Annotated in this window: 62 protein-coding genes, 1 tRNA gene and 1 riboswitch (2 of these 64 cut by a window edge); of the genes, 27 read left to right on the forward strand and 36 right to left on the reverse strand. The window is 65.3% G+C overall.

The features are described 5' to 3' along the window. Both metG and ACW9TV_RS10090 read right to left on the reverse strand, forming a co-directional pair. Positions 1 to 675, reverse strand: partial view of a methionine--tRNA ligase gene (gene metG, locus ACW9TV_RS10085; protein WP_494303349.1) — the 5' end (the start) only. The gene continues 861 nt to the left of window position 1, outside the view; the window shows 675 of its 1536 coding nt (coding positions 1-675); it begins with the start codon at positions 673 to 675; its stop codon lies beyond the left edge, outside the window. Beyond that, entirely contained in the window at positions 672 to 1604 is a 933-nt protein-coding gene (locus tag ACW9TV_RS10090; protein WP_494303350.1) for a DNA polymerase III delta subunit-related protein, read from the reverse strand. Before ACW9TV_RS10090 ends, metG begins: the two co-directional genes overlap by 4 nt. A gap of 60 nt (positions 1605 to 1664) precedes the next feature. Next, positions 1665 to 1774, forward strand: a riboswitch (TPP riboswitch). Positions 1775 to 1812: 38 nt separating this feature from the next. On the opposite strand from ACW9TV_RS10090, the gene thiC reads away from it, so the two are divergent. Beyond that, positions 1813 to 3702 (forward strand): phosphomethylpyrimidine synthase ThiC, encoded by a 1890-nt coding sequence (gene thiC, locus ACW9TV_RS10095; RefSeq protein WP_494303351.1) that lies wholly within the window; start codon positions 1813 to 1815, stop codon positions 3700 to 3702. Here thiC and rnk read toward each other — a convergent pair. Further along, positions 3677 to 4078 (reverse strand): nucleoside diphosphate kinase regulator, encoded by a 402-nt coding sequence (rnk, locus tag ACW9TV_RS10100; protein WP_494303352.1) that lies wholly within the window; start codon positions 4076 to 4078, stop codon positions 3677 to 3679. The two genes, thiC and rnk, sit on opposite strands and share 26 nt — an antisense overlap. Positions 4079 to 4543: 465 nt before the next feature. Between rnk and ACW9TV_RS10105 the strand changes: the two genes are divergently transcribed. Next, positions 4544 to 6124, forward strand: coding sequence for a DUF389 domain-containing protein (locus tag ACW9TV_RS10105; RefSeq protein WP_494303353.1), 1581 nt, complete (start codon positions 4544 to 4546; stop codon positions 6122 to 6124). Positions 6125 to 6164: 40 nt separating this feature from the next. On the opposite strand, the gene clpX is transcribed toward ACW9TV_RS10105, so the two are convergent. The 3 genes from clpX to clpP all read right to left on the reverse strand — a co-directional run bounded on the left by clpX (position 6165) and on the right by clpP (position 8878). Continuing rightward, complete coding sequence (clpX, locus tag ACW9TV_RS10110; protein ID WP_494303354.1) at positions 6165 to 7415, reverse strand: ATP-dependent Clp protease ATP-binding subunit ClpX; 1251 nt, start codon at positions 7413 to 7415, stop codon at positions 6165 to 6167. 164 nt (positions 7416 to 7579) lie between these two features. After that, positions 7580 to 8155, reverse strand: a complete 576-nt coding sequence (locus tag ACW9TV_RS10115) for a GNAT family N-acetyltransferase (RefSeq protein WP_494303355.1) — start codon at positions 8153 to 8155, stop codon at positions 7580 to 7582. Positions 8156 to 8158: 3 nt separating this feature from the next. Further along, the gene (clpP, locus tag ACW9TV_RS10120) at positions 8159 to 8878 is read right to left on the reverse strand and encodes an ATP-dependent Clp endopeptidase proteolytic subunit ClpP (protein ID WP_494303356.1); all 720 of its coding nucleotides are present in this window, start codon (positions 8876 to 8878) and stop codon (positions 8159 to 8161) included. A 140-nt stretch (positions 8879 to 9018) separates the two neighbouring features. Between clpP and ACW9TV_RS10125 the strand changes: the two genes are divergently transcribed. From ACW9TV_RS10125 to ACW9TV_RS10135, 3 genes are all read left to right on the forward strand, one after another. Then, positions 9019 to 9789, forward strand: a complete 771-nt coding sequence (locus ACW9TV_RS10125; RefSeq protein WP_494303357.1) for a transglycosylase SLT domain-containing protein — start codon at positions 9019 to 9021, stop codon at positions 9787 to 9789. 105 nt (positions 9790 to 9894) lie between these two features. Continuing rightward, entirely contained in the window at positions 9895 to 11922 is a 2028-nt protein-coding gene (locus ACW9TV_RS10130) for a flagellar biosynthesis protein FlhA (protein WP_494305079.1), read from the forward strand. After that, on the forward strand, positions 11922 to 12662 hold the full coding sequence (locus ACW9TV_RS10135) for a sigma-70 family RNA polymerase sigma factor (protein WP_494303358.1): 741 nt from the start codon (positions 11922 to 11924) through the stop codon (positions 12660 to 12662). Before ACW9TV_RS10130 ends, ACW9TV_RS10135 begins: the two co-directional genes overlap by 1 nt. A gap of 425 nt (positions 12663 to 13087) precedes the next feature. Here ACW9TV_RS10135 and ACW9TV_RS10140 read toward each other — a convergent pair whose 3' ends face one another. Further along, complete coding sequence (locus ACW9TV_RS10140; protein ID WP_494303359.1) at positions 13088 to 14233, reverse strand: helix-turn-helix transcriptional regulator; 1146 nt, start codon at positions 14231 to 14233, stop codon at positions 13088 to 13090. Between the two features lie 193 nt (positions 14234 to 14426). Between ACW9TV_RS10140 and ACW9TV_RS10145 the strand changes: the two genes are divergently transcribed. Genes ACW9TV_RS10145 through ACW9TV_RS10155 form a run of 3 tightly spaced genes read left to right on the forward strand, consistent with a single transcriptional unit; the run spans position 14427 to position 16299 of the window. After that, positions 14427 to 15014 carry a lipoprotein gene (locus ACW9TV_RS10145; protein WP_494303360.1) on the forward strand — a complete coding sequence of 196 codons (588 nt, stop codon included), beginning with the start codon at positions 14427 to 14429 and terminating at the stop codon, positions 15012 to 15014. Positions 15015 to 15051: 37 nt separating this feature from the next. Next, a complete protein-coding gene (locus tag ACW9TV_RS10150; RefSeq protein ID WP_494303361.1) occupies positions 15052 to 15852 on the forward strand; it encodes a hypothetical protein in 801 nt (266 codons plus the stop codon). A 27-nt stretch (positions 15853 to 15879) separates the two neighbouring features. Further along, the gene (locus ACW9TV_RS10155; RefSeq protein WP_494303362.1) at positions 15880 to 16299 is read left to right on the forward strand and encodes a hypothetical protein; all 420 of its coding nucleotides are present in this window, start codon (positions 15880 to 15882) and stop codon (positions 16297 to 16299) included. A 149-nt stretch (positions 16300 to 16448) separates the two neighbouring features. Here ACW9TV_RS10155 and ACW9TV_RS10160 read toward each other — a convergent pair whose 3' ends face one another. Beyond that, positions 16449 to 18641: a flagellin N-terminal helical domain-containing protein gene (locus ACW9TV_RS10160; RefSeq protein ID WP_494303363.1), complete on the reverse strand. Its 2193-nt coding sequence runs from the start codon at positions 18639 to 18641 to the stop codon at positions 16449 to 16451. A 127-nt stretch (positions 18642 to 18768) separates the two neighbouring features. Here ACW9TV_RS10160 and ACW9TV_RS10165 point away from each other — a divergent pair, with 127 nt between their 5' ends. Further along, positions 18769 to 19431 carry an RluA family pseudouridine synthase gene (locus tag ACW9TV_RS10165; protein WP_494303364.1) on the forward strand — a complete coding sequence of 221 codons (663 nt, stop codon included), beginning with the start codon at positions 18769 to 18771 and terminating at the stop codon, positions 19429 to 19431. A gap of 28 nt (positions 19432 to 19459) precedes the next feature. Here ACW9TV_RS10165 and flgM read toward each other — a convergent pair whose 3' ends face one another. Next, complete coding sequence (gene flgM, locus ACW9TV_RS10170; RefSeq protein WP_494303365.1) at positions 19460 to 19750, reverse strand: flagellar biosynthesis anti-sigma factor FlgM; 291 nt, start codon at positions 19748 to 19750, stop codon at positions 19460 to 19462. Between the two features lie 141 nt (positions 19751 to 19891). Continuing rightward, positions 19892 to 20341, reverse strand: coding sequence for a hypothetical protein (locus tag ACW9TV_RS10175; RefSeq protein ID WP_494303366.1), 450 nt, complete (start codon positions 20339 to 20341; stop codon positions 19892 to 19894). 245 nt (positions 20342 to 20586) lie between these two features. Here ACW9TV_RS10175 and flgB point away from each other — a divergent pair, with 245 nt between their 5' ends. The 14 genes from flgB (at position 20587) to uvrC (ending at position 33109) form a co-directional block, all read left to right on the forward strand. Further along, the gene (gene flgB, locus ACW9TV_RS10180; RefSeq protein WP_494303367.1) at positions 20587 to 20979 is read left to right on the forward strand and encodes a flagellar basal body rod protein FlgB; all 393 of its coding nucleotides are present in this window, start codon (positions 20587 to 20589) and stop codon (positions 20977 to 20979) included. Continuing rightward, positions 20976 to 21377, forward strand: coding sequence for a flagellar basal body rod protein FlgC (flgC, locus tag ACW9TV_RS10185; RefSeq protein WP_494303368.1), 402 nt, complete (start codon positions 20976 to 20978; stop codon positions 21375 to 21377). Before flgB ends, flgC begins: the two co-directional genes overlap by 4 nt. Further along, a complete protein-coding gene (locus tag ACW9TV_RS10190; protein ID WP_494303369.1) occupies positions 21374 to 21784 on the forward strand; it encodes a flagellar hook assembly protein FlgD in 411 nt (136 codons plus the stop codon). The genes flgC and ACW9TV_RS10190 overlap by 4 nt, the downstream gene beginning before the upstream one ends. Before the next feature lie 14 nt (positions 21785 to 21798). Further along, on the forward strand, positions 21799 to 23034 hold the full coding sequence (locus ACW9TV_RS10195) for a flagellar hook protein FlgE (protein WP_494303370.1): 1236 nt from the start codon (positions 21799 to 21801) through the stop codon (positions 23032 to 23034). Then, positions 23034 to 23768, forward strand: coding sequence for a flagellar basal body rod protein FlgF (locus ACW9TV_RS10200; protein WP_494303371.1), 735 nt, complete (start codon positions 23034 to 23036; stop codon positions 23766 to 23768). Before ACW9TV_RS10195 ends, ACW9TV_RS10200 begins: the two co-directional genes overlap by 1 nt. Before the next feature lie 10 nt (positions 23769 to 23778). Then, complete coding sequence (gene flgG, locus ACW9TV_RS10205) at positions 23779 to 24564, forward strand: flagellar basal-body rod protein FlgG (protein WP_494303372.1); 786 nt, start codon at positions 23779 to 23781, stop codon at positions 24562 to 24564. Between the two features lie 4 nt (positions 24565 to 24568). Continuing rightward, positions 24569 to 25213 carry a flagellar basal body L-ring protein FlgH gene (locus tag ACW9TV_RS10210; RefSeq protein WP_494303373.1) on the forward strand — a complete coding sequence of 215 codons (645 nt, stop codon included), beginning with the start codon at positions 24569 to 24571 and terminating at the stop codon, positions 25211 to 25213. A 53-nt stretch (positions 25214 to 25266) separates the two neighbouring features. Next, positions 25267 to 26334, forward strand: coding sequence for a flagellar basal body P-ring protein FlgI (locus ACW9TV_RS10215; RefSeq protein WP_494303374.1), 1068 nt, complete (start codon positions 25267 to 25269; stop codon positions 26332 to 26334). Continuing rightward, entirely contained in the window at positions 26331 to 26573 is a 243-nt protein-coding gene (locus ACW9TV_RS10220; RefSeq protein WP_494303375.1) for a hypothetical protein, read from the forward strand. Before ACW9TV_RS10215 ends, ACW9TV_RS10220 begins: the two co-directional genes overlap by 4 nt. Further along, positions 26570 to 28417: a FlgK family flagellar hook-associated protein gene (locus ACW9TV_RS10225; protein WP_494303376.1), complete on the forward strand. Its 1848-nt coding sequence runs from the start codon at positions 26570 to 26572 to the stop codon at positions 28415 to 28417. Before ACW9TV_RS10220 ends, ACW9TV_RS10225 begins: the two co-directional genes overlap by 4 nt. A gap of 12 nt (positions 28418 to 28429) precedes the next feature. Next, on the forward strand, positions 28430 to 29344 hold the full coding sequence (locus ACW9TV_RS10230; RefSeq protein WP_494303377.1) for a flagellin N-terminal helical domain-containing protein: 915 nt from the start codon (positions 28430 to 28432) through the stop codon (positions 29342 to 29344). 83 nt (positions 29345 to 29427) lie between these two features. After that, positions 29428 to 30291: a flagellar motor stator protein MotA gene (gene motA, locus ACW9TV_RS10235; RefSeq protein ID WP_494303378.1), complete on the forward strand. Its 864-nt coding sequence runs from the start codon at positions 29428 to 29430 to the stop codon at positions 30289 to 30291. 13 nt (positions 30292 to 30304) lie between these two features. Further along, the gene (locus tag ACW9TV_RS10240; RefSeq protein ID WP_494303379.1) at positions 30305 to 31147 is read left to right on the forward strand and encodes a flagellar motor protein MotB; all 843 of its coding nucleotides are present in this window, start codon (positions 30305 to 30307) and stop codon (positions 31145 to 31147) included. 24 nt (positions 31148 to 31171) lie between these two features. Next, positions 31172 to 33109, forward strand: a complete 1938-nt coding sequence (gene uvrC / locus ACW9TV_RS10245; RefSeq protein ID WP_494303380.1) for an excinuclease ABC subunit UvrC — start codon at positions 31172 to 31174, stop codon at positions 33107 to 33109. 32 nt (positions 33110 to 33141) lie between these two features. Here uvrC and bla read toward each other — a convergent pair whose 3' ends face one another. Then, a complete protein-coding gene (gene bla / locus ACW9TV_RS10250; protein ID WP_494303381.1) occupies positions 33142 to 34017 on the reverse strand; it encodes a class A beta-lactamase in 876 nt (291 codons plus the stop codon). Positions 34018 to 34095: 78 nt separating this feature from the next. Between bla and ACW9TV_RS10255 the strand changes: the two genes are divergently transcribed. Together ACW9TV_RS10255 and ACW9TV_RS10260 are read left to right on the forward strand one after the other, a co-directional pair. Continuing rightward, positions 34096 to 34779 carry a glutathione S-transferase family protein gene (locus tag ACW9TV_RS10255; RefSeq protein WP_494303382.1) on the forward strand — a complete coding sequence of 228 codons (684 nt, stop codon included), beginning with the start codon at positions 34096 to 34098 and terminating at the stop codon, positions 34777 to 34779. Positions 34780 to 34884: 105 nt separating this feature from the next. Continuing rightward, entirely contained in the window at positions 34885 to 35919 is a 1035-nt protein-coding gene (locus ACW9TV_RS10260) for a glycerophosphodiester phosphodiesterase (RefSeq protein WP_494305080.1), read from the forward strand. Here ACW9TV_RS10260 and ACW9TV_RS10265 read toward each other — a convergent pair. The 11 genes from ACW9TV_RS10265 to ACW9TV_RS10315 form a co-directional block, all read right to left on the reverse strand. Continuing rightward, positions 35852 to 37375, reverse strand: a complete 1524-nt coding sequence (locus ACW9TV_RS10265) for a CYTH and CHAD domain-containing protein (protein ID WP_494303383.1) — start codon at positions 37373 to 37375, stop codon at positions 35852 to 35854. The two genes, ACW9TV_RS10260 and ACW9TV_RS10265, sit on opposite strands and share 68 nt — an antisense overlap. 30 nt (positions 37376 to 37405) lie before the next feature. Beyond that, positions 37406 to 37807, reverse strand: coding sequence for a PaaI family thioesterase (locus ACW9TV_RS10270; protein ID WP_494303384.1), 402 nt, complete (start codon positions 37805 to 37807; stop codon positions 37406 to 37408). Beyond that, positions 37804 to 38268 (reverse strand): PaaI family thioesterase, encoded by a 465-nt coding sequence (locus ACW9TV_RS10275; protein ID WP_494303385.1) that lies wholly within the window; start codon positions 38266 to 38268, stop codon positions 37804 to 37806. The genes ACW9TV_RS10270 and ACW9TV_RS10275 overlap by 4 nt, the downstream gene beginning before the upstream one ends. Then, positions 38265 to 38675: a SufE family protein gene (locus ACW9TV_RS10280; RefSeq protein WP_494303386.1), complete on the reverse strand. Its 411-nt coding sequence runs from the start codon at positions 38673 to 38675 to the stop codon at positions 38265 to 38267. Before ACW9TV_RS10280 ends, ACW9TV_RS10275 begins: the two co-directional genes overlap by 4 nt. A 66-nt stretch (positions 38676 to 38741) precedes the next feature. After that, positions 38742 to 39050 carry a hypothetical protein gene (locus tag ACW9TV_RS10285; RefSeq protein ID WP_494303387.1) on the reverse strand — a complete coding sequence of 103 codons (309 nt, stop codon included), beginning with the start codon at positions 39048 to 39050 and terminating at the stop codon, positions 38742 to 38744. 37 nt (positions 39051 to 39087) lie between these two features. Beyond that, a complete protein-coding gene (locus ACW9TV_RS10290) occupies positions 39088 to 39384 on the reverse strand; it encodes a hypothetical protein (RefSeq protein ID WP_494303388.1) in 297 nt (98 codons plus the stop codon). 27 nt (positions 39385 to 39411) lie between these two features. Beyond that, positions 39412 to 39708 (reverse strand): hypothetical protein, encoded by a 297-nt coding sequence (locus ACW9TV_RS10295; protein WP_494303389.1) that lies wholly within the window; start codon positions 39706 to 39708, stop codon positions 39412 to 39414. Between the two features lie 26 nt (positions 39709 to 39734). Then, the gene (gene pspC / locus ACW9TV_RS10300; protein WP_494303390.1) at positions 39735 to 40124 is read right to left on the reverse strand and encodes an envelope stress response membrane protein PspC; all 390 of its coding nucleotides are present in this window, start codon (positions 40122 to 40124) and stop codon (positions 39735 to 39737) included. A gap of 40 nt (positions 40125 to 40164) precedes the next feature. Beyond that, on the reverse strand, positions 40165 to 40464 hold the full coding sequence (pspB, locus tag ACW9TV_RS10305) for an envelope stress response membrane protein PspB (protein ID WP_494303391.1): 300 nt from the start codon (positions 40462 to 40464) through the stop codon (positions 40165 to 40167). A gap of 14 nt (positions 40465 to 40478) precedes the next feature. After that, a complete protein-coding gene (pspA, locus tag ACW9TV_RS10310; protein ID WP_494303392.1) occupies positions 40479 to 41147 on the reverse strand; it encodes a phage shock protein PspA in 669 nt (222 codons plus the stop codon). Positions 41148 to 41301: 154 nt separating this feature from the next. After that, positions 41302 to 41472, reverse strand: a complete 171-nt coding sequence (locus ACW9TV_RS10315; protein WP_494303393.1) for a hypothetical protein — start codon at positions 41470 to 41472, stop codon at positions 41302 to 41304. A 178-nt stretch (positions 41473 to 41650) separates the two neighbouring features. Here ACW9TV_RS10315 and pspF point away from each other — a divergent pair, with 178 nt between their 5' ends. After that, positions 41651 to 42703 carry a phage shock protein operon transcriptional activator gene (gene pspF / locus ACW9TV_RS10320; RefSeq protein WP_494303394.1) on the forward strand — a complete coding sequence of 351 codons (1053 nt, stop codon included), beginning with the start codon at positions 41651 to 41653 and terminating at the stop codon, positions 42701 to 42703. On the opposite strand, the gene ACW9TV_RS10325 is transcribed toward pspF, so the two are convergent. From ACW9TV_RS10325 to ACW9TV_RS10385, 13 genes are all read right to left on the reverse strand, one after another. After that, entirely contained in the window at positions 42700 to 43608 is a 909-nt protein-coding gene (locus ACW9TV_RS10325) for a hemolysin family protein (protein WP_494303395.1), read from the reverse strand. The two genes, pspF and ACW9TV_RS10325, sit on opposite strands and share 4 nt — an antisense overlap. Then, positions 43608 to 44141: an rRNA maturation RNase YbeY gene (gene ybeY / locus ACW9TV_RS10330; protein WP_494303396.1), complete on the reverse strand. Its 534-nt coding sequence runs from the start codon at positions 44139 to 44141 to the stop codon at positions 43608 to 43610. The genes ACW9TV_RS10325 and ybeY overlap by 1 nt, the downstream gene beginning before the upstream one ends. After that, positions 44134 to 45150, reverse strand: coding sequence for a PhoH family protein (locus ACW9TV_RS10335; protein WP_494303397.1), 1017 nt, complete (start codon positions 45148 to 45150; stop codon positions 44134 to 44136). Before ACW9TV_RS10335 ends, ybeY begins: the two co-directional genes overlap by 8 nt. Further along, entirely contained in the window at positions 45150 to 46415 is a 1266-nt protein-coding gene (gene miaB, locus ACW9TV_RS10340) for a tRNA (N6-isopentenyl adenosine(37)-C2)-methylthiotransferase MiaB (protein ID WP_494303398.1), read from the reverse strand. Before miaB ends, ACW9TV_RS10335 begins: the two co-directional genes overlap by 1 nt. Positions 46416 to 46488: 73 nt before the next feature. Then, complete coding sequence (locus ACW9TV_RS10345) at positions 46489 to 47328, reverse strand: lysophospholipid acyltransferase family protein (RefSeq protein WP_494303399.1); 840 nt, start codon at positions 47326 to 47328, stop codon at positions 46489 to 46491. A 7-nt stretch (positions 47329 to 47335) separates the two neighbouring features. Then, positions 47336 to 47767, reverse strand: coding sequence for a Fur family transcriptional regulator (locus ACW9TV_RS10350; RefSeq protein WP_494303400.1), 432 nt, complete (start codon positions 47765 to 47767; stop codon positions 47336 to 47338). Positions 47768 to 47877: 110 nt separating this feature from the next. Next, the gene (locus tag ACW9TV_RS10355) at positions 47878 to 48297 is read right to left on the reverse strand and encodes a Ros/MucR family transcriptional regulator (RefSeq protein WP_494303401.1); all 420 of its coding nucleotides are present in this window, start codon (positions 48295 to 48297) and stop codon (positions 47878 to 47880) included. Between the two features lie 195 nt (positions 48298 to 48492). Then, positions 48493 to 48999, reverse strand: coding sequence for a ribosomal protein S18-alanine N-acetyltransferase (gene rimI / locus ACW9TV_RS10360; RefSeq protein ID WP_494303402.1), 507 nt, complete (start codon positions 48997 to 48999; stop codon positions 48493 to 48495). Continuing rightward, positions 48965 to 49585, reverse strand: a complete 621-nt coding sequence (gene tsaB, locus ACW9TV_RS10365) for a tRNA (adenosine(37)-N6)-threonylcarbamoyltransferase complex dimerization subunit type 1 TsaB (RefSeq protein ID WP_494303403.1) — start codon at positions 49583 to 49585, stop codon at positions 48965 to 48967. The genes rimI and tsaB overlap by 35 nt, the downstream gene beginning before the upstream one ends. Further along, on the reverse strand, positions 49570 to 50160 hold the full coding sequence (locus ACW9TV_RS10370; protein ID WP_494303404.1) for a malonic semialdehyde reductase: 591 nt from the start codon (positions 50158 to 50160) through the stop codon (positions 49570 to 49572). The genes tsaB and ACW9TV_RS10370 overlap by 16 nt, the downstream gene beginning before the upstream one ends. Beyond that, positions 50160 to 50714 (reverse strand): NifU family protein, encoded by a 555-nt coding sequence (locus ACW9TV_RS10375; protein WP_494303405.1) that lies wholly within the window; start codon positions 50712 to 50714, stop codon positions 50160 to 50162. The genes ACW9TV_RS10370 and ACW9TV_RS10375 overlap by 1 nt, the downstream gene beginning before the upstream one ends. Before the next feature lie 68 nt (positions 50715 to 50782). Then, on the reverse strand, positions 50783 to 51250 hold the full coding sequence (locus ACW9TV_RS10380; RefSeq protein WP_494303406.1) for a universal stress protein: 468 nt from the start codon (positions 51248 to 51250) through the stop codon (positions 50783 to 50785). Between the two features lie 66 nt (positions 51251 to 51316). After that, positions 51317 to 51934: a DUF4136 domain-containing protein gene (locus tag ACW9TV_RS10385; RefSeq protein WP_494303407.1), complete on the reverse strand. Its 618-nt coding sequence runs from the start codon at positions 51932 to 51934 to the stop codon at positions 51317 to 51319. Positions 51935 to 52091: 157 nt separating this feature from the next. Here ACW9TV_RS10385 and ACW9TV_RS10390 point away from each other — a divergent pair. Then, positions 52092 to 52168: transfer RNA gene (locus tag ACW9TV_RS10390), tRNA-Pro, on the forward strand. Positions 52169 to 52286: 118 nt separating this feature from the next. On the opposite strand, the gene ACW9TV_RS10395 is transcribed toward ACW9TV_RS10390, so the two are convergent. Next, positions 52287 to 53220, reverse strand: the 3' portion of a protein-coding gene (locus ACW9TV_RS10395; protein WP_494303408.1) for a type IV secretory system conjugative DNA transfer family protein. 677 nt of this gene lie beyond the right edge of the window; 934 of the gene's 1611 nt are visible here — the last part of the coding sequence; the start codon falls outside the window, past its right edge; the stop codon is at positions 52287 to 52289.

Consider the following 53220-nt stretch of genomic DNA (forward strand, 5'->3'; position numbering starts at 1 on the left):
CATCACATGGCCCGGCGAATCCGGCACGGGCACGCCCCAGTCGAAGCTGGTGCGGCTGATGGAAAGGTCTTTCAACCCTCTCTCAACAAACGCCCGCATCTCGTTCATTCGATTGGAAGGCTGAACGAAATTCGGCTGTTCCGCATACAGCTTCAGAAGCGGCTCCTGATAGCGGGACAGGCGGAAGAACCAGCTTTCCTCGACAGTCCAGGCCACTTCGGTCCCGGTTGGCGCCAGCTTCGTGCCGTCGTCGGCCACGATCAGCTCGTCCTCGTCGAAATAGGCCTCGTCCCGGACGGAGTACCAGCCCTCATACCGATCGAGATAGATGTCGCCGGCCTCCACCAGCCTGCGCCACAATGCCTGCACCACGGCCTTGTGGTCCGGATCGGTCGTGCGGATGAAACGGTCCCGGCTGATGTTCAGCCGGTCGCACATGGCAATGAAGTGCTGAACCATGCCGTCGACGAACTGCTGCGGCTCAACCCCTTCCTTGCGCGCAGCCTGGGCGATCTTCAGCCCATGCTCGTCCGTTCCGGTCATGAAGAAGGTATCGCGCCCGTCGAGCCGGGCGAAGCGCGCCAGCCAGTCCGTGGCGATCACCTCATAGGCGTGTCCGATATGCGGCCGCCCGTTCGGATAGGAAATTGCAGTCGTGACGAAATAACGGCTCATCTTGGTTCCTGGATGCGCCCGGCCCGGGCGACGATGTCAGCCAGGGCCATTGCCACCTGTGCCCTGTCATAGGCAAGGCGCACGGCATCCCGGGCGAGGGCCTCCGCCTCTGCGTACAGATCCAGAAGGCGCGGATCGGGGCTCCTCCTCGCCGCCCGCGCCAGGCGCTGGGGAACCAGCGCCAGCAGCGCCTGCAGCTTCGGCCCGGCCGCCTGCGGCTGCACGCTGCGCGCCAGCACAGAGGCGTCACCACCTGCAGCGATCCGGTCCAGCGCCGTGTCCAGACCGGCGATGTCCGCACCGGCAAGCGCCGTAACCGAACCGGGCGCCCCGCGTGCGATCGCCACCATCGAATCGATCTCGGCGGCACCAAAGCCGTTCTCGCCATCGTCCAGCACCTGCCGGACCTCCGCGGCGCTCAGGGGGAACAGCCGCAGCATGCGGCAGCGCGATCGGATCGTGGGCAGCAGCCGCGCCGGCGCATGGCTGACCAGCAGATAGACAGTCTTTTGCCTCGGCTCTTCAAGTTCCTTCAGGAAGGCATTGGCAGTATTCGAATTCATGTCGTCGATCGAATCCACGATCAACGTCCGCCAACCTGCGATCGCCGGATAGCTGTGCAGGAAATCCCCCAGATCCCGCACCTGGTCGATCACGATGGATTCGGTGGCGCTGCCCTTCCCCTCCACGGGCGGCGTCAGGATGCGGTGATCGGGGTGCGAACCGGCCGCCACCAGTTGCGCGGCAGGATCATCGGCGGGGGTTTCGCCCGGCCCCGTGCCGCCGCTCAGCAGTTTCAGTGCAGCCCAGTCGGCAAAGCGCCGCTTGCCGATACCTCTGGGCCCGGCCAGCAGCCAGGCATGGTGCATCCGCCCGGATCCAACGGCATCCAGGAACATCTGGCGGGGCTGGGCGTGGCCGATCAGCATCGCGCATGCCGTCGCATTCCGGCGCGGGTTTGCCAAGCCGGTGTTTGCGGGATACACCGTCCCTTGTCCCCGGGGGGCCGCTGACGCGCGGCTGAGAGGGAAGCAGCAGCTTCCGACCCGCTGAACCTGATCCGGTTGACACCGGCGGAGGGAGGGAGCGGCAAAGAGAGTGGCCCGCCTTCCATCCGAATTTTCTGGAGGAACGCACATGGCCGATATCCCCTCGCATCTGGAAACGGCAAACGTCACCACCGGGCCGTTGCCCGCTTCGCGCAAGATCCATGTCGCCGGCCGGTTGCACCCCGGAATCCGCGTTCCCCTGCGCGAAATCGCGTTGGAGCCCAGCGCCAAGGAACCGCCCGTCCGCGTCTATGACACCACCGGGCCCTACACCGATCCGAATGCCCGCATCGACATCAACGCCGGCCTCCCCAAGCTTCGCACCAGCTGGATCGAAGCCAGGGGCGACGTGGAACGCTATGAAGGCCGGCAGGTGAAGCCCGAAGACAATGGCCTTTCGCGCGCCGGCAAGCGCGAGGTGAAGCCCTTCCCCGCCCCCAACCTCAATCCGCTGCGCGCAAAGCCCGGCAAGGCCGTCACGCAGATGGCCTATGCAAAGGCCGGCATCATCACGCCGGAAATGGAATTCGTCGCCATCCGCGAGAACCTGGGCCGGGCGGAAGCGCTGAAGGCCGCCAGCGGCGGCGAAAGCTTCGGCGCCGCCATCCCCGATTTCGTCACACCGGAATTCGTCCGGGATGAAATCGCGCGCGGCCGCGCCATCATCCCGGCCAACATCAATCATCCGGAACTTGAACCGATGATCATCGGCCGCAACTTCCTGGTGAAGATCAACGCCAACATCGGCAATTCGGCCGTTGCCTCCTCGGTCGCGGAAGAGGTCGAGAAGATGGTCTGGGCGATCCGCTGGGGCGCCGACACGGTCATGGACCTCTCCACCGGCCGCAACATCCACGACACGCGCGAATGGATCCTCCGGAACTCGCCCGTTCCGATCGGCACCGTCCCCATCTACCAGGCGCTGGAAAAGGTGGGCGGCATCGCAGAGGATCTGACCTGGGAGATTTTCCGTGACACGCTGATCGAGCAGGCCGAACAGGGCGTGGATTATTTCACAATCCACGCAGGCGTTCGTCTTCCCTATATTCCCCTTACTGCAAAGCGTGTTACGGGCATTGTTTCGCGTGGCGGATCAATTCTGGCCAAATGGTGCCTCGCCCACCACCAGGAGAATTTCCTCTACACCCACTTCGCCGAGATCTGCGAAATCCTGCGCGCCTATGACATCAGCTTCAGCCTGGGCGATGGCCTGCGCCCCGGTTCCATCGCGGATGCGAACGACGAAGCGCAGTTCGCCGAACTGCACACGCTGGGCGAACTCACGAAGATCGCCTGGGACATGGACTGCCAGGTGATGATCGAAGGCCCCGGCCATGTGCCGATGCACAAGATCAAGGTGAACATGGACAAGCAGCTGGAAGCCTGCGGCGAAGCCCCCTTCTACACGCTGGGGCCGCTCACCACCGACATCGCACCCGGCTATGATCACATCACCTCGGGCATCGGTGCGGCGATGATCGGCTGGTTCGGCACAGCCATGCTCTGCTACGTCACCCCCAAGGAGCATCTGGGCCTGCCCGACCGCGACGATGTGAAGGTGGGGGTCATCACCTACAAGCTGGCGGCCCACGCCGCCGACCTCGCCAAGGGTCATCCCGCCGCCCAGCTCCGGGATGATGCGCTATCCCGCGCCCGCTTCGAATTCCGCTGGCGCGACCAGTTCAACCTCAGCCTGGATCCGGAAACGGCGGAAAAGTTCCACGATGCCACGCTGCCAGCCGAAGGCGCAAAGACAGCGCACTTCTGCTCGATGTGCGGCCCGAAGTTCTGCAGCATGAAGATCACGCAGGAGGTGCGCGATTTCGCGATGAAACAGAACCAGCCGGCCGACGGGTTCATTGCCGCCGACACGGCAGAGGAAGGCATGGCACGGATGAGCGAAACCTTCCGAGCCCATGGCGGAGAGATCTACCTGCCGGCCGAGGAGGATGTCACCCCGCCTGTTCGACCTGCCTGATCTCCAGCAGCCGCTTTCGGCCTTCACGATCCGGCCACAGGATCGACTGGCCCGCCTTCAGGCCAATCAGGCCCGCGCCGACAGGCGTCAGAATGGAAATCCGCCCCGCGTCGATATCGGCGTCGGGCGGATACACCAGCGTCACGCGCCGCTCCGTTCCGGTCGCGGTATCGACGAACGACACGGTCGAATTCATCGTCACCACGTCCGAGCCGATCCGCCCGGCCTTGTGCAGGGTGGCGCGCTCGATCTCGCTCAGCAGCAGTTCGCTCACCTGGGGCAGCCGCTCCTCCACGTTCAGGGCCAGGTTGGTCAGCTTCTCCGCCTCGTCCTCCAGCATGTGAACGGACGGGCGCGTGCGCTTCGATGTCGTCATGGAAAATGCTCCGGGGCCGGCACGGAAATGGCCGGATAATGCGTCCAGATCCTGGACTTGTTTACGGATGGATGTGCGCCCCGAGCCCGGAGCGCGCGCTTCGGTACCCGGGGCTACGCCCTTGCCGGAATCTGGCCCGCGTGAAGATGGAAGCGCATCAGCATCGCTTGAACATGGGTCGAACGAGCCCGGAAGTCAATTCGCCCCCCCATGTGCCCCCCTCGCGACAAGGCTCGCACCCCAGCCCCCGCTCATCCCCCACGGGCCAGAGCACAACATCATACAACTGCCCCGGCCACAGGATCCCGAGGCAGGATAGGCGGTAAGAGAAGATGTCCACAGAGCAGGATCGCGGGCCCTGACGGGCGCATTCCGGTTCAACCTTTCCTGTGCTAGCACAAAGGCATGGCTGATAATGCTGCAGATGTTCCATCCGGTCAGGTGCCGCCTCGACAAGCCCGCCTGTTGCGAAAGCTGAAGGTGTGGCATCGCCGCGCCATCGTGCGCGGCGTGGATCACCCCACGGTTCTGGCTCGGGTGCATGGCGAATCGCACTGGTCGGGCCGTTATGCGTTCATGATCGCGATGTCGGCCGGGATCGCCATTCTTGGCCTGCTGCTGTCGTCCCCGGCCGTCATCATCGGGGCGATGCTGATTTCGCCGCTTATGGCGCCGATCATCGGGCTCGGCTTCGCGCTGGCCACCTTCGATTGGGAAGAGGTTCGCGCCAGCCTGCTCGCCCTGTTTGCGGGCACGCTGCTGGCGGTCGCCTTCACGGCCGGGATCGTCCTGCTGTCGCCCCTGCAGGACATCACGCCGGAAATCCTCGCCCGAACCCGCCCCAATCTGTTCGATCTTCTCGTGGCTGTCTTTTCGGCCCTCGCGGGCGGCTATGCCACCGTCCGCGGGCGGGGCGAAACGATCGTCGGCGTCGCCATCGCCACTGCGCTGATGCCGCCGCTGGCGGTCGTCGGCTTCGGCCTCGCGACAGGCAACATGCTGATCTTCAGCGGGGCCTTCACACTGTTCCTTACGAACTTCATCGCCATTTCCCTGTCGGCCACGCTGACCGCCCGTTTCTACGGCTTCGGATCCGGCCTGTCCCCTCGCCAGACGCGGGCGCAGGCGCTGGCCTTGCTGGTGGTGCTGGCGGCGCTGGCCGTGCCGCTGGGGCTGTCGCTGAAGCAGATCGCGTGGGAGGCCTGGGCCACCCGGGCCGCACGGCGGGCCGTGCAGGCGGAATTCGGCGATGCAAGCCGAATCGCCAGCCTTGACCCCACATTCAGCGGCGACAAGGTGGCATTCCGGGCAACCGTCTTCACGGATCGGCTGCACGACAAGGCCGATCCCGATCTCGAACGGCGCCTGTCCGCCGCACTGGGCGTGCCGGTCAGCCTGCAACTCAGCCAGATTCTCGTGAATCAGGGCAACGGCCAGCGCGCCGCCCTGGAACGGGCGCAGGCGACAGCGGCGACAACGGCACAGGATGATCGGCTCATCCGTGCGGACATGGCCGCACGCCTCGCGCTTGTGGCCAATGTACCGGTCGAAGCTGTAACGGTCGATCCTGTCTCCCGCGTCGCAACCGCCCAGGTGGAACCGGGCCGCTCGCTGACAGATCTGATGCAGTCGGAATTCCGGCTGCAAGAGGATTCGCCCGGCTGGATCGTGCGCATCCTGCCGCCCGCCGGCCCGCTGCCGGATCTTCCGGTCGATGCCGAAGGTCTGACCGAAGCGGATGGCCCGGCCCTGGATGCCATTGCCTGGGCACTCACCCGACGCGGCACGAACAGCGCCCGCCTCACGCCAAGGCGCCTGCAGCGCGAACCACTGCCCCGCACGATCGCGCGTGGTCAGGCCGTGGCGGAAGCGCTCCGGTCGCGCGGCATCCTGGTCGAGACCGCACCGCTCGCTGCGGCCGATACCCTGCTCGAACGCGAGCAGGGCCTTGCCGCGGCGCGCAGCGTCCGCATCGAACCGCTTGCACCCGCCACGCCGCCGACCCGGCCGGAACCGGCAGGAGAAAGGCCCGTCGCCGCAGGGTGACGGGCCTTCCGGCAGTCTGATTTCGGAACCGGCCCGCCGGTCAGGCGGCCTTGTCCGCCCGCAGCAACTGAACAGGCGGTTTCAGCCCCTTCACGACATCGCCATCGATGGAGACTTCCTCCACCGTGTCCATGCCGGGCAATTCGAACATGGTATCCAGCAGGATGCCCTCCAGAATGGAGCGCAGGCCCCGTGCGCCAGTGCGCCGCTCGATCGCCCGTTTGGCGATTTCCGAAAGCGCATCCTCCGTGAAGGTCAGCTTCACACCCTCCATCTCGAACAGGCGGGCATATTGCTTCGACAGCGCGTTCTTCGGTTCCGTCAGGATCTTGATCAGCGCCGGTTCGTCCAGATCCTCCAGCGTCGCGATCACGGGCAGACGGCCGACGAACTCCGGGATCAGGCCGAACTTCAGCAGATCCTCCGGCTCGCACTGGCGCAGCACTTCCCCCGTACGCCGTTCATCCGGTGCGGAAACATGCGCGCCAAAGCCTATGGATTTGCCCTGCAATCTGTCAGAGATGATCCTGTCCAGTCCGGCAAAGGCGCCGCCGCAGATGAACAGGATGTTGGTGGTGTCCACCTGCAGGAATTCCTGCTGCGGATGCTTGCGCCCACCCTGAGGCGGCACGCTGGCGGTGGTGCCCTCCATGATCTTCAGCAGCGCCTGCTGCACACCCTCTCCGCTCACGTCGCGGGTGATGGAGGGGTTGTCGGCCTTGCGGGAAATCTTGTCGATCTCATCGATATAGACGATCCCGCGCTGGGCGCGCTCGACATTGTAGTCGCTCGCCTGCAGCAGCTTCAGGATGATGTTCTCCACATCCTCGCCCACATAGCCGGCTTCGGTCAGCGTGGTGGCATCGGCCATTGTGAAGGGCACATCCAGAATGCGTGCAAGCGTCTGCGCCAGCAGCGTCTTGCCGCAGCCCGTGGGGCCGACCAGCAGGATGTTGGACTTCGCCAGTTCAACCTCTGCGCCCTTCCCACCATGGGCCAGGCGCTTGTAGTGATTGTGAACCGCGACAGAGAGAACCCGCTTGGCGTAGCTCTGGCCGATCACATAATCGTCCAGAACCTTCATGATCTCGCGCGGGGTGGGCACGCCGTCACGCGTTTTCACCAGCGCGTTCTTCGTTTCCTCGCGGATGATGTCGTTGCACAGCTCGACACACTCGTCGCAGATGAAGACGGTCGGCCCGGCAATCAGCTTCTTCACCTCGTGCTGACTCTTTCCGCAGAAGGAGCAGTAGAGGATGTTCTTCCCGTCGCCGTTGGATACCTTGGTCATAATCTCTCTTTCAGCCGCACGACGAAAGGACATGGGCATTCGCTTAAGTTAGCGCAGATTCCCTCTCCCGCAAGTGCGAAAGCCGCCAATCTGCAACGGTCGGCGATCGCGAAAGTGGTATGGGGCACGCCATCGGTCTGCCAATGGTCTGGCAAGGCACGGATTTACCGGGCCGGTCGCCACATCGCATGCATCGGCGGGCTTGCGCCCGCCTGAATCTCCGCCGTCACGCGAAAGCCGAACCGTTCATACAGCGGCACATTGCGCGGATTGGTGCTTTCCAGATAGGCCGGCATCCCTTCGGCATCGACCATCGCCAGCGAAGCCGCCAGCAGGGCCGATCCCACACCCTGCCCCTGCGCGGCCGGATCGACACCCACGAACGGCAGATACCAGTGCGGAACCTCCGGGTGATGCATCGCCATCTGGCCGAACACCTCGGGCGCATCCTCCGGCATGGCAAGGTCCGCCAGCGCCGCGCCGAGCGCATCCATGTCCGGCCCGGTTCCGGGTTTCAGCCAGAGCGCAGCGCCCTTGCCGCCTGCCGCCACAAAGCCAGCACCATCAGCTCCGCCAAGACCACCCATGTGCCTCAGCGCAAAGCCGAAAAGCGCCAGATACTGGGCAGGATCAGCGAATACCCACCGCGTGAAGGGATCGGAGGCGAAAGCGGTCGTCAGGCATGCCTGCGCGAGGTCGCCCTGCACCTCGGTCTCGATCCTCAGCACGGCGGGCGGCACGGATCAGGCCGCCTTCAGTTCGCCTTCAGCCGGCGTCGGGCGCTTTTCCATCACTTCGTCCACCAGCCCGAAGGCCTTGGCCTCCTCGGCCGACATGAACTTGTCGCGCTCCATCGCATTCTCGATTTCCTCCAGCGGCTTGCCGGTGAATTTCGCATAGAGGCTGTTCATGTGCGCGCGGATGCGGATGATCTCGCGGGCCTGGATCTCGATGTCGGTCGCCTGGCCCTGCGCACCGCCCGAAGGCTGGTGCACCATGATGCGGGCGTTCGCCAGGCTGACGCGCATGCCGGGCTCCCCTGCTGCCAGCAGGAACGAGCCCATCGAAGCAGCCTGCCCGATGCAGACAGTTCCAACCTTCGGCCGGATATACTGCATGGTATCGTAGATCGCCATGCCGCTGGTGATCACGCCGCCCGGTGAATTGATGTACATGAAGATGTCTTTCTTGGGGTTTTCCGCCTCAAGAAAGAGAAGCTGGGCCACGATCAGGGACGCCATATTGTCCTCGATCGGCCCGTTCACGAAAACGATCCGCTCGCGCAGCAGGCGCGAGAAGATGTCGAAGCTGCGTTCCCCGCGGCTCGATTGCTCGATCACGATGGGGACAAGGCCGGCCTGCGGGGAAACGCCCCCGAAATGCCCGCCCTGCGAGCTCTGGCCGGGGATGAGGTTCGCGCGAAGCGCGGCGGTGGGGTCCATCAGGAACTGGTCGCGGTCCATGGCAGGTTAAGTCGGACGTCCCCGTTGCGGCGTCAAGCCCCTCAGCCGGCTTTTCACGGCACCGCCCTGCCCGCTTCAGATATATCCGCTTTGGCGGCAACTCTGCCCTGAGGTCGATGTTTGCTTGCTAAGGGGCAAGCATGTCTGTCCGCGCGCTAGCAGACCTGTCGTCTGGCCCGGTTTCCGGGGCTGCCCGTGCCGTGCTGCCGGCGCTGGCGGCCGCCGCTAGTCGGACAGGGGTGGATTTCACCGCGCTCTACAAGACTGCCCGCCTCGAATCCGGCTTCAATCCCGCGGCAAAGGCGCGCACATCCTCCGCCACGGGTCTGTTCCAGTTCATCGACAGCAGCTGGCTGAACATGCTTGCGCGTCATGGCGCCCGCCACGGTCTGGCACCCGCCTCCCGCGCGGAGGCGCTGGCATTGCGCAATGATCCCGCAGCCGCCAGCCTGATGGCGGCCGAACATATGGCGGACAATGCCCGGCTGCTGGAATCGCGCCTGGGTCGTGAAGCGGGGCCGACGGATCTGTATCTGGCGCATTTCCTTGGGCCTGGCGGGGCGGTCCGCTTCCTTCAGGCCCTGCAGGCGGCGCCGGATCAGGCTGCCGCCACGCTGCTGCCCGCAGCCGCAAGGGCAAACCGGGCAATCTTCTTCGACGCAGGGCAGCCCCGATCCCTGTCAGAGGTTCACCAGCTTCTTGCCGGTCGCATGGAATCCGCCGAATCGCCTGCCGGATACCAAGTCACCGCCATCCGGCCATCCGGCCCTGCCACGCAGCCATCCGGCACCGGCACCGGGCCCGTAGAGGTGGCAGGCGGACTCTCCGGAGACGGCGCAGCCGGGCAGGCCAGAGGCGCCGTTCAGATGGCGCGGCTCGCCTATCTCCTGCTGGCGGACATGGGGGCCTAGCGCGTGGCGGCCTGGGTTCCCGGCCTTGCCTTTTCCCGGCTGACGGGCATCGCCGGCCGTTCCGGTCTTTCAGGCTTCGCCGGTCGTATCCTGCTGCCGGTCGCCATGCTGGCGATCGTGATGCTGATGGTTGTTCCGATCCCGGCCCTGCTGCTGGACCTCTTCTTCATCGGCAACATCCTTCTGTCCCTGCTGATGCTGATGCTGGTTCTGGAAGCGAAGCGGCCTCTGGACTTCTCCACCTTCCCCACCCTGCTGCTGGTCGCGACATTGTTTCGTCTGGCGCTGAATGTCGCCTCCACCCGGGTGGTGCTGGTGCATGGGCATGAAGGGCCTGCCGCTGCGGGCCAGGTGATCGAAGCCTTCGGCCATACGCTGATCGGCGGCAATTTCGTGGTGGGGATGATGGTGTTCATCATCCTGATGATCGTGAACCTGTCCGTCATCGCGAAAGGCGCCGGCCGCGTATCAGAGGTTTCCGCGCGCTTCACGCTGGATGCGCTGCCCGGCAAGCAGATGGCGATCGACGCCGATCTGGGCGCGGGAATGCTGACACCGGAACAGGCGCGGGCGCGACGGGGTGAGGTGGCGGCCGAAGCGGATTTCTACGGATCGATGGATGGCGCCTCGAAATTCGTGAAGGGCGATGCGGTCGCCGGCATCCTGATCCTGCTGGTGAACATCTTCGGCGGTCTTGCGATCGGCATGTTCAGCCACGACCTGTCGCTGTCGGAAGCCGCGGACAGCTACATCATCCTGTCCATCGGCGATGCCCTGGTGGCGCAGGTTCCGGCGCTTCTGCTGTCCATCGGCGCGGCAATCCTGGTGACCCGCAGCGCAGACGATCACGGCCTGTCCAGCCAGCTTGCCCGCCAGGTGGCCTCCCCCGGGGCCTGGTGGCCGACGGCCGGCGTTCTTGGGGCAATGGCGCTGATCCCCGGACTTCCGGCGCTGCTGCTTGCGCCTGCGGCGGCCATTGCCGGCGGCATCGCCTGGCGACTTCGTCCCGCTGCGATCCAGGCTGCCGCGCCCGATCCCGCCCCGGCCGGGGCATCGCCCCAGCTCGACTGGGCCGAAGTGACGGACAACGCCCCCATCCTGATCGAGATCGGCTACGGCCTGATCCCGCTTGTGGATGCGGATGGCCCGCTGATGACACGGATCACCGGCATCCGGCGCCAGCTTTCGCAGGAACTTGGCTTCGTGCTTCCGATGGCGCGTGTCCGCGACAATCTGGGGCTTGCCCCGCAAGCCTACCGCATCAGCGTGGCGGAAGAACCGGCGGGCGAAGGCGAGGCCTGGCCGGCTGACCTGCTGGCGCTGGAAGCCGACAGCGTCGTGACGGAAATCCCGGGGCGGCAAGTGCGGGATCCGGCCTTCGGCATGACCGCGCGCTGGATCGATCCCGCGCGGGAGGGTGAGGCGCTGGATGCGGGCTATACCGTGGTCGACTGCGCGACCGTTATCGGAACACATATCTACAAGCTGCTGAAGGAGCAGGCGCATATCCTGTTCGGTCAGGATGACATGCAGGGCCTTCTAGATGCGCTTGCAACCCGCCAGCCCCAGATGGCCGCCAGCCTTGCGCCGCGCACCGTGCCGCTGGCCCTGACCACCCGGGTGGCGCAGATGCTGCTGGAAGAAGGCGTGTCTCTGCGGGGCTTTCCCCGGATTGCGGCCGCGCTTTCGCAGCATGCAGGCGCCATCCAGGACGCGGCCCTTCTGACCGAGGCGGTGCGCGGACGGATCGGCGGCCTTGTGCTTTCCGGCCTTGCCGCGCCGGGCGCCTCGCTGCAGGTGATCGCGCTGGCGCCGGATCTGGAATCGCTGCTTGTTGCCGCCCAGCGGGCTGCGCCCCACAGCGAGTTTCCCTTTGAACCCGGTCTTGGCGCCCGCCTTGTCGATTCCGTGCTGGAAGCGGCGAGGCCCCGGATTGCGGCTGGCGCGCCTGTCGTGCTGGTCACTCAACCCGGCCCGCGCCGGGCGCTGTGGCGACTGCTGCGCCCGCATCTGACCCTGCCCGTTCTGGGCTTCCCGGAATTGCAGGACCAGCGCGCGATCGAAGTGATCGCGATTGTCGGCGCCGATGCCGCGCCGGCCGAAGGAACCCCCAGCCCGATGGAGCCCGCCTGATGGATGCCCGCGGAGCCGCAATGCTCGGCCTATATTCGCCCGGGGCGGCCGCCCGCCCGGATCCCGACCGGCTGGTGCGATTGAACATGGGGCTGGTACGCAAGATCGCCTGGCACACCCATGCCCGCGTTTCCTCTGCCCTGGATATCGAGGAACTGGTGCAGACGGGCATGGTGGCCCTGATCGAGGCCGCCCGTACGTTCGAGGATCGGGGACAGGCGGCCTTCACCACCTATGCCAGCGTGCGGGTGCGCGGGGCGATGATCGATCTGCTGCGCAAGCAGGCTACGCTGTGCCGATCGGCCCTTCGCAAGCGGCGCGAACTGGGGGCGGCGCAGGCCCGGCTGGAAGGACAGCTGGGCCGGGCGCCGACGGAGGCGGAACTGGCGGCGGACATGGGGCTGGATCTTCCTGCCTTGCAGGAACTGCGCGCGATCACACAAGCCGCCCGCCATGAATCCATGGATGAAGTCTATTCCGATCACAGCATCTGGTTCGCCAGCGAGGAACCGGACGCACTCGAGCATCTGCAATCCCGCCGCCTGCACGAGGCTGTCGTTTCCGCCATTCGTGACCTGCCCGAACGGGAGGCGCAGGTGCTGCAGCTGTATTTCGTGGAGGAACTGAACCTGGAGGAGATCGGACAGGTTCTTGGCGTGGGCGCGGCGCGGATCTGCCAGATCAAGAAGGCGGCGCTGGCGAAGGTGCGTAACCTTCTTGGGGGATGGGAAACAGACTGATTTCCGGGTAGGACGTTCAAGCGACCCACTGGCCCCGGGATGTTGGAGGACGTCCCGGGGGCTTTTTTTGTGCGCGTCCACCGTCGGGGCCGTTCAAGGCCCTGCGCTGTGCGGTGTTGTGGATCGCAGATCTGCGCGCAACGGCAGACTGTTCCGCCATCAGGCGGCGAAATACCAGATTGGTTGTTCCACGTGGAACATTGTCCTACACTTACAAATCAATCACTTAGGCATAGAAGCTGTTGGATTTGTTGGATATGTTCCACGCAGGAGGGTGGAATTCCGGCAGAGTTCGTGTGGATCAGGGCCCGTCGGCAATCTCCCTTCTTCTGCTTCGGCCCGCGCGTCTGTCGCGCACACGCCCCTCTGCGTGGCAGAAGCCGTCAGCAAGCCGTTGCTGACGCTCGAAAATGAAGCGCGCTTCCCTAGTGGCTGGAACTGACCGAGCTACTACGCGCCAGCAATGCCGTCGCTTCCGCTTGCCGGTGCGTACCTGTCTTGGCGAGGATGCGCTTGAGATGGCTGCGCACCGTCGCAAGACCGATACCCATGGCGACCGCGATCTCCTCCGGCGAGGCACCCCGCCCGAGTGCGGCGGCAACCGCGCCTTCGGTTCGGGTCAAACCAAAGAGTTCACGCAGCCGCGCCATGGCGATCGGCGCTTCGGGGTCACGGATGAAGACCAGCACGGCTGGCCGCTGCTCCCCAAGGGCTGAAACCGTCGGACGCAGGGGGGCGACCTCAAGGGCCAGCGGCATACGATCCGGGCGCGGAATGGTGAACGCCGCGCCAGGTTTGGCGATCCTGCCCCGCGCGGTCTCAATCGCACCTTGCACCAGCGCCAACAGCTTGTCGTGCAGCGCAGGCGGACGCAGCGCCAGCCGCCCGCCGATAACGGCCAGCTCCGTGTTTTCACGCAACAGGCGCTCGGCCATGCTGCTGGCCTGAATGACGCGGCCAGTGCCGTCCACCATCAGGACGCCGGTATCCAGCCTGTCGAGCGCCTGCAGAGTGGCGGCATGGCTTTGGGAGAGTACCGAAAACCGCTGCCCGAGACGCAACGCCCGCTGCAAATGCGGCAGAATCAATGCCGCCTGCCGTCGCTCTGGCGCGCCATAGGTTCCGGCCTGGCGCGGGCGATGGATGCCGAGCACAGCGATTGCGCCATCCGCTGCAGGAAACACCGCCCCCAGCATGTGGTGAATATCCAGATGCCGGAGCCATTCCTGATAAAAGCCGCTGCGCGCCTGTTCTTCGCGCGTCACCAGATCCTCGTCTGTGATGATGCGCGACATGCCGAAGGCAACGCTGCGTTCCACCCATAGATCCCTGCGGTGCCAGTCATCGGCCCATGCCTGCTCATGCTGGGGCACCATGAGATTTTCCGTGCATTCCAGCAGGTTCACGCGCGCGCCCTCGCCGTGAAGTTTGAGAACGGCGCTGGTTGAACCGAGCGCGTCCGCGATGCGGGTCGCTATGCCTGACCATAAGACATCGTCCATGGCTGCATCGTAAAGATGCGCGATCAACCCCGAGACAGGGGGCGATTCATAGAGCTCTTCCAACGGCATGGCCTTGTGACGACCTCCATGCATCTCAAAACGCGGATTTACCTTATCTCCGCGCCGACAACTCCAAGTGAACGGCATGGCTGGAAAGAGACTCTACCTCCTGCCGCGCCTGATTTCTCCCCTGTTCAGGGGACGAATACATGTGCGCGCCACATTAGCCATAGCGGGAAGGATATTCACACGCGGAGGTGTCATGGGCAAAAGCCGCTTCCTCATCGTGCCGCTGTTCCTGGCGGCGGGATTGGCAGCCTGCGGCCAGAAAGGCCCGGCGGTTGCGAATGGCGCCGCCACGAACGAGGCGGCAAAAGCGAAGTCCGGCAGCATGGCGAGCCTTGCTGCTGCCGAAGCCGACAGCGTCACCACAAGCCAAACGGCCGCGCCTGCCGGATCGGACGCCGTTTCGGCCAAGGCGCAAGGGACGACTATCGCGGCCTTGCCGCTCAAGCGCGGCTATTATGTCAGCAGCGACACGCCGTGCGGCCAGGCTTCCAACGCCACCACGTTGCTGCTGCGCCGTGAGGGTATCGGCGGCGCGCGGGACTTCTGCGAGTTCAGGACAATCGAGCAGACAGCGCCGAACACCTACCGCGTGACGGAAGCCTGCGGCGACTTGCAGGACAGCGCCCCGCCGGAAACCAGCACCTCTATCTATACGCTCACGGGGGATACGGCCTTCACCGCCAAAAGCGAGCATGGCTGGGAGCGCAGCGCCCGTTATTGCGCCCAATCGACCATGCCGCCCGACTGGCGTGCCAACGATATCAGCGACGTGACGGGCTGACGCCGCCGTCTCCATTCATTCCACAAGGAGGTTCCCGATGCAGCGAAGGGCTGCGTTTTTTTCCACTCTCATCGGCGCTGTTTTGGCCATGCTCACGCCCGCTTTCGCGCAAAACGCCGCGACGCCTGCTGCCAGGATGGACATTGCGGGGGTGCGCATCGGCATGACCGAAGCGGAAGCCCGCGCGGCTCTGACGGCATTCGACCCCAGTATGCGGATAATCCGCGCGACCTCGCGCTACAACTACTCGGCCGGAGACGGCAGGCCCGAGAACCTCTCCACGCCGGAATTCCTCGACAGGCTGGAAGTCCAGCCCGCGCGCGGGGGGTTCGAACTGTTCATCGTCTATTTCGCGACGCCGCCATCAGAGCCGCGCGTCATCGCCATTGAGCGCCCCACTCTCGCGCATACGCAGAACCCGCCGACGCAGCCGCAATTCCGCTCAAGCCTTGTCGGCAAGTACGGTCAGCCGTCCTTTGCCGAGCCGCATCAGCTTGTGTGGGAAGAAGCGGGCAAACCGCGCTGCGCCTTCACCCGCCGGGGCAATCGCCCGTATGTCGGGCACGAACTTTCCCGCAACCAGGTTGTCCCGACGTTCCTGAATGAACGACGGCATCAATCACTTGGCCTGACGCTGGCCGGCGATCCCGCCGCCTGCGGGCAGGTGTTGACCTATAATTATGACATCTGGAGCGGGCCAGTGCGCGCAGCCAAAGCCTCCCTCATCGACCTTGGGGCGGTCTGGTCGGCGGAAATCCGCAGCAGCCAGTGGGTGAATGGCCTGAAAGCCGAGGCCAAGCGCAAGGCGGATGCAAAGGCGCAACCGCCGAAGCTCTAGCCGGAATTCAAGCATCAAGGGGATGATATGGGACTGACCACACTCAGCGGAGCCGTGAGCGGCATTCGCCATTCGACTGAAACGCGGGGCACGGTGGGCCGCAATGGCGGATCCGTGAAAACCGGACAGGTCATCGCCTTCCGCGTGGGCGAGCGTTCCGCACAAATCAAGCTGGCCGATGTGCCGGATATCCGCGACGGGGATGAGGTGACGCTGGCCGGACGCGAGAAGAACGGCGTGTTCAAGGCGCTGGCCCTGCGCAACGACAAGACCCTTGCCGTTTACAGCATGCCGACGACGGTCGGCTATCTGATGGGCGCAACGCTCGTCGCGCTTGGGGTGATGACGCTTGTTTTCCTGATCGGCGTGGTGTTCATCGCGGGCGGTCTGTGGACGCTTTACGAGGCGTACAACTACACGCAGGCGGCGAACATGCTGAGGGCTTGAACCCTTAGAGGCGCGAGCCGATGATTGCATCGAACAGCCGGACATTCGTGGGGCCCGGCGGCGTTTCTGCGCCAGCGGCCCGGACATAAAAAGGGGGCGGAGGTTGCCCCCCGCCTCTTCAGTTTCCGACTGAGTGTCGGTTTGCTGGATCAGCGCAGCAGCTGAAGCACGCCCTGCTTTGACTGATTGGCCTGCGCCAGCATCGCCTGCGCCGCCTGGCTGAGGATCTGGCCGCGCGCCAGCGAGGTGGTTTCGGCCGCGAAATCCGCATCCTGGATGCGGGAGCGGGAAGCGACCGTGTTCGCGCTGGTGCTGGTGAGGTTGTTGATCGTCGCTTCCAGGCGGTTCTGCACCGCGCCCAGTTCCGCCCGGTTGATGGAGATGGACTTCAGCGCTTCATCGATGGAGCTGAGCGCCGCTGTGGCGCCTTCCTGGGTGGAAATGTTCACATCCTTGATCTTCAGCCCGCCCAGATCCGCGCCGTAGCGGTTCTCCTCAAAGCCGAGGGCCGTGAAGTTGGAGCCGGCGGCGAAGCCCTGGCTGCCCGCGCGGAGATCGATGGCCGACGCGCTTTCCAGAACCACCTGTGCATAGGCGGTGTTCACCGTGGCCGCCGATACATCGGTCGGGTCTGTCACGCCCGTCACCGTATAGCTGGTGCCGGTGCCCGCCACGGTGACGCCGCCCAGACCGAAGTTGGCGGCGGTCGCCTCGTCGCTGTCGAACCAGACGGTGACGTTGCGGCCGTCTGCCGCGGTGAGGCTGAGACCGCCCTGCCCGTTGTCCACCGCCGTGACGCCGGTTGCGCCGCTGTTGTTGTTGATGATGGTGGCGACATTTTCCCGCGTTTCCTGCGCCGTATCGCTGGCGGACAGGGCGATATCCATCGACACACCATTGATCACCAGCGTGGCGGTCGCATCCGCGCCGATCACGGTGGTGGTGCTGCCGTTGAGCGTGAGCGAGGCGGCCTTTGCGCTGACGCCTGTCTGCGCCGTGCTTTCGTTGATGGCCGCCGCAATCGCGATGGCGCTTGCCGCCTTGCTGCTGGAGCCGGCGGTGGTGTCGGAGAAGGTATCGTCCCCCGCTTTCGACGCGCGGATGGAGACGCCGTTGATCACCAGATCGCCCGTGTTCAGCGTGCGAACGTCCGCCCCGGTCGCGGAACTGGCGATGGCACGGGCATCGCTGGCCAGCGTGGACACGCCGCGTTCGTAGCTGCCTGCCGCAAGACCAGAGCGGGAGAGGCGGCCGGTGCCCACGGAATCCACCACGATCGGACCGCCCTGATCCGACACGAGCGAATAGGTGCCCGATTGAACGCCAGCCTTCAGGCCGGTCGCGGCGGCCGTGAGCGTATCGAAGGAGACTTCAATGTTGCGGCCGTCGGCGGCCTCCAGGCGGATACCCAGATTATTGTCTCCGGTATCGATGGCGCGAACGCCTGTCTGCCCGGTCATCAGGTTGATGGCGTCCACCACGGCCGTGCGCGACGCCGCCGCGTTGGTGGTGGTGGTGATGGAACCTGTGGTGACGCCATTGATGGTGACGGTGCCCGTGAGCGCCGCGGCCGTCATCGAGGTGCCTGTCATCGTGGTGGCGCCCACGACGGCACGAACGCCCGTCTGCGCGCTCGCGCGGTTGATCGCCGCGGCCTTGGCAAGCGCGCTCGCCTCTTTCGCGGTGCTGGACAGCGAATCATCCGTCCCGCGGGAGCTGCCGATGACGACGCCGTTGATGCGCAGATCATTGCCCTGCAGGGCCTGATTGGCAGCAAGGTTGGCGGCGGAGGTTTCGAAGGCACCCGTCGCCGTAAGGCCCGGAACACTGCCGGTTCCAAGATCGCCCGCGCGGGTCGACCCGATCGACATCGACACCGTCTGCCCCGCACGGGAGCCGGTTTGCAGAGCGAGATTCTTGGAAGAGCCATCCAGCAGGCTGATGCCGTTGAAGCTGGTGCGGCTGGCGACATTGTCGATTTCGCCGACGAGCTGGGTGACTTCGGCCTGCAGCGCCTTGCGGTCATCGGTGGAGATGGTGCCGTTGGCAGCCTGAACGGCAAGTTCGCGCATGCGTTGCAGCATGTTCGTGACTTCGCCCATGGCGGTTTCCGCCGTCTGCGCCAGGGAAATCCCGTCTCCGGCGTTGCGGATCGCGACGGCGAGGCCGCGCACATCCGCCGTCATCCGCTGCGAGATGGCGAGCCCGGCCGCATCATCCTTTGCGCTGTTGATGCGAAGGCCCGTGGACAGCCTTTCCATCGCCGTATCGAGCCCGGCCTGGGCAACACGGCTGCCGTTCTGCGCCTTCATGGCGGCAAGGTTGGTGTTGATGATCGTCATCGTGCCTGATCCTCGTTCGAGCTGCGGGGCCATCGCCCCCAAGGAAGCCTTTGCTGCGAAGCCCCTGGTTCGAAGCCTCATGCCGCCTTCACGGCAGCGGGCCTGTCGGGTTAAACGGCGACGATCCATGCCGATGACACCGCCCCTTCCCCCCATTCTCGCCAGCGGAAAGACCTGGCTGGTGATCGACAAGCCCGCCGGCCTGGCCGTGCACCCGGGCCCGCGCACGCCGGAAAGCCTTGAAGATCTGCTGCCGGGCTTCGCGCAGCACGGGGTGGCGCCGCAGCCTGTCCATCGGCTGGACCGGGACACCTCTGGCTGCCTGCTGCTGGGCCGGCGGGCCAGCGCGATCCGCAGTCTTTCCCGCGCCTTTGCGGAAGGGCGCGTGGAAAAGCGCTATCTTGCGATCCTGTGCGGGACGCTGCCGGGGGATCAGGGCCGGATATCCCGGCCGCTTATGAAGCGCAGCACGCGCGCGGCCGGGTGGCGCATGGTGCCCGACGAGACCGGGCAGCAGGCCATCACGGACTGGCGGCGGATCGGAAGCCGCGACGGGCTGAGCCTTGTGGAGTTCCGCCCGCTGACGGGGCGAACGCACCAGATCCGGGTTCATGCCACCCTGCTTGGTGCGGGAACGGCCATCGTGGGCGATCCGATCTATGGCGTGGACGGCCCCGATGGACTGATGCTGCACGCCAGCGGCATATTGTTTCCGGATCCCCAGGGCAGCGAAGGGATCGCCGTGGAATCGCCCTTGCCCGCGCGCTTCGTGCGCCGGGGCTTTGCATGAACCGGTTTACAGCTGAATCCCTTGCAGGTCAGGCCTTTTCCGACCGGATCATGGCCGAGGCGATCGCGCCCGGATCAATGGGGTAGCGGCCTTCCGAGATCGCCGCCTTCAGGCTTGCGACCTTGCCGGAATCGATCGGGGCCTGTGCTGCCAGTTCCTTCGCGACAGGTGACAGGCGGACTGTGGCGGAACCCGGTTCGCGTGCAGGCGCCGCCGGCCGGCCTTCGGCAACAGCGCCGGGATCCACACGGGCCTTTCCATTCGTAAGCTGGAGCGCCGCACGCTGCGGCAGCCCGTTGCCTGAAATCTGATCCACCATCGTCGTTCCATATCTGCCTGCCGGGCGCCGGCCTGAGACGCATCCGCCCTGTTTCGCCGAGGTTCAGCCACCGGTTCCGTATCGGTTCCCGGATGGCCAGGCCTCTGATGCCGCAAGCTAACGGCCTGTGCGCCGGATGCTTTAGCGACCTTGTTCGATGCCGCCCAGATCGATCCGGCCATCCGCATCCGGATCGGCTGCAATCAGCCGCCCGCTTCGGGCGTTGCGCAACAGGATGCGCCCGTCGCGGGTGATTCCGTCCGCGACGGCCTCCAGCTGGATCCGGAACCCCTCCCCCTGGCGAACGGCTGTGATGCGGTCACCCCGGCGCAGCGCCGGGGCCACATCGCGCCGGGCCTTGCGCAGCAGCGGCAACACCAGCGCCGGGCCGCCTTCGCCACATCGCGCCACCACGGCATCGGTTCCCGCGCCCGCCCAGGCAAGGTGATGGCCTCCGGGGCAGGTCTGCTGCGCCAGACGGGCATCCACTGCAACCGGCGCGCCCGCGAAGGCGTCTGCCTCTTGCCGCAGCGTTGCGGCGGCTGCGGGCGTTGCCACGAACAGGAAAAGGGAAACATGGGACAACCGCATCTGCATCTCCGCTGAAAAACCGGGCGCGCCGGCCGTTGAGGCGGAAGGTGCAACCCACATGCCAGCCGGCCACACCCGCCGGACCGGGGCCGGCGACGGCACGCTTGTGCCGGTACACCGGAACATCGGCGGCACATTTGTGCCGGGCCTGTCTGCCACGCCCCGCCCCATCCGCAACCAGCCCCGGTTGGCACAGCGCTTGCTGCTGAGCCCGGGCAGGACAGGCTGCGACGGATGAAGGCGCAATGGCAGACAGGCTCGATCAGTATTTCGGCATTCACGGCACCGCGCTGAAGTTGCGGAGCGAGCGGATGGCCGTGATCGCCTCGAACATCGCCAATGCCGCGACGCCGGGATACAAGGCGCGGGATCTGGATTTCGGGGCAGCCCTTGCTTCGGCGGAGCCGTCCGTGGCGCTTGCCCGCACGTCGGCCGCGCATCTTGCCGGAAACGAGGGACAGGCGCCCGCCCTTGCCTGGCGGCAACCCGTCCAGCCCTCTCTGGATGGAAATACCGTGGAACTGGCGACCGAACAGATTCAGTTCGCGGAAACCGCCCTTCGCTATCGCAGCACGCTGGGCCTTCTGGGCGGTCGCATCCAGTCCCTGACGGCGGCACTGAAGGGGGATCAGGCATGACGCTTGGCATCTTCGACATCGCCGGGCGCGCAATGTCGGCCCAGCTGGTGCGGCTGAACAGCAGCGCATCGAACCTGGCCAACGCAGGCGCCGTTTCGGGAACCGCCGAAGGGGCCTACCGGCCACTGAAGCCGGTGTTCGCAACGGATTATGATGGCGGATCGGGCCGCGCGACCGTTTCCGTGCTGGGCGTGGTGCAGGCAAACGCCGCGCCACAGCGCCGCCACGAACCGGGGCATCCGCTGGCCGATGCGCAAGGCTATGTCCATGTCGCGGCCGTGGATCCCAACGCCGAACTGGTGGAGATGGTGGAAACCGCCCGCCAGTACCGCAACTCGATCGAGGTGCTGGAAACCGCGAAATCCCTGACCCTTGAAACACTGAGGCTTGGCCGATGAGCGCCATATTCGATCCGGCCGCCCTTGGCCTGCGCGCTGCTTCTGCCAGCAGCAGCGTGCCGCGCGATACGATGACCCAGGATGATTTCCTGACCCTGCTGGTGACCCAGCTGAAGAATCAGGATCCCATGAACCCGCTGGATAACGAAAGCTTCGTTGCCCAGCTTGCGCAGTTTTCCACCGTGTCCGGCATCACCAGCACCAACGACAAGCTGGATGCCCTGTCTCAGCTGACGGCGTCCAACGTGCGCACCGGTGCGCTTCAGTGGATCGGCCGCCGTGTCGAAGCCGCCGAGGGCGTGGCCGGCACCGTCGCATCTGTCGGCATCGCCGACGACAACAGCCTCACCCTGACGCTCGACACCGGCGCGATGCTCGCCGCCGGCGCCGTCCGGCGCATGTCCTGAAAGGCCAGGCCTGCATGACCTTCTTCATCTCTCTCACCGGCCTCAACGCATCCCAGACCGAACTTTCGGTTCTGTCGAACAACATCGCGAATGTCGGCACATCGGGATTCAAGAAATCCCGCGTGGAATTCGGCGACATCGTCAGCCGTTCCCCCAGCCAGGCCGCGAACCGCGCGAATGGCGCGGGTGTGGCGGTGATGGGCGTGAAGCAACAGTTCGGACAGGGCGGCTACCAGACCAGTAGCAACGCACTTGACCTTTCGGTGGAAGGCCAGGGTTTCTTACTGGTGCGATCGGGCGCGAGCGCGACCGATACGCTGGCGCTGAGCCGCAATGGCGCCTTTTCCGTGGATGCCGACCGCTGGGTGGTGGACAATGAAGGCCGCCGGCTGCAGGTGCTGCCCACCACCGCGGACGGCGCACTGACCGGCACGGGTGCAAGTGCGCTTCAGGCGCTGCGCCTGCCCACGGCCTCTGGCGAGGCGCAGGCCACAAGCGCCGTTCGGTTCGTTGCGAACCTTCCGGCGACCGCCATCGCACCCGCCGCCAGCTTTTCCCGCACGGATGCCGGCAGCTACAATCATGCCACATCCACAACCGTTCATGATGCGAACGGCAATGCCAGCACCCTTACCCTTTACTATCGCCGGGTCGAGGACCCGCTGGCGCTTCCGAACAAGATCTGGGAAGTCCACGCTTTTCAGGGCGACAGCGCGATCGACCCGGTGCCGGGCCCGGGCCCGCAGACGCTGACCTTCGATCCGGACGGTGTGCTTGTGACCCCCACCACGCCCGTCACCTACAGTGCCGGCTTCAGTATCAGCCATGCGGACAGCGTGAGCGGGAACCAGCCCTTTTCCGTGGGGTTTTCCGAACAGGATGGCTACGCCCCCGGACGGCTGGAAAGCGTCGGCGTCGATCGCGAAGGCGTGGTGCGCGCGAGCTTTTCGAACGGCGAAACGATCGCGCTGGGCAAGGTGGCACTGGGCAATGTGCCCAATCCGCAGGGGCTGCGGCAGAACGGCAATGTCAGCTGGACAGTTTCCGGCACGTCTGGCGACCTGATGGTGGGGGAACCGGCGCAGGATGGGTTCGGCGGAATCGCATCTGGTTCGCTGGAACGATCCAATGTCGATCTGACCGACGAACTGGTCGGCCTGATCACGGCACAGCGCAATTTCCAGGCCAACGCCCGGGCGATCGACACCGCCTCGTCGTTGCTGCAAACCATCATCCAGCTGAGAAGCTGATGGACAGGCTGGTCTATACAGCGCTGACGGGCCTGCAGAGAGCACAGGAATCTCAGGCTGTTACCGCAAACAATCTTGCCAATGCGGGTACGCCGGGCTTTCGCCGGGAGATGGCGGCGCTGTCGGCCGGGTTCCTTGGCCCGGCGGGCATGTCGCTGCCGACGCGGGCGCAATCCGGCGGGGAATCCCCGCATGACCTGCTGAACGCCGGCCGCATCGAGGAGACAGGCAACCAGCTGGATCTGGCGATGGACGGCGGGGCCTGGCTGACCGTGGCCGACGCGACCGGGGCCGAGGCGCTGACTCGCCGGGGCGATCTGCGGATAACGGCCGATGGCCGGCTCTGCACTGGCGATGGCCGCCAGCTTGTGGGCGAGGACGGGCCGATCCAGATCGCCACTGGCTTTCAGGCGCTGCGCATCGCCCGCAACGGCGCGATCGAAACGCGCGCAGCCGATGATGCGCCCTATGTTCAGGTCGCGCGGCTGAAGCTGGTGACGCCCGCGCCCGAAACCCTGACGCGCGGGGCTGACGGGCTGTTCCGTGCGCCGCTGGCCGAAGCCGACGATACGGCGACCGTCACCGTCGGTGCGCTGGAACGATCGAATGTGGAGCCTGCCGCCGCCCTTGTGGAGCTGGTGGAGCAGTCACGCCGGTTCGAGATGCAGACCCGGCTGATCACAACCGCGCGCGAGATGGACGAGGCATCCGCCTCTCTGATGCGGATCCAGTAGGAGAGCGGAATTGCCGAGCGCCCTTCACATCGCACGGTCCGGGCTGGAAGCCCTGGACGCCCGGCTGCGAACGATCTCCAACAATCTGGCCAACGCCAACACGGTCGGCTTCAAGCGGGACCGGGCAGCCTTCGAGACGCTTCTGTACCAGACAAGCCGCCCTGCGGGTGCGCCCCAGGGTGCGGATGCGCGCTTTGGCATGGGGCTTTCCACCGGGGCCGGGGTGCGCATTGCCGGGAACGAGAGGGTTCATACCCAGGGCGGATTCACGGTCACCGACAATGCGCTGGATCTTGCCATCGACGGGCAGGGCCTGTTCGAGGTGACGCTGCCGGATGGCCGCGCGGCCTATACGCGCGCGGGGGCGTTCACATCGGATGCCGAAGGCCGGATCGTGACGCCGCAGGGGTATCCCCTGTCGCCGGGGCTGCAGATTCCGCAGGGGGCAACCGCCATCACCATCGGGGCCAATGGCACCGTTTCCGCCCTGTTGCCCGGCGAATCCGCGCCGACAGAGATCGGGCAGATCACCCTGGCCAGCTTCATCAACCCGGCCGGGCTGGAACCGATGGGGGAAAACCTGTTCCTGGAATCCGCAGGTTCGGGCGCGCCGCAGCAAGGGGTGGCGGGGGAAGCCGGATTTGGGCGGATCCGGCAGGGCAGCCTGGAATCCTCCAATGTTTCCACCGTGCAGGAACTGGTGGACATGATCGAAACCCAGCGCGCCTACGAGATCAACTCGAAGGTGATTTCCGCTGCAGATGAAATGATGCGCTATGTCAACCAGGCGATCTAAGCTGATGATTGTGTGCGCATTCGTAACAAGCGGATGCGGCATATCCAGCCGTCTGTCGGATGTGGTGCCGCCGGTGCCCGCCACCCTTGCCGAGGCACCGGCGCCGGCCGCCCCGAGTGGGGGCATCTGGCAGGGATCGAGCGGCCATTTCAGCCTGGCCGAGGATCGGCGCGCCCGCCGGACGGGCGACCTTGTGACGATCCGGCTGGTGGAACGAATCCGCGCGGAGAAGAGCGCCGGTCAGGACAGTTCGCGCAGCAGCCGACGCTCGATGGATCTGCCGGATGCCTTTCCCTTCAGCCGGATCGACGAGGGCCTGTTTGCCGGGGGCAGCACATCCAGCTTCAGCGGAACGGGCGGTGCGAGCCAGGCCAACAGCCTGACGGGCGAATTCACCGTGACCGTGGTGCGCGTGTTGCCCAATGGCGCGCTGATGGTGGCCGGTGATCGCCGCATCCGGCTGGTGCGCGGCGAGGAGCAGGTTCAGCTGACCGGGCTGATCCGTCCGGAAGATATCGGGCCGGACAACCGTGTGCCATCGACCCGGGTGGCCGACGCCCGCCTGCGGTTCACCGGCACCGGGGAAGTCGCAAACCAGGCCCGGCAGGGCTGGCTCAACCGCTTCTTCGACGCGATCACGCCCTTCTGATGCGCGGCATCCGCCCCCTCATTGCCCTTGGCCTCTGCCTCTGGGCGTCGCAGATGCCGCCGGCTCTGGCGCAGACGGCGCCCGAACGGATCCGGGATCTGGCTCGATTCCAGGGCGTGCGCGGCAACAGCCTTGTCGGGTACGGGCTTGTCGTCGGCCTACCCGGAACCGGGGATGACAACCTGGCCTTCACGGTGCAGTCCATGCGATCTGCCGCCAGTGCGCTGGGCGTGCAGTTGCCACCGGGCGTGAACCCCGCGCTGAAGAATGCAGCTGCCGTGATGATCACGGCCGAACTACCGCCCTTCGCCAAGCCCGGCCAGAAGCTGGACGTCACGATATCGGCGCTGGGCAAGGCGAAATCCCTGCGGGGCGGCACCCTGTTGCTGGCGCCGCTGAAGGGGGCGGATGGCGAAACCTACGCGCTGGCGCAAGGCAATCTGACCGTCGGCGGATTCGGGGCGGACGGGGCGGATGGTTCGCGCATCGTGGTTAACACGCCGACATCCGGCCGGATCCCTGGCGGCGCGATGGTGGAACGACCGGTGCCGAGCCCGTTCGAGACGACGGATCGGCTGCGTCTGGATCTGGTGAGCCCCAGCTTCGAGACAGCGCAGGCGGTGGCGGATCGCATCAACGCAGATCGGGGCAATCCCGCCGCGCGGGCGCTGGATGCCGTTTCCATCGAGATCGACGCGCCCGGAACCCCCATGGACAGGGTCGCGCTGGCCGCGCGGATCGAGGCCCTGTCGATCTCGCCCGCCCTGCCCCCCGCCCGGGTGATCTTGAATGCGCGCACCGGCACGGTGGTGATCAGCGGCGACGTGCGCATCCGGCCTGCGGCTGTCGCCCATGGCAATCTGACACTTGCCGTATCGGAGAACTGGCAGGCGTCTCAGCCGGCCCCGCTTTCGCGCAGTGGGCGCACGGTGGTGACGCCGGATTCCGACGTTCGCGCAGGTGAATCCGCCGCCCGAATGGCGATGTTCGCACCCGGCGCCCGTTTATCGGACATTGTGAATGCAGTGAACGAACTGGGCGCCGCGCCGGGGGATCTTGTGGCGATCCTGGAAGCCCTGAAGGAAGCCGGCGCGCTGCGCGCCGAACTGGTGGTGATATGAGCATATCCGTTTCCAATTCCGTGCAGGCCGGGAACGCCGCGGAACAGCGTCAGGCGGGGATCACCGCAGAACTGCGGCAGGCCGGCCAGGCCTTCGAGACGCTGATGCTGCGTCAGTTGCTGCAACCTGTCCTGCCCGGGGCCGAGGGCGCGGCGCCGCTGGCGCTCGACGCCCTCGCCTCCCGGATTGCCGCGGATGCACCGTTCGGCTTCGCGCGGCTGTTCGAGGCCGATCGATGAGTGACATGCTGGCCATCGGGCAGACGGGGGTGCGCGCCTATGCCCGGGCGCTTGATCTGGTGGCTGACAATGTGGCGAATGCCGTGACCCCGGGCCATGTCCGACGCACGGCCGACCTGTCCCCCGTGAATGCCGGTGGTGGCGGTGGTCTGCTGGCGCTGGATCCGGGCGGCGGCGGCGGAGTCCGCCTGACTGGCGTGAACCGCGCCGTGGACATGCTGCAGATGGATACGCTGCGCCGCACGGAGGGAGATGTCGCGGCACTCGATACCTCCACGCGCTGGATCACGGCCATCGAATCCGCCCTGACGGGGCCGAACGCGCTGTCCGGGCCGCTGGACGATCTGTTCGGCGCCCTTTCCGACCTTGCGGGCGATCCGGCCGATCTGGCTGTGCGAGAGGCGGTGCTTGCACGCGCGGATGCGCTGGCGGACCAGTTCAATCGCAGCGCGGTGGATCTTGATCAGCTGGATGCCGACCTGCTGGCGGAAGCCGGCATCGAGGGCGCCACGCTGAACGATCTCTCGCAGGCGCTGGCCGATGTGAACGGACGCTTGCGCCGGGCGGGGGGCGGAAGTGCTGCGCAGGCCGCCCTTTCGGATGAACGGGACCGGCTGCTGGCCCGGCTGGCTTCCATCACGACATTGGATGTCGGCATCGATCATCTGGGCCAGGCAGAGGTGCGCATTCCGGATGCGGGCGGGCCATTGCTGGTTTCCGGCGGCAACGCCCGTTCCATCCGGGTGATTCCATCCGCGACGGGCCTTGAACTGCGCGTGGGCCCGGCCGGCGCCGACGAGCCCGCCCCCCTGGTATCGGGCAGCATCGCCGGCCTGTCCGACGCGCGAATCCAGCTGGCAGAGGCGCGGGCGCGGCTGGATGTGCTTGCAACCCGAATCGCGGATGATTTCAACGCGGTGCATGCGCAGGGCATCGACGAAACCGGCGCGGATGGCGGCCCGCTGTTCAGCACGGCCTTGCCCAGCGTTTTGCCAGCGGGCGCCAACGGTGGATCGGCACGGGTGACGGCCACGCTTGCGGATGGCGCCGCCCCGATCCCCATGACGCTGAGCCATGACGGCGCGGCCTGGACACTATCCAGAGACGACAACCTGGGCAGCGTGACAGGCGATCTTCCGCTGGTGCTGGACGGCGTTTCTGTCGATGGCGCGGGCCTGGCGCGCGCGGGCGATCTGTTCCGCATCGTCGATGCCGGTGGCGCAGCCGCGATCCGCCTGCGCCCGCTGGCTGCCGCGCATCTGGCAACGGCCCAGCGCTGGGTTTCGGAACCCATGCCCGCCAATGCGGGTTCTGCCGCTATCGACATCAAGGTCGGGCCTGCGGCGATAAGCCCTGCGAACCCACCCTTCACGCTGACGAACGCGGCCGGGGTTCTGACCCTGAGCGACAGCCTGGGCACCGTTCTGGGCAGCGGCGTGGCCGGGGAGTGGATTTCCGGGGACGGTTTTTCGCTGCAGCTGACCGGCGCAGTGGCCGAAGGCGACAGCTTTCGCATCGAGCGCAACGGTGCGCAGTCGGGCGGGAATGGCAATGCAGTGGCGCTTCTGGCCCTGCGGGACGGCAGCGGCGGCATGGCCCCATATGCCGAGGCGGATGCGCTGGTGAGCCGCATCGCGGTTGCCGGCGCCGCGCGACAGCAGAGATTCGAGATCGCGCGGGAGAACAGGAACCAGGCGGCCGAGGCGCTGTCTCTTGCCCATGGTGTCGATCTGAACACCGAGGCGACGGAAATGCTGCGCCTGCAGCAGGCCTATAATGCCAATGCCCGCGTGATCCAGGCGGCGCGCGAGATCTTCGACACCCTGCTGCAATCCAGCCGCTGAGGAGCCGGGCCGATGCCGACACCCGTTACCGTTAACAGCCGCAGCCCCCTGCTGGTGCAGGCCGACCGTATGACCGCGCTGGATCGCCAGGTGCAGCGACTGGGGCAGCAGATCGCTCTTGGCGAGCGTTTCACAAGACCATCCGAAGATCCTGCCGCCGCCAATCGCGCCGCGCAGCTGACGCGCCTTGGCATCCGGCTGGAGGCCGACCAGCGCAGCCTGGATCGGGCCGGAAGCCGGCTGTCTTTGGCGGAAACGGCGGCCGACACGGCCGGTTCGGCCCTGCTGAGGGCCCGCGAACTGGCGCTGGCGGGCGCCAATGGCACCCAGACGGCGGCGGATCGGCAGGTGATCGCGCGCGAACTGGTGGTGCTGCGGCAGCAGCTTGTGGACGCGGCGAATGCGCGTGATGAATCCGGCCGCTTTCTGTTCGCGGGGGCCCGCAACAATGAGGCGGCCTATGCGGCGCAGGCTGATGGAAGCATCATCTGGCAGGGCCATGACAGGGCGGCCGGTGCGGAAGCTGCTGGAATCGGCGGCGTTGCCTCGCCATCCGGGCCACTTCTGTTCGGAAAGGGCGGCGAATCCGCCTTCGCCATGCTGGACCAACTGGCGGCCGCGCTGGATGAGGCCGATCCGGAGCTGCGAAAGGCGGCCTTCGCAGAGACGATTGCGGGGCTGGAAGCCGCCACGAACAGGCTGCTGGACGGACAGGCCCGTATCGGCGCCGGGCGCGCACGCCTGCAAGCCGAAGGTGAACGGATCGCCGAGGCGAAGCTGCAGACGGCCGAGGCGCTTTCCGCGGTGAAGGGGCTGGACCTGACGGCGGCAATCGCGCGGCTGGATGCACTGAAAACCACGCTGGAAGCGGCGCAGGCCAGCTTCACCTATATCCATGACGGGACATTGTTCGACCGGATCGGCTAAATTCTTGGCGGTTGGCGCCGTCTTTCCGGCAGATGATCCGCCCACGCGCATGTCGCCCGGGCCCAGCGGGAGACGTAGGCGCCATGATGGCCATTGCCGGAATTGTCGTGCTTCTGGTGATGGTGTTCGGCGGATTTGCGCTGACAGGGGGGTCGCTGGGCCCGGTGTTCCATGCCCTGCCCCATGAAATGCTGATCATCGGCGGCGCCGCCATCGGTGCGATCATCGTTTCCAACGACATGGTCAGCCTGAAGCAGATCGGCGGCGCGTTCGGCCGCATCGTGAAGGGTCCGCGTTTCCGCAAGTCGGACTATCTTGGCGCCATCTTCCTGACCGTGCGGCTGATGCGCCTGCTGAAAACGGAAGGCGCCGTCGCGGTGGAGCCCCATGTGGAGGCCCCGGATTCCTCGCCCTTGTGGGCGGAATATCCGGCCCTGAAGCGGGATCACTTCTTTGTTCATCTGGTAACGGACACCCTGCGCCTTCTGGTCGTTTCGACCGGCACGGTGAGTTCGGTTGCGATCGAGGATGTGCTGGATACCGCGATCGAGACGCATCACCATGATGCCATGCGCCCGGCAACGGAGCTGCAGACGCTGGCGGATGCGCTGCCGGCGCTGGGGATCGTGGCGGCCGTTCTGGGCGTGGTGAAGACGATGGGTTCCATCGATCAGCCGCCGCCGGTGCTGGGCGGGATGATCGGATCCGCGCTGGTCGGCACCTTCCTGGGCGTTCTGCTGGCCTATGGCATCGTGGGCCCGATGGCGGCGCGGTTGAAGGCCATCCTGGAGGCCGATGCGGAAATCTATCAGGTCGTGCGCCGCGTGATCCTGGCTTCGCTGCGCAATCAGCCCCAGCCGATCATTCTGGAAACAGCCCGCACGGCGATCCGCCCATCGAACCAGCCGGCCTTCACCGAAGTGTTCGAAGGTGTTCGGGGCAAATGAGGGGTGTGGCGAGATGACCGCATTGGGGCCGCTGCCCGAACCGGAAGTGCTGGTGAAGAAGGTGAAGGCAGCGAGCCACGCCGCGCATCATGGCGGCGCCTGGAAGGTGGCCTATGCCGATTTCGTGACGGCGATGATGGCGTTCTTCCTGCTGATGTGGCTGTTGGGCGCAACCAACGAGGACCAGCGCAAGGGCATCGCGGATTATTTCGCGCCGACCGTGATGGAAGCGGAAACGTCCGGCGGGTCCAACGGCATGCTTCAGGGCCGTTCGCTGGAAGCGCCGGACGGGGTTGCGCCGCATACGAAGCGCGCCGGCGTGCAATCCACGGCCCCCTTCCAGGCCGCGAGCAGCGCGCGGGCGCCAAGCCGGTCCGATGATGGACAGCTTCGCAAGGTGGAAAGCGAGATCCGGAAGCGCATCGCGCGCGATCCGGGTCTGAAATCGCTGATCGGGCAGATCCGCTTCACCCATACGCCGGAAGGTCTGCGGATCGAACTGATCGACAGGGCCGACTATTCCATGTTCGCCAGCGGCGGAACCCGAATGGATCCAAGGGCGCGCAGGCTGCTGGCACTTGTTGCGGAATCGATCGACGGGCTGCCCAACCGGATCGCGATTCGCGGACATACGGACGCGCAGCCATTCAGCGGCGGCCAGCGCGGCGCCGATGAGAACAACTGGACGCTTTCATCTGCCCGGGCCGAAGCAACCCGTGCGGCGCTTGCGGCAAGCGGCCTGCGCGAGGAGCGATTTTCCAGGCTGGAAGGGGTGGCCGATACGGAGCCCTTCAATCCGGACAATGTGTTCGATCCGCGGAACCGCCGCATGAGCATCACCCTGTTGCAGGGTTGAAGCACCCCCCATATCGGGGAACCGATGGCCCCCCCCCCTGCCCCCTCGCTGCCCGGCAGCCCGGATCGCTTTGCCGAAGAGGCTGCGACCTATGCCATCACGGGCAGCCGCCCCGATCTGGACACGGGCGTGGCTGCGATCCGCAACACACTGAAGACGCTGGGCCCGGAACCGGGTGTGTACCGCATGCTGGATGAGCGGGAACAGGTGCTGTACGTCGGCAAGGCGCGCGCGCTGAAGAACCGGGTGACGAACTACACGCAGGTCGCCCGCCTGCCCCGACGGCTTCAGCGCATGGTTTCGCAGACGCGCCGGATGGAAATCGTCGTCACGCGATCCGAAGCGGAAGCGTTGCTGCTGGAGGCGCAGCTGATCAAGCGCTTTCGGCCTGCCTACAATGTGCTGCTGCGCGACGACAAGAGCTTCCCGTTCATTGCGCTGGATGAAGGCAACGCCTTTCCAAGACTTTCCAAGCATCGCGGGGCCCGCAAGGGGAACACCCAGTATTTCGGTCCCTTCGCTTCGGCGGGCGCCGTCAACACCACGCTGAATGCGCTGCAGAAGGTCTTCCTGCTGCGTTCCTGCTCTGACAGCTATATGGCCAATCGCACGCGGCCGTGCCTGCTGTTCCAGATCCGCCGCTGCTCGGCACCCTGTGTCGGCCGCATCGACGAGGCCGGCTATTCCGAACTGGTGGAAGATGCTCGGCAGTTCCTGACAGGCAAGAGCCAGGCCGTGCAGAAGCGACTGGGCGAGCGGATGAGCGCCGCCGCGGCTGCGCAGGATTTCGAACTTGCCGCCGTTTTGCGCGACAGGCTGAAGGCGCTGACGTCCATCCAGGGCAGCCAGTCCATCAATGCGGAGACGGATGAGGTCGATGCCGATGTCATTGCCGTCCATCAGAAGGACGGCATCGCCTGTGTGCAGATTTTCTTCATACGCGGTGGACAGAACTGGGGGCATCGCGCTGTTTTTCCAAGCCATGCAGGCGATGTTCTGGAAGCGGAGATCCTGTCTGCCTTCCTTGGCCAATTCTATCAGGATCTTTCCCCCGCGCCGCTGCTTCTGCTGGATCGGGAGGTGCCCGAAGCGGACCTGCTGGCGGAAGCGCTGACAGCCCGGGCTGGCCACCGGGTGGGCCTGCGCACGCCCCGGCGCGGCCATCTGAAACGACTGGTGGAACAGGCCGAACGCAATGCGGCGGACGCCGTTCAGCGACGACTTGCCGAGACGACCACGCAGCATCGGAACCTTGAGGCGCTGGCCCGGTTTCTGGCGCTGCCCGCCCCGCCCGAGCGGATCGAGATCTATGACAACAGCCATATCCAGGGCAGCAACGCGCTTGGGGCGATGGTGGTAGCGACACCGGACGGCTTCGCAAGGAGCCAGTATCGCAAGTTCAACATGAAGCAGGCCGACCTGACCCCGGGCGATGATTTCGCGATGATGAAAGCGATGCTGACACGCCGGTTCGCGCGGCTGCAGGCTGAATCCCCCGACGGTGGCGAAGACTGGCCGGACCTGCTGCTGATCGATGGCGGCAAGGGGCAGGTTTCCGCAGCCGTGGCCGCGCTGACCGCGCTGGAGGTGGAGGATGTCGCGGTCGTCGGGGTTGCCAAGGGCCCCGACCGCAACGCGGGCCGCGAAATTTTCCATCTGCCCGATGGTCGTGAACTGACGCTGCCGCCCAATGACCCACTGCTGTTCTTCCTTCAGCGGCTGCGGGATGAAGCGCATCGGTTCGTGATCGGGGCGCACCGCAGCAAGCGCAGCAAGGCGCTGACCGTTTCGACGCTGGATGAAGTGCCGGGCATCGGCCCCGCGCGAAAAAAGGCCCTGCTGATGCACTTCGGAACCGCGCGCGCGGTGAAGGGCGCAGCCCTGGATGACTTGCTGAAGGCGCCCGGAATCAACCGGGCAACGGCCGAATCAATCTACGAATATTTTCATCCAACCATTTGAATTAAAACATTCATTAACAGGATTAACCATCTTCATATTTGATATGAAGATGGTAACGCGATCTGCATTGCCTGCGCCAGGACGGCTTCGTCGCGCGAACGCACGCCTGAAAATTCGCCCGGCGCTTCGTAAAAGGCCGCCGCCACAAGCGGGGCGGCCTTCGGCGGCCAGAAGATCGCAACATCGTTGACCCGGTTCGGCATCCCTTTCGCGCCGCAGGTTCCTGTCTTGTTTCCTGCCTTCCAGCGCGGCGGCGTGGCCGCGCGAAGCCGCCGCAGCCCGGTTTCCGTTTCGATCGTCCATCCGGCCAGAAGCGTGCGGCTTTCAGGCCGAAGCAGCTTGCCGGACAGCAGGGCGGCCGCTGACTTCGCCATGGCGCGCGGCGATGTCGTATCGCGCGGATCGGGGGGGATCACGCGGTTCAGATCCGGCTCGTCACGATCCAGGCGTGTCACGAGGTCCCCCGTTGCCGAGAGGCGCTTCGTGAAGCCGGCCGGGCCGCCGAGTTGTTTCAGCAACAGATTCGCCGCCACATTGTCGCTGGTCACCTGGGCTGCTCGTGCCAGATCGCGGATCGTCAGGCTTTCACCGACCATCGGGGCGGTGACGGGCGCATGCGGAACAAGATCACTTTTCACGATTGGGATCCGCGCATCCAGCTTCAGCTCCCCGCGGTCCGCCGCCTGGAGGATCAGCCCTGCAAGGATCAGCTTGAACGTGGAGCACATGGCGAACCGTTCATCGAGCCGGTGGCCGGTCACCTGCCCCGTGCCTGTATCCAGCAGCGCGAATCCCAGCCGCCCGCCCGACATGGATTCCAGCCCCTTCAGATCGGCGGGCGCCATCCCGCCCAGCATCATCGCGCCGGATGACGCCAGCGCCTGACGTCGCGATATCCTGATTGCCATTTCCGCGCCCTCCGTTTCCCGCTATTCCTGCTGTTCCTGGGGGGCTTGAAATCGGCCCGTTGCAGCGAGGGTCTGTCCATGATCGATCTCTACACGGCGGCCACGCCAAACGGCTACAAGGTGTCTGTCGCGCTTGAGGAAATGCAGCTTCCCTATCGGGTTCATGCCGTGAACCTGATGACGGGGGAGCAGAAGACACCCGAATTCCTGGCGATCAATCCCAATGGCCGGATCCCGGCGATCGTGGACGATGGCTTTCCAGTATTCGAATCCGGCGCGATCCTGATCTATCTTGCCGAAAAGACAGGCCTTCTGATGCCTTCCGACGTGAAGGGCCGCAGCCGGGTCATCCAGTGGCTGATGTTCCAGATGGGCGGCATCGGGCCGATGATGGGGCAGGCCAATGTCTTTTACCGCTACTTCCCCGAACGCATCCAGCCCGCGATCGATCGCTACCATGGTGAGGTGAAGCGCCTGTTCGGCGTGCTGGACCGCCATCTGGCGGATCATGAGTGGCTGGCGGGCGACTACAGCATCGCCGATATCGCCAACTGGTGCTGGACGCGCACGGCCCGGTGGTCCGGCATCGATCCGGAGCCTTACGAGAACATGGCCCGCTGGCATCGCGCCATCGCGGAGCGCCCGGCGGCTGTGCGGGGGATCGCGGTTCCGCAGAGCGCGGAGCTGCCCTCAAAGGACGAAGCCGCCGCCCGGAAATTCTCGGAAAACGCACGCGGCATCGTGGAGATGGGGAAACCCTGATCTGTCATGATCATCCGCCAGAATGGGCCGATGACGCGTGTGAGACCGATTTCCTGCCTGCGGCGGCCGGCCGCCCTGTTCCTTGGCGCGGCGTTCATTGGCACAATGGGCATCATGCCAAGCCCCCTTTCCGCCGCGCAGCCCCTTGTGATCGCCCACAGGGGCGCATCGGCCGACCGACCCGAACACACGCTGGCAGCATACCGGCTGGCCATTGAACAGGGCGCGGACGTGATCGAGCCGGACCTTGTGGCGACGAAGGACGGCCATCTGGTTGCCCGTCATGAAAACGAGATTTCCGGCACCACGGACGTTGCGGATCGCCCGGAATTCGCCGGACGGCGGACCACGAAGATGATCGACGGGCAGAAATTCGAAGGCTGGTTCACCGAGGATTTCACCCTGGCGGAGCTGCGGACCCTCCGCGCGAAGGAGCGTCTGCCTCAGCTCCGCCCCGGCAACACGGCCTATGATGGGCAGGAAGGCATCCCGACACTTCAGGAAATCCTGGATCTGGTGCGTGCGGAAGAAGCTCGCACCGGCCGGCGAATCGGGCTTTATCCGGAAACGAAACACCCGGGCCATTTCCGCAGCATCGGCCTGCCGCTGGAAGAAGCGCTGCTGGCGGCGTTGGCGCGCGCCGGCTACAGGGAGAAATCCGATCCGGTTTTCATCCAGAGCTTCGAGATAGGCAACCTTGAAGCCATGCGTCCGCGCACCCGGCTGCGCCTGATCCAGCTGATCGCTTCCGAAGGGGGGCCGCCCGACCGGCCAGGCACTAGCCATGTCGACTTGCTGAAGCCCGAAGGGCTGAAACAGATCGCCCGCTATGCCGATGGCATCGGTGTCGAAAAGCCGCTGGTCATTCCGCGCGACGCCGCGGGTGATCTGGCCGGGCCGACCAGCCTGGTGAAGGATGCGCATGCCGCGGGCCTTGCTGTCCATGTGTGGACATTCCGGCCGGAGAATTATTTCCTTCCGGCTGGGGCCCGATCCGGGGACGATCCGCGCGCCCGCGGCGACGCGCAGGCGGAAATCCGCGCTTTCCTGCAAGCCGGCATCGACGGGCTGTTCAGCGATTCCGTGCCGGATGCCGTGAAGGCCCGCTCGGCTTCTCCCACGGGCGCGCCTGTGCCCTGAGGCCGCGCCAGTGGCGACAGGCCCGGCCCAGCGCCAGGTCGCTCTTACCCCTCGCCACCTGCAGCAACCTCGCCCGAACAGCCTCGAACGCGGCCGCGTCCTCATCCTCAAGGCCCGGCGTCCATGCCTCAAGAATTGCGATGTCGTTCAGGGTTCCCAGATCTTCCTGCAATTTCTTGAGCGCTGAAACAAAGGCTTTGGGCCGCATTTCAACTTGCGCTATATCAATGCAATAGCGAATCTTTTTAAGAGTTTTTCTGAATATATGTCGATCTTCATCGGTCAAGGTGGACAGCCGGTCGCCAAGTTGTGCGGCCCTCTTCCACAGCCGGCCCAGCGCCTTCGCCGCCAGCGCTTCCACCGGCCGGTCTTCACGACGATCCTCTGGCCGCCAGCCACCGATTGCCGCAAGTTCGATCAGCCGGATGGCAAACCCTGTCGCGCCCGATTCATTCAGCCTTTCGCGCACCTTCCTGCGCATAGCCGCATTGGCCCGCGCCAGAGACTGGCACAGGCCCGCATCCGCAATTGCGGCCATGTCCGCTGTCAGCACGTCGCTGTCTCGCAGGGGGGCGAGCAGCCGGCCCATGTCGCGCGCGGTTCCCGAAATCTCCCTGGAAACCGCCTTCGACAGCAGCGGCCTGTGCAGCCGTTCCGCCGCGCGAAGACGCCTAAGCGCCACGCGCAACTGGTGTGGCCCTTCCGGCTCTTCGGAAACATGGGTGATCAGCAGGTTCGCGGCAACCGCGCCGGCGGATGCGGCGAGTGCGGCGCGCCAGCTGTCCTCGCCGTTTGCGCCAGATTCCGGCGCCTCTGGCCTGCCGCCGGCCACCGAGGGCTGCCAAGCTGCGCCATCGGCAAGCGCCTCCCCCCTTGTTGCCTTGTTCGGCAGGGACAGGTTGGCCGGAAGATCGCCGATCAGCGCCCGTGCAAGCGTGAAAAGCGCCTCTGGCGAACCGCCGAGCAGTTCGAATTCCACTTCGCAGACCGGTTCCTGCCGCCCGCCTGCCCGGATCACGCCGCGATCAAGCGCCACTTCCACCAGGCCGAGGTCCTGCTTCACCTGCCAGGTGCGGCGCTTCACGCGCGTCTGGTAGCGGCCGGCCAGCCGATCACCGGCGATCAGATCGATCAGCCGTTCCCTCAGCCCCGGATCGGAGATGGCGGACAGGTCGGGGACCGCGCGTGCCACCGGGCCGTTCACCTCGCGCACGGAATGAAAGCCGCCCAGCTGGCTGCGCCCCGCCTTCACTGTCTGCACGAGCTGCCCGGCCTCCCGGCGGATGCGCAGGGCGATGCCTTCGGCACGCAGCTTGTGGTTCGCCGTGTCGTAATAGGTGGCGACGAGAGCGGCCGGGTGTCCATCCTCACCTGTCAGCCGCTTCAGGCGTCGTGCGACCCTTGCGCTGTCTGATGGGGTCAGACCGGCTTTCAGCTCGATTTCCAGGCCGACCATGCCCTGCCCTCCCCAGGCCGCGCCGACCGACTAGGCCGGACGTGGTTCAGCTTGCGCCTGCCGCACGATGAGCATGTTCATCCGCGCCGCCGCGATCAGCCGACCCCGTTCCCGCTGCCAGGCCTCAACCCGGACATTGGCGACGCGCCGACCGATCCGCATCAGGAAGGCTTCGGCAAACACATCCTCCAGTGCGCCTTCGCGCAGATAATCCACCGTCACATTCACCGGCTTTATCTGCGCCGGTTCGCCAGCCAGTGCGTCCTGCACGGCCAGATTGGCCGCAATCTCCATCAGGCCCGCCACAGAGCCACCGTGGAGACGCCCCGGGGATCCGATGAGACGTTCCGAATAAGGCATCACCACGACCGGGCCTTCTCGGCGAAGGCCAAGCATCGCCGCATAGGGCGGAAGGGGCGTAGCTGCACTCATGCGTCAGCGCTCGTGAACATGAAGGTGCCTGCAATATGGGCGATCGGATGGCCCGGATCGCCATCGTGGGCGATGCCGCGCACGAAGGCCATGCGGCGGGTGATCTTGTAGCATTCCGCCCTGCCGATCACCGTTTTTCCGGGCTGGGCGGGCCGCAGATAATCGCAGCGCAGATCCAGCGTCGCATGCGGTTCGAACTTTCCATGCTTCACGATCACCGAAAAGCCGGCCGCGGAATCCATAAGGGAGAAAACCGCACCGGAGGCGATCACCCCCGTTTCGGGATAAGCCACCAGTTGCGGCGCATAGGGCATTTCCAGTTCGGCCCAGTCTGCCCCCATGGCGCGGAACCCGATACCAAGCGCCTGCAGGTGCGGCACCGCCGACATGAAGCGGTCCACATAGCGCTTCAGGCGGGCCTGTGCCTCCGCGTCAGGCGATGGCGCGACATCCTCGATCATGCCGCCAGCCTGCGGGCTGCTTCGCGCACGCGGGAAATCATGTTGGGCACCCCCTGGGTTCGGTTCGCCGAAAGGTGCCGCTTCAGGCCCAGCGCTTCAAGCTCCGCCTCGATCGGCACCTGCAGGATGGCGGCGGGGGCCTTGCCGTCCACCAGGCTGACGATGGCGGCAACCACGCCGCGCGTGATGTCGGCATTGCTGTCGGCCTGGAAGTGCAGGACGCCGCCCTCTTCAAGGGGATAGATCCACACATCCGCGGAACAGCCCGGCACCCTCGTCGCGGATGTCTTCAGCGCGGGATCCATCGGCGGCAGGCGACGACCGAATTCGATCAGTGCGCGATACCTGTCGTCGGCATCCAGCGCCGCATCCCATTCATCGAGCAGATCCGAAAAAAGCAGGGGCATGGCAACCGGATAGAGCCGGCCGCCATGCCCTTCAAGCCTTCCGGCCCGGAAAGCGGATTCCCTGGCTCAGATCAGCGGGCGATCACCTTCGCCGGCGGGCTTGCGCGGGGGCAGGCTGCGCAACTTCTCGATCTCGTCAGACAATTGCCGGCCGGGATCGACCACCAGCTTTTCCAGGGTCGCAATGCGATCCTTCAGCGTGGCGATCTCCTTCCTCAGCTGCGGCACATCCTCTGCCTGGCCCATGCGCACATAGGGATTGTCGGGCGAGTATTTTTCCCAGCGGCGCGTTTCCTTGTTCCAGCGCCCGCCACTCATCACACGGCCCACCACGACGATGGCGACGATGATGACGACAGCTTCCCAAAACCCCATGACCAAATCTCCCCCCGGCGTCCGGCCGGTCCTGTCCTCAGTGGCGAAGGTCGTCGATTTCGCGGCTCAGGCGGCGACCTTCATCCGTCGCGATCCGCTCAAGAGTCTGCACCCGTTCCTTCAGGGCGCCCAGTTCGGCCTGAAGCTGGGCATTTTCCGATGTCAGCAGCTTCAGCCGCTCGATCGCCTCGTTGTTGTGCGCCGGCTTCAGCGCCTGGCCCCAGCTGCCTTCCAGCGGATAGCCATGCTTCACGCGAAGCCAGGTGGTGAACACCCATCCGACCATGGCGGCCACGCCGACGATCGCAAAAGCGGGGGATGTCAGAAATTCCATGTTGCAGGTTCCCTGTATGTCAGGTCGTTACTGATCCAGCCGGGGCGGCGTGGCGCTGCGGGAGGCTGAAATGCCCAGAGAATCGATCTCGTCCGCCAGTGCCTGCCGCTTGTCTGTGAGGATGCGTTCCAGCACGGCAACCCGCGCCTCAAGCTTGGCAACCCGGGCCTGCGCCACATCGGCCGACACCGTGTTGAGTTCGCTTGCGCTGCGTTCCATCAGATCCAGCTTGCGGTTCTGCACCTGCCGCCAGTTCTTCATGATGATCGCGACGATCGGGATCATCATGGCGATGACGGGAACGATGAAAGGTGTGTTGAACATCTGTTGAGCCCCCTGTGGTGCTGGCGTTACTGGTGCTTCAGGTCGTCGATTTCACGGGCCAGGCGGTGGTTCGGGCTGGTGTAGGTCAGTTCGATGTCGCGCAGGCGGCGATCAATGTCCCGGAAGCTGGAACGGACCTCCCGGATCGATCGGCCGGGGGCCGCACGGGTCTTCTGCCAGAACTGCTTGTCCTCGGGATCGACTTCCTCGAGATAGAAGTTGCCGGGCTTCGGATCCGCCACCCAGCCGATCACAAGATAGGCAATCAGCGGGAAGGGAAAGCCGAACATGGTGGCAAGCACGGTTGCCACCCGAACCCAGAGAACGTCGAAGCCGGTGTAGTCGGCAATGCCCGCGCAAACGCCCATGAACTTGCCGTTGCGCTTGTCCAGATAGAATCCAGTGCGGCGTGCCATTTCCCTATCCCTTCGTTTTCAAATTCTTGTTGTCGTTTGTTCAGATCATCTTGTCGTGGCGGCGCATGTGCGGATGAAACTCCACATTGCTCGCCTCGTTGCGCAGGTCGGCGACCCTGTTGGGTTCGCCCCTGTCTGCGGCCATGATCCGTTCGATCGTCAGCATCCGGTCGTCCAGACGGCGGGCAATCTCGTGCAGCTCGTCCAGAAGATTTTCATCCTCCAGCGTGATCGACTTCGCCTGCTTCCACTTGGTCATGTAGTGGAGGAACAGCCAGGGCATCCCCACGAAGATCGAGAGAACGGCTGTCAGCGGAATGACGGCTTCCAAGGCATCCATCGGTCAGGCCCTCCTCAGTGCTTCTGCTGCATGCGTGCCTTGAGCTCGGCGAGCTCGGCGGCGACGGTATCGTTGGTGCGCAGCTCGAGGATTTCCTCCTCCAGGCTCTTCTGCACGGGCGCCAGGTCGTAGACCTCGGCACGGCCCTCGGCCATGTCCACCCGGCGTTCCAGCACCTCGAAGCGGCTGAAAGCCTCTTCCACACGGCTGCCGCGGGTCATGGCGCGGGCGCGGGCCCTGCTCTGCGCCCCTTCGAGGCGGGTCATCAGGGCGTTCTGGCGGCTGCGCGCCTCGCGGAGCTTGGCTTCCAGCTTGGCGATGTCATCCTCGAACGCTCGGAGCTGTTCATCCAGCAGCTCCACCTCGCCCTTGAGCATGTTGGCGGTCTGGCCGACCTTCTGCTTTTCCATGAGCGCGGCTGTCGCCAGATCCTCGCGATCCTTCGAAAGTGCCAGCTCGGCCTTTTCGGCCCAGTTGGCCTGCGCCTGATCCAGTTTCAGGATCGTCCGGCGCATTTCCTTCTGATCGGCGATGGTGCGCGCGGCGGACGCACGGACTTCGACCAGCGTCTCCTCCATCTCCATGATGACGAGCCGGATGGTCTTGGCCGGATCTTCGGCCCGTTCCAGCAGGTCGCTCACATTCGCCTGGATGATGTCTCGTGCGCGGGAAAAGATGCCCATTTTCTGCTCCTGGAAAGTGTCCCGGTTCCGGTGCGGGATATATTCGGGGTGGAGTATAGCCGGTTTCGAGAGCGTGGTGACCACAAGAAACTGGCCCGGACGGGGACGCGAGAGAGGGGATGAAGCCTCCCCGCCCGGGCCAGGTTCCGCCTGCTCAGGCTGCATGGGCAGCCCCGGGACTGACGGCAGACGGGATGGTGGAAACCGAAGCGACCGGCAGGGCGATCGCGGGCGCGGCCGCCACCATCAGCGAAAGACCACCCGCAATCAGGGCGGCCACGCCAAACAACGGCAGACGGGCAATATCGGCAAAACGGGCGCTCATGGCCAAACTCCTGTATCAGTTGCCTCATGCTTTGCAGGTTGCGTGCCAACTTCCAGAGCTTCAATCATTTCCTTTTATTTCAGTGACTTGATAAAATTTGGGAAAACCAAACACGACCAATGTTTCGGACAAATTCCGAACTGTTGGAATTATTTGCCAATCGCGTTAGGGTGCGCCCATGCCAGACAAACCCACCCAGCTCATCGGTCAGTCCTCAGCCTTTCTGGATGCCGTGGAGCGCGCCAGCGCCGCCGCGGCGCTCAGCCGGCCGGTGCTCGTGGTTGGCGAACGTGGCACTGGCAAGGAAATGATCGCGGAGCGCCTGCACCGCCTGTCGCCGCGCTGGGAGGAGCCGCTGATCAGCCTGAACTGCGCCGCCCTGCCCGAAACCCTGCTCGATGCGGAACTGTTCGGCTATGAGGCGGGTGCCTTCACGGGCGCGGTGAAGGCGCGGGCCGGCCGGTTCGAGGAAGCCGATGGCGGCACCCTGTTCCTGGACGAAATCGGCATGCTGACCGCCGCCGGGCAGGAGCGTCTGCTGCGCGTGGTGGAATATGGCGAGCTGACCCGCCTTGGCAGCACGCGACCGATTCAGGTCGATGTCAGGGTGGTGGCGGCCACGAACGAGGATCTGCCCCGGCTCGCCGAAGCCGGCAAGTTCCGCGCAGACCTTCTGGACCGACTGTCGTTCGAGGTGATCACCCTGCCCCCGCTGCGGGCCAGGCTGGACGATGTCCGGCAGCTGGCGGATTTCTTCGGCCGTCGCATGGCTTCCGAACTTGGCTGGCGCGGCTTCCCAGGCTTCAGCCCGCGGGTGATGGAGGATCTGGAATCACACGACTGGCCAGGAAATGTGCGGGAACTGAAGAATGTGGTGGAACGCGCCTGCTATCGCTGGGGTGAAGCCGATCGCCCGATCGGCGCGCTGGATCTTGATCCGTTCGACAGCCCCTGGCGACCAAAGGGCGCATTCGCCAGCCCTGCGCAGCCCGCCACGCCCGAACGGATGACCGGCCCGATGCAGGATCCGGCCGCTGAATCCGCCGGAACCGCCGAAGCGGTGCCGTCCGATTTCCGCGGCGCGGTCGCGGCCTTCGAACGGAAGATGCTGGAACAGGCGCTGGCGGCCTGCCGGCACAACCAGCGAAAGGCGGCCCAGCTGCTCGGACTCAGCTATGACCAGCTGCGCCATGCCATGAAACGGCACAAGCTGCTGGCGGCGGAGCCCTAGGCTCCAGCCGCTTCGATGCCGGCGGGCTGGGGCGGATGCAGCAGCAGCCGTTCCACCCGGCGCCCGTCGCTGGAGGCAATCTCGATCGTCCAGCCGTTGGCGTGGACGAGTTTTTCGCCGACGTCGGGCACCCTGCCTGCCATCAGGAAGGAAAGACCGCCCAGCGTATCCACTTCATCGCCCAGGTCATGGTCGATGAAGCTGTCTCCGACGGCTTTCTCGAGATCATCCAGGTCCAGCCGGGCGTCGGCCTCGAACAGGCCGTCCGGGCGCTTCAGCAGCAGATCAGCCTCTTCCTCGTCATGCTCGTCCTCGATCTCACCGACGATCTCCTCGACGATGTCCTCGATTGTGACGAGGCCGTCGGTACCGCCATATTCGTCCACCACGACGGCCATGTGGGTTCGCTTGCGTCGCATCTCCGTCAGCAGATCCACCACGGGCATGGCAGCCGGCACGAACAGCACGGGGCGCAGCAGGTCGCCAAGTGTCGGCAGTTCACCACCGGGACGGCGGCCGAACCGGTCGGCGATCACGGCATACACGTCCTTCACGTGCAGCATGCCCAGCACCGTATCCAGATTGCCTTCGTAAACCGGCAGACGGCTGTGTCCAGCCTCCCGGAACTGGCGGACAATGGCCTTGAAATCGCAATCGCTTGAAAGCGCGATGATATCCGATCTGGGCACGGCGATGTCGCCGGCCTGCTGCTCCGTCAGGTGCAGCATGTTCCGCAACATCGTGCGTTCGTCCTGATCCAGATCGCCCGGATCGGCGCTTTCCTCCAGATGCTCGTCGATCGCTTCCTCGATCGATTCCCGCAAGGAGGCGGATGGTTTCAGGTGCAGAAGCTCGCGGACGGCGCTCCACAGGCCGCCCGCGCTTCTAGGGGAAGGGTCGCTCATCAGCTCTCATCCACTGCGGACCAGCCGGCATCGGCATAGGGATCCGCTATTCCAAGCCCACGGAGAATGTTCGTCTCCAGGCTCTCCATCGCCTCGGCAGAGGCGTCGTCCATATGGTCATGTCCCAGCAGATGCAGGGTGCCATGCACCACAAGATGCGTCACGTGCGCCGCCGGTGTCACGCCCTTTTCGGCTGCTTCGCGCAGCACCGTTTCATGGCCCAGCGCGAGATCGCCAAGCAAAAGGTCGGTTTCGCCGGATTCCAGCCAGCGATCCAGCTGTTCCGGTGCGTGCATCGGAAAGCTGAGAACGTTGGTCGGCTTGTCCTTGCCGCGATAATCCCGGTTCAGCCGCTGCATTTCCGCATTATCCGTCAGCCGCACCGACACTTCAACCAGTGCATCCGGCAGGGCGACGAGCCGCCCCTGCCCCGCCCCTTCCAGCGCGGCGCGGACGGCCGCCTCAGCCAGATCATCCCATGCCCCGGCCTCGTCCCAGTCCCCGCCGACGATGTCGCAATCGACGTCAAGCATCGGGGCCAGCCCGGTCCGGCCCCTCGTAGCGATCCACGATCTGCCCCACGATCCGGTGCCGCACCACATCCTTCGAGGAAAAGCGCTGCACGGCCAGCCCCTGGATTCCTTCCAGCCGCTGCACGGCATCCGCCAGGCCGCTCTTGCCGGAATCGGGAAGATCCACCTGGTTCGGATCGCCGCAGATCACCATCCGGCTGCCTTCACCGAAGCGGGTGAGGAACATCTTCATCTGCATCGGCGTGGTGTTCTGCGCTTCATCCAGAATCACGAAGGCATGGGCCAGCGTGCGGCCGCGCATGAAGGCGATGGGCGCAATCTCGATCTCGCCGCTGGCGATCCGGCGTTCCACCTGTTCCGACGGCAGCATGTCATACAGGGCATCGTAGAGCGGACGGAGATAGGGATCGACCTTTTCCTTCATGTCGCCGGGCAGGAAGCCCAGCCGCTCCCCGGCCTCGACCGCGGGGCGCGACAGGATCAGCCTGTCCACCGATCCGGCCACCAGCTGACTGACAGCCTGCGCAACCGCCAGATAGGTCTTGCCGGTGCCCGCCGGCCCCAGGGCAAAGATCATGTCGTTCTTCGACAGCGCCTGGATATACTGCGCCTGCGCCGGGTTGCGCGCCATGATCGTCTTGCGCCGCGTGCGGATCATGGCCGGCGGCCCGCCCGTGTCGACATCGACGCCTTCCGTCGTGGCGTCTGCCGTCATGGCGATCGCCGCCTCGACGTCCGCGCCATCCACACCCATGCCCCGCTCCAGCCGGGCGTAAAGATCCTGCAGCACATCCCGCGCGCGCGCGATGCCCAGTGGTTCACCCTCGACAGCGACACGGTTTCCACGCGCCGCGATATAGACGCCCAAGCGGTTCTCGATGGTGATCAGATTCTGGTCGAACTGCCCGAACAGGCTGCCCAGCAGCGCGGGGCGTTCGAATTCCAGCTCCAGCCGCGCGCGGCCGGGCGTGTCGGGGTTCTGGGCCGGATCGGCCTGGCGCTTTGCCATCAGGCAGCCGTCTTCATGGTCAGCAAACGTCCCTCCAGGCTGTTCGGGCCGGCCGATACCAGCTCCACTCTCACAAGATCCCCGACCGACAGGGCCGGATCCGTCACCACCACCGATTGCAGCCAGGGTGACTTGCCGATCCACTGGCCCGGCTGGCGGCCGCGCCGTTCGATCAGGATGTCGCAGTTCTGCCCCACGCTCCGGCGGTTGAACGCCAAAGACTGTTCCTGAAGCAGCGCCTGAAGGCGGTGCAGCCGCTCGCTCTTCACATCCTCGTCGATCTGGTCATCCCGCTCTGCCGCCGGGGTGCCCAGACGGGGCGAATATTTGAAGCTGAACGCCTGGGCATAGCCAACCTGCGCCACAAGGCTCAGCGTATCGGCGAAATCCGCTTCCGTCTCTCCGGGGAAGCCGACGATGAAATCCGATGTGATCGCCAGATCGGGCCGCGCCGCGCGGAACCGGTCGATCAGGCCGAAGTAGAAGGCGCGGTCGTGCTTGCGGTTCATCGCCGCCAGAACCCTGTCAGAGCCGGACTGAACGGGCAGGTGCAGATAGGGCATCAATTGCGGAATCTCGGCATGTGCCCGGATCATCGCCTCTGTCACGTCGCGCGGGTGGCTGGTGGTATAGCGGATGCGTTCAACGCCCGGCAGCGCCGCAATCGCCTCGATCAACTGGCCGAACCCCTTGTTGCCGTCGGCCCAGGCGTTCACATTCTGGCCCAGCAGGGTGATTTCCCGCGCGCCGCCTTCCACCAGTTGCCGGGCTTCCTCCAGGATCGCATCCAGCCCGCGCGAGGCTTCGGCCCCGCGCGTGTAGGGCACAACGCAGAAGGCGCAGAATTTGTCGCATCCTTCCTGCACCGTCAGGAAGGCGGAGGGGCCGCGCCGGCGGCGGGCCGGAAGGGTATCGAATTTCGGGAGCGTCGGCATGTCGAGATCGACAAGCGCGCCCGCGCCCGCCGCCTGCGCAGCCAGAAGTTGCGGCAGCCGGTGATAGGCCTGCGGCCCCACCACCAGATCCACGGCGCCCGCGCGACGGATGATCTCCGCCCCTTCCGCCTGCGCGACGCAGCCCGTCACGGCGATCACCGGCTTGCGCCCGGATTCGCGCGCCCGCGCCGAAATCCGGCCCACCTCATGATAGAGTTTCTCGGCCGCCTTTTCGCGGATGTGGCAGGTGTTCAGGATCAGAACGTCGGCCGCATCGTCTGAGTCGGCGCCGGATTCGATCATGCCATCGGCCTGCAGAGCCTCGCTCATGCGCTCTGCGTCATAGACATTCATCTGGCATCCGAATGACTTGATGGCGAAACTTCGAGTCAAATCCTGTCCTTCAATCCTGGCCGCGCATCAGCCTGCGGTAGCCGTCGGATACCACGTCGTGGCAATGCCGCGCGAGGTCCTTCCTGTTCGAAAAATCCCGCGGATGAACGACATCATGGCAGAGGATCCGGGCCTCGATCCGGCCCAGTTTCATCAGGCCGAAGGCATGCGGGGCCAGTTCCATGTCGCCGATCCAGGCGATATCCATCAGCCTCTGCCTGGTCAGCGGAAGGCCGTTCAGATGTGTGTAGGCGATGGTGACGGGCTGGATCGGGACATTCCGTGTCGCTTCCCCCTCCACCGCCGAGAAAAGCGTTGTCTTGAAAGGCAGCACATGAACGCCATCATTGCTGGTGCCTTCCGGGAAAAGGATCACATTGTCGCCGGCCGACAGGCGCTGCACGATGCTGCCGGCCTGCGCGCCTGCCCGATGCCTTCGATCCCTTTCCACATAGATCGTGTCCTGAATGTCGGCCAGATGGCCCACAATGCCCATCGCGCCCACTTCGGACTTGGCGACGAACGACCCCTTCAGGTGTGCGCCCAGAACAGGAATATCCAGCCATGACAGATGGTTGGCGACATACAGCACGCCCCCGTCGCGCGGGGCGCCCACCAGGCGTGTCCGCACGCCGAACGAACGGCTGACCGCCTTGTGCCACAGCATGGGAATGGCCTTCGCATGGCGCGGCCGCATCAGCTTGTGGAAATGGGCAGGGCCGATCAGCGTGCCGGTCGCCGCCAGCGTGCCGGCCACCGTCTTCACATGACCAAGCTTCTGGAAGGGCGGCGGAATCAGACGGCCCGTTTCAGGGCTGCCTGGCCAGTCTGCACGGGACACCTCCGCCATGGGGGGATCAGGCCTTGCCCTTCCCGCCCTTCAATGGCGCGCCGTAGAGTTCAAGCCGGTGATCGACGAGGCGATAGCCGAGCCGGGCCGCAATCTCGGCCTGAAGCTTCTCCAGCGCATCATCGTGAAACTCGATCACATCACCGGTCTCGATGTCGATCAGATGGTCGTGATGTTCATCAGGCGTCGGCTCGTAGCGCGAACGCCCGTCGCGGAAATCATGGCGCTCCAGGATGCCGGCTTCTTCGAACAGGCGAACGGTGCGATAGACGGTCGCGATCGAGATGCCCTTGTCGATCGCCGCCGAACGGCGATGCAATTCCTCGACATCGGGGTGGTCCCGCGCTTCCGAAAGCACGCGCGCAATAACACGACGCTGCTCGGTGATGCGCAGCCCCTTCGCGTGGCAAAGCGCTTCGATATCGATCGTCCCGGGCATCAATCCATCCAGCAAAGGGGGCGTCGCTGCTCCCCGCTCAAGGAATAGGCGCTGAACGACCGAAGGGCAAGGCGCGGGCCCGGCGCGCAATGGCCGGGCCCGCAACCACATTACTTCTTGCGAGAACGGCTCTTGGTGGTGCCAAGACCGATGGACTTCGCCAGTTGGCGGCGTGCTTCAGCATAATTGGGGGCAACCATCGGATAGTCGGCCGGAAGGCCCCACTTGGCGCGATAGTCATCCGGTGTCATGCCATAGGCCGTCATCAGGTGACGCTTGAGCATCTTCAGCTTCTTCCCGTCTTCAAGGCAGACGATATAGTCCGGCTTGATCGACGAACGGACAGGAACCGCCGGTTCAAGCTTCACTTCCGGCGCGGGCGCGGGCGAACCGAGGCCGGAAAGGGTGGAGAACACATTCTGGATCAGCATCGGCAGATCGTTCACGGCAACGCTGTTGTTGGCAACATGGCTCGAAACGATGTCGGCCGTCAGCGCCAACAGGTCGTTGTGCTCAATCGTGTCAGTCATCACTTTGTCCTTGAATCTCGTCTTCGGGGCTTACGCCACATCGTCTGCCGGACGCACCTGGATGGAAACTCCAAACCAGACGAACATCTGCGCCACAGCTGCGACCTTATCCTTACTTAAGCGGACGAACGATCATTCGCAGCTTGACGACATCACATCAAGCCTGTTCCGAAACGAATTTTAACATTAATCGCATCAGCATTGAATTGGCATCGCCAGCGTTATTGCATCGATGCTGTTGCCGAGGATGGTGCGATAATAGCCGGGGCGGCGCCCTTCGATATGAAACCCGGTGGAACGGTAAAGGGCAAGTGCCGCCTCGTTGCCGTCACGCACCTCAAGGAACAGCCTTGTGGCGCCCCTGTTCCGGGTGGATTCGGCAACCTGATCAATCATCCTGCGGCCGATCCCGTGCCCGCGCCAGCCAGGCGCAACGGCGCACAGCAGCAATTCCACCTCGTCGAGCGCCTGCCGGTTCAGTGCGAAAGCCACCAGTTCGTCATTCAGATGGCCCAGATCGAGCCAGGCGTTTCCTGCTTCCAGCAGATTTGCGATCTGCGATTCGGTCCAGGCCTCACGGAACAGGGGGTCGAAGGCTGCGGCCGCCAGCCTGGCCGCTGCCGCGCTGGCGGCTGCGCCGGCCTGGCTCCAGCGGAGCGCGGCACCCTCAGGCGGCGGGGGCGGGATCGGCGGCACGGACATAGAGAAGCTCTGCCGAGCCGAACGCCCCGGTTTCAAGCCCCCCGATCGCGGCGGCACGCGGCGGTGTTGGCAGGGATACGGGCGACAGCAGTGCCCGCGCCGTACCGCAGACACCATCATAATCCCGCGCAAGATGGGCCGCCTCGGCCGCGGTCAGCGCGACGGGCGGCAGGACAGAGACGCGTTGCGGTCCTTCGAAGCCTTCCGCCCAGATCTGTCCGCGCGGAGCTTCCAGCACAACCAGAAGCCGCCCGACGGCCGGGGCCGCAGCCGCGACCATCTGGGTGGAACGCACCCCGGAAAGACCGGCGTCCCAGGCAAGCGCCAGCGCCCTTGCGGCAGCCAGGCCCACGCGCAGACCGGTGAAGCTGCCGGGACCTGTTTCCACCACGACATTGTCGCAGCGGCAGGCGGGGCCGCCGAACGGGGCCATAAGCGCGGCGATCGCGGGAACGAGCGCTTCGGCATGACCCCTTGTCATGGCGACATGCGATTGCGCCAGGAGGCTGGCGCCTTCCAGCAGGGCCAGGGAAAGGTCGTGCCCGGTTGCGACGACGAGCGTCCGGCCGGTCAGGCGATCCGGCATGCGTCCTCGAACGACAGGCGCGGCAGGCGCGGAAACACGGCCTTGCCGGTGCCCCGCCCGATCGAGCAGATGAAGTTGGTTTCCACCGCCGTTCCGGCCCAGAATTCGGCGTCGACCCTGGCCTTGTCGAAGCCCGACATGGGGCCGGTATCCAGCCCCAGCGCCCGTGCGGCCATGATCAGCCAGCTGCCCTGAAGGCTGGAATTGCGGAACGCCGATTCGCGGATCAGGGCCTCTTTCCCTTCGAACCAGCTGCGCGCATCCGTGTGAGGAAACAGATCCGGCAGGCGATGATGGAACGCCAGATCCATGCCGACGATGACCGTCAACGGCGCCTGACGGATCTTGTCCGGATTGTTGCCGGTCGCGCAGTCCGCAAGCTTCGCCCGCGCTTCTTCGGAGGTGCAGAAGATGAATCGCGCCGGGCTGGAATTGGCGGCGGTGGGGCCGAACTTCAGCAGTTCATAGAGCTGGCGGATCAGGGTTTCAGGCAGCGGCTGAACGTCCCAGTCATATTGGGTCCGGGCTTCGGTGAACAATTGTTCCAGTGCGGATTCGGCAAGCGGTTGATGCATCAGACGGCCCTGACCTCGGTGACTTCGGGAACATAGTGGCGAAGAAGATTCTCGATGCCGCCCTTCAGCGTGGCGGTGGACGACGGGCAACCGGCGCAGGATCCGCGCATGTGCAGGAACACAACGCCCTTCTGGAAGCCGCGATAGACGATGTCGCCGCCGTCGTTGGCGACCGCGGGCCGGACGCGGGTATCCAGAAGGTCACGAATCTGGGCCACGATATCCGCGTCCTCGGGATCGTCGAACGTCTCCGCCTCGGCTGCTTCGCTGTCGAGCAGGGGCGCGCCGCTGGCGAAATGATCGACCAGCACGCCCAGCACATCCAGCTTCAGCAATTCCCAGTCCGAGCTGCCGGGCGCCTTGGTGACGCTGACGAAATCGGCGCCGAAATACACGCGTTCCACATCGCCCAGCGCAAAGAGGTTGCGCGCCAGCGGGGAGCGTTCGGCTTCTTCCGGCGAAGCGAAATCGACGCCCGCGCCGGGCAGGACCTCGCGGCCGGGCAGGAATTTCAGGGTTGCGGGATTTGGTGTGCGCTCTGTCTCGATCAGCATGGCAGACTCCTTGGCTGCCCCGCAGATGGCGCGCAAGACGCCTTCAATCAAGACCGGATCGCTCTTGTTTAGGTCAGCCGGTCGATATCCGCATCCTCGATCCCGCCTGGAACGATCATCACCATGCAGGGCAGCGTGCCCGCGCGTTCGCGGGTGAAGAAGTCGACAAGCGGGCCGGGCTTGCCCTTCGCGGCGGCGGCCAGCACCAGCGCGCGGATCGAGCGATCCGTCGTCACCACGTCGAGCACGGCGTCTGTCGGACGGCCGCGCATCAGGCGGACGGCCGGACGCGTGCCGGTCAGTTCCTCAACCTCGGCCGCCGTCGCGGCCAGAACGGCCTGGCCGGCCTGCTCGGCTTCATTGTCCATGTCCTGCTGAACGCCGCCCCATTGCAGGAACTGGCTGGGTTTCAGCACGTGCAGCAGCATCAGCCTTGCGCCGGTATGCTCGGCCCTGAGCGCCGCATAACGCACGGCCTTGGCGCATTCGTCTGTTTCGTCGACGACAACCAGGAACGTCTGCGCCGTATCGCTCATCAGGCCCCCTGCCCGGCCCATCCTCTTGCGGGCCGGCGGAATGCTAGCAGATCCGGACAGGGGATGTCAGCGGTTCTGCGGCACCCTGACCACCGCGCTGCGGCTGGAGGCGCCGGGGAAATCCTTGAACAGGGCCGTCACCAGATTGGGCATGGTGGACGGCAGATCGTTCACGCGCGTGGTGGTTTCCGCCCGGCCCTCGAACACGGCCGTCTGGTCGGCGCTGCGCTTGATGGTGACATCGAGGAAGGCCGGATAGACGGTGAAGCTGTAGACTTCGGGCTGATCCCAGAACGGATCCCCCCACGGGCCCCACCATGCGGGATGGCGGCCATACCAGCCACGGCCGTACCAGCCCCAGGCCGGCGCAGGCGTGCCCGGCCGGGTGGCGAGCCGTTCGCGGCCCGGACCCGCGCCGAAATCAACCAGGACCGTCAGATAAGCCTGTTCGGGCGATGCCGCCTGCTGAAAACCATGTTTCTGCAGTTCAGTCGCGATCAGGCCCGCATAGGCTGCGAATTCCAGGCTGCCTTCGCGATCCGCGGAGGCCGGCTTGATGACGAAGCTCTGCCCCTGGGCGGGCGGCATGGACTGGAAGCTTTGCACCCGTGCCTCGAACGGCTGGGCGCAGGCCCCAAGCAGCCCGAGGGCGGCAACAGCCAGGATCATGTGCAGGCGTTTCATCGGTCAGGCTCACATTCTGAGGATATGGGTTCGATTTTGCCTATAAGCTCAGATAGCTGAACCCAAGATGTCGTCTGTTCAAGGTAAAATCGATATCCTGCCCGCTCGGCTTGCCGCAAGCGCCGCCACCCGCTAAGCGCCAGAACCGGCGAAAGCCCGGGGAGTGGCGCAGTCTGGTAGCGCATCTGCTTTGGGAGCAGAGGGTCGCAGGTTCGAATCCTGTCTCCCCGACCAATTCTTCAAATGCCCCTATTGCGAAACAGGATCGGCGAAGCCCAGCCTGTGGCCCCGGCCAGTTGTTGGCCGCCCTGCCTTTGCGCCGGCCTGCGCCGCAGGGGCAGGCGCATCGCTGTCAGCGCCACAATTCGAGGAGGCGTTCCAGAAGATAGGGGTCTTCCATTCCGCGTTCGACGACGGCCGGATCCACCTGTTCGGGCCAGTCGCCGGCGTCCTCACCGGGGCCGGGCGGCGGCTGTTCGATATCCGGCGCGACATGCAGTTTCATGCGCGCCGCAGGTGGGGGCATGATGTCCCTTTCGGGGTCGTGGAAGGGGTTCTCATCGAACTGGCCTGCGAAGGGCGGATCCGACAGATAGTCCGGCTTGCGCGCCACCACAGGCGGCCGGCCGCCGATCTGCAACGCCATCTCGTAGTTGTTCAGAGCCAGGATACGGTCCGCGCTGGTGCGGATCATGCCCGACCCAAGCCTGTGTTCCGCCGATACAAGATGGGCACCGGGATCCAGGGCGACCAGTTCGGCCATGCCTTCGGCCGCCAGCTGGTTCTGGGCGCCGAAACACTGGATGACGGCGCTGTTGTTCACGATCGTCGGCCAATCATCCGGGTAGAGGCGCTGGAGCTGGCTTGCGTCCTGCCAGAAGCTCCATGTCTGCACGCCATAGCCGCGCAGCAGGGTGACCGCCTGGCGCAATTCCGCCAGCGGGCCCAGCTGGGCAGCTTCATCCAGCAGGAACAGCGTGGACTTCTTCGGACGGCCCAGCCGGCGGGTGATCAGGAACAGCAGCGATGTCAGCCACAGGCGCAGCAGACGACCGTGGCTTTCCAGGTTGTGCGGGGGCACAACCAGATAGATGGAAAGCGGATCGCCGCGCGTGACGGCGGCGAGATCGAAGCTGGTGCGCGAGACGGCCGCATCCACCTGCGGCCCCCGCAGGAAGCCGATGCCGTTTTCTGTCATCGACAGGATCGAAGCCAGCCCCTCGCGCGCGCCGCTTTTCAGCAGGGAGGCAGCCTCCCGCGCGGTGGGATGGGCGGAATTCTCGATC

The sequence above is a fragment of the Sandaracinobacter sp. T42 genome (assembly GCF_059115405.1).

What these genes read in the sequence shown, in the direction of transcription:
- ACW9TV_RS10090 (WP_494303350.1), bottom strand. Translation starts at nt 1,604, where the DNA reads ATGCTGATCGGCCACGCCCAGCCCCGCCAGATGTTCCTGGATGCCGTT.
- thiC (WP_494303351.1), top strand. Translation starts at nt 1,813, where the DNA reads ATGGCCGATATCCCCTCGCATCTGGAAACGGCAAACGTCACCACCGGG.
- rnk (WP_494303352.1), bottom strand. Translation starts at nt 4,078, where the DNA reads ATGACGACATCGAAGCGCACGCGCCCGTCCGTTCACATGCTGGAGGAC.
- clpX (WP_494303354.1), bottom strand. Translation starts at nt 7,415, where the DNA reads ATGACCAAGGTATCCAACGGCGACGGGAAGAACATCCTCTACTGCTCC.
- clpP (WP_494303356.1), bottom strand. Translation starts at nt 8,878, where the DNA reads ATGGACCGCGACCAGTTCCTGATGGACCCCACCGCCGCGCTTCGCGCG.
- ACW9TV_RS10125 (WP_494303357.1), top strand. Translation starts at nt 9,019, where the DNA reads ATGTCTGTCCGCGCGCTAGCAGACCTGTCGTCTGGCCCGGTTTCCGGG.
- ACW9TV_RS10130 (WP_494305079.1), top strand. Translation starts at nt 9,895, where the DNA reads ATGCTGGCGATCGTGATGCTGATGGTTGTTCCGATCCCGGCCCTGCTG.
- ACW9TV_RS10135 (WP_494303358.1), top strand. Translation starts at nt 11,922, where the DNA reads ATGGATGCCCGCGGAGCCGCAATGCTCGGCCTATATTCGCCCGGGGCG.
- ACW9TV_RS10140 (WP_494303359.1), bottom strand. Translation starts at nt 14,233, where the DNA reads ATGCCGTTGGAAGAGCTCTATGAATCGCCCCCTGTCTCGGGGTTGATC.
- ACW9TV_RS10145 (WP_494303360.1), top strand. Translation starts at nt 14,427, where the DNA reads ATGGGCAAAAGCCGCTTCCTCATCGTGCCGCTGTTCCTGGCGGCGGGA.
- ACW9TV_RS10150 (WP_494303361.1), top strand. Translation starts at nt 15,052, where the DNA reads ATGCAGCGAAGGGCTGCGTTTTTTTCCACTCTCATCGGCGCTGTTTTG.
- ACW9TV_RS10155 (WP_494303362.1), top strand. Translation starts at nt 15,880, where the DNA reads ATGGGACTGACCACACTCAGCGGAGCCGTGAGCGGCATTCGCCATTCG.
- ACW9TV_RS10160 (WP_494303363.1), bottom strand. Translation starts at nt 18,641, where the DNA reads ATGACGATCATCAACACCAACCTTGCCGCCATGAAGGCGCAGAACGGC.
- ACW9TV_RS10165 (WP_494303364.1), top strand. Translation starts at nt 18,769, where the DNA reads ATGCCGATGACACCGCCCCTTCCCCCCATTCTCGCCAGCGGAAAGACC.
- flgM (WP_494303365.1), bottom strand. Translation starts at nt 19,750, where the DNA reads ATGGTGGATCAGATTTCAGGCAACGGGCTGCCGCAGCGTGCGGCGCTC.
- ACW9TV_RS10175 (WP_494303366.1), bottom strand. Translation starts at nt 20,341, where the DNA reads ATGCGGTTGTCCCATGTTTCCCTTTTCCTGTTCGTGGCAACGCCCGCA.
- flgB (WP_494303367.1), top strand. Translation starts at nt 20,587, where the DNA reads ATGGCAGACAGGCTCGATCAGTATTTCGGCATTCACGGCACCGCGCTG.
- flgC (WP_494303368.1), top strand. Translation starts at nt 20,976, where the DNA reads ATGACGCTTGGCATCTTCGACATCGCCGGGCGCGCAATGTCGGCCCAG.
- ACW9TV_RS10190 (WP_494303369.1), top strand. Translation starts at nt 21,374, where the DNA reads ATGAGCGCCATATTCGATCCGGCCGCCCTTGGCCTGCGCGCTGCTTCT.
- ACW9TV_RS10195 (WP_494303370.1), top strand. Translation starts at nt 21,799, where the DNA reads ATGACCTTCTTCATCTCTCTCACCGGCCTCAACGCATCCCAGACCGAA.
- ACW9TV_RS10200 (WP_494303371.1), top strand. Translation starts at nt 23,034, where the DNA reads ATGGACAGGCTGGTCTATACAGCGCTGACGGGCCTGCAGAGAGCACAG.
- ACW9TV_RS10210 (WP_494303373.1), top strand. Translation starts at nt 24,569, where the DNA reads ATGATTGTGTGCGCATTCGTAACAAGCGGATGCGGCATATCCAGCCGT.
- ACW9TV_RS10215 (WP_494303374.1), top strand. Translation starts at nt 25,267, where the DNA reads ATGCCGCCGGCTCTGGCGCAGACGGCGCCCGAACGGATCCGGGATCTG.
- ACW9TV_RS10220 (WP_494303375.1), top strand. Translation starts at nt 26,331, where the DNA reads ATGAGCATATCCGTTTCCAATTCCGTGCAGGCCGGGAACGCCGCGGAA.
- ACW9TV_RS10225 (WP_494303376.1), top strand. Translation starts at nt 26,570, where the DNA reads ATGAGTGACATGCTGGCCATCGGGCAGACGGGGGTGCGCGCCTATGCC.
- ACW9TV_RS10230 (WP_494303377.1), top strand. Translation starts at nt 28,430, where the DNA reads ATGCCGACACCCGTTACCGTTAACAGCCGCAGCCCCCTGCTGGTGCAG.
- motA (WP_494303378.1), top strand. Translation starts at nt 29,428, where the DNA reads ATGATGGCCATTGCCGGAATTGTCGTGCTTCTGGTGATGGTGTTCGGC.
- ACW9TV_RS10240 (WP_494303379.1), top strand. Translation starts at nt 30,305, where the DNA reads ATGACCGCATTGGGGCCGCTGCCCGAACCGGAAGTGCTGGTGAAGAAG.
- uvrC (WP_494303380.1), top strand. Translation starts at nt 31,172, where the DNA reads ATGGCCCCCCCCCCTGCCCCCTCGCTGCCCGGCAGCCCGGATCGCTTT.
- bla (WP_494303381.1), bottom strand. Translation starts at nt 34,017, where the DNA reads ATGGCAATCAGGATATCGCGACGTCAGGCGCTGGCGTCATCCGGCGCG.
- ACW9TV_RS10255 (WP_494303382.1), top strand. Translation starts at nt 34,096, where the DNA reads ATGATCGATCTCTACACGGCGGCCACGCCAAACGGCTACAAGGTGTCT.
- ACW9TV_RS10260 (WP_494305080.1), top strand. Translation starts at nt 34,885, where the DNA reads ATGGGCATCATGCCAAGCCCCCTTTCCGCCGCGCAGCCCCTTGTGATC.
- ACW9TV_RS10265 (WP_494303383.1), bottom strand. Translation starts at nt 37,375, where the DNA reads ATGGTCGGCCTGGAAATCGAGCTGAAAGCCGGTCTGACCCCATCAGAC.
- ACW9TV_RS10270 (WP_494303384.1), bottom strand. Translation starts at nt 37,807, where the DNA reads ATGAGTGCAGCTACGCCCCTTCCGCCCTATGCGGCGATGCTTGGCCTT.
- ACW9TV_RS10275 (WP_494303385.1), bottom strand. Translation starts at nt 38,268, where the DNA reads ATGATCGAGGATGTCGCGCCATCGCCTGACGCGGAGGCACAGGCCCGC.
- ACW9TV_RS10280 (WP_494303386.1), bottom strand. Translation starts at nt 38,675, where the DNA reads ATGCCCCTGCTTTTTTCGGATCTGCTCGATGAATGGGATGCGGCGCTG.
- ACW9TV_RS10285 (WP_494303387.1), bottom strand. Translation starts at nt 39,050, where the DNA reads ATGGGGTTTTGGGAAGCTGTCGTCATCATCGTCGCCATCGTCGTGGTG.
- ACW9TV_RS10290 (WP_494303388.1), bottom strand. Translation starts at nt 39,384, where the DNA reads ATGGAATTTCTGACATCCCCCGCTTTTGCGATCGTCGGCGTGGCCGCC.
- ACW9TV_RS10295 (WP_494303389.1), bottom strand. Translation starts at nt 39,708, where the DNA reads ATGTTCAACACACCTTTCATCGTTCCCGTCATCGCCATGATGATCCCG.
- pspC (WP_494303390.1), bottom strand. Translation starts at nt 40,124, where the DNA reads ATGGCACGCCGCACTGGATTCTATCTGGACAAGCGCAACGGCAAGTTC.
- pspB (WP_494303391.1), bottom strand. Translation starts at nt 40,464, where the DNA reads ATGGATGCCTTGGAAGCCGTCATTCCGCTGACAGCCGTTCTCTCGATC.
- pspA (WP_494303392.1), bottom strand. Translation starts at nt 41,147, where the DNA reads ATGGGCATCTTTTCCCGCGCACGAGACATCATCCAGGCGAATGTGAGC.
- ACW9TV_RS10315 (WP_494303393.1), bottom strand. Translation starts at nt 41,472, where the DNA reads ATGAGCGCCCGTTTTGCCGATATTGCCCGTCTGCCGTTGTTTGGCGTG.
- pspF (WP_494303394.1), top strand. Translation starts at nt 41,651, where the DNA reads ATGCCAGACAAACCCACCCAGCTCATCGGTCAGTCCTCAGCCTTTCTG.
- ACW9TV_RS10325 (WP_494303395.1), bottom strand. Translation starts at nt 43,608, where the DNA reads ATGAGCGACCCTTCCCCTAGAAGCGCGGGCGGCCTGTGGAGCGCCGTC.
- ybeY (WP_494303396.1), bottom strand. Translation starts at nt 44,141, where the DNA reads ATGCTTGACGTCGATTGCGACATCGTCGGCGGGGACTGGGACGAGGCC.
- ACW9TV_RS10335 (WP_494303397.1), bottom strand. Translation starts at nt 45,150, where the DNA reads ATGGCAAAGCGCCAGGCCGATCCGGCCCAGAACCCCGACACGCCCGGC.
- miaB (WP_494303398.1), bottom strand. Translation starts at nt 46,415, where the DNA reads ATGAGCGAGGCTCTGCAGGCCGATGGCATGATCGAATCCGGCGCCGAC.
- ACW9TV_RS10345 (WP_494303399.1), bottom strand. Translation starts at nt 47,328, where the DNA reads ATGGCGGAGGTGTCCCGTGCAGACTGGCCAGGCAGCCCTGAAACGGGC.
- ACW9TV_RS10350 (WP_494303400.1), bottom strand. Translation starts at nt 47,767, where the DNA reads ATGCCCGGGACGATCGATATCGAAGCGCTTTGCCACGCGAAGGGGCTG.
- ACW9TV_RS10355 (WP_494303401.1), bottom strand. Translation starts at nt 48,297, where the DNA reads ATGACTGACACGATTGAGCACAACGACCTGTTGGCGCTGACGGCCGAC.
- rimI (WP_494303402.1), bottom strand. Translation starts at nt 48,999, where the DNA reads ATGTCCGTGCCGCCGATCCCGCCCCCGCCGCCTGAGGGTGCCGCGCTC.
- tsaB (WP_494303403.1), bottom strand. Translation starts at nt 49,585, where the DNA reads ATGCCGGATCGCCTGACCGGCCGGACGCTCGTCGTCGCAACCGGGCAC.
- ACW9TV_RS10370 (WP_494303404.1), bottom strand. Translation starts at nt 50,160, where the DNA reads ATGCATCAACCGCTTGCCGAATCCGCACTGGAACAATTGTTCACCGAA.
- ACW9TV_RS10375 (WP_494303405.1), bottom strand. Translation starts at nt 50,714, where the DNA reads ATGCTGATCGAGACAGAGCGCACACCAAATCCCGCAACCCTGAAATTC.
- ACW9TV_RS10380 (WP_494303406.1), bottom strand. Translation starts at nt 51,250, where the DNA reads ATGAGCGATACGGCGCAGACGTTCCTGGTTGTCGTCGACGAAACAGAC.
- ACW9TV_RS10385 (WP_494303407.1), bottom strand. Translation starts at nt 51,934, where the DNA reads ATGAAACGCCTGCACATGATCCTGGCTGTTGCCGCCCTCGGGCTGCTT.